The organism is Burkholderia sp. SJZ089 (assembly GCF_007828315.1).
Taxonomy (GTDB): domain Bacteria; phylum Pseudomonadota; class Gammaproteobacteria; order Burkholderiales; family Burkholderiaceae; genus Burkholderia; species Burkholderia gladioli.
Genome location: NZ_VIUM01000003.1, coordinates 514,261 through 570,347, shown reverse-complemented (window position 1 = coordinate 570,347; position 56,087 = coordinate 514,261). Strand labels below are relative to the sequence as shown.

Annotated in this window: 50 protein-coding genes and 1 pseudogene (2 of these 51 only partly in view); 19 read left to right on the top strand and 32 right to left on the bottom strand. The window is 70.3% G+C overall.

Going from position 1 to position 56,087, the window contains the following annotated elements; genetic code table 11:
• Nucleotides 1–773, bottom strand: the 5' portion of a protein-coding gene (locus FB600_RS08375) for an MFS transporter (RefSeq protein WP_013689272.1). 517 nt of this gene lie to the left of the window's left edge; the window shows 773 of its 1,290 coding nt (coding positions 1–773); its start codon is at nt 771–773; the stop codon falls past the left edge of the window.
• Between the two features lie 102 nt (nt 774–875).
• On the opposite strand from FB600_RS08375, the gene FB600_RS08370 reads away from it, so the two are divergent.
• Entirely contained in the window at nt 876–1,865 is a 990-nt protein-coding gene (locus FB600_RS08370; protein ID WP_096752456.1) for a LysR family transcriptional regulator, read from the top strand.
• A gap of 283 nt (nt 1,866–2,148) precedes the next feature.
• Entirely contained in the window at nt 2,149–3,819 is a 1,671-nt protein-coding gene (locus FB600_RS08365; RefSeq protein ID WP_098182500.1) for a lectin, read from the top strand.
• A gap of 75 nt (nt 3,820–3,894) precedes the next feature.
• On the opposite strand, the gene FB600_RS08360 is transcribed toward FB600_RS08365, so the two are convergent.
• Together FB600_RS08360 and FB600_RS08355 are read right to left on the bottom strand one after the other, a co-directional pair.
• Entirely contained in the window at nt 3,895–4,656 is a 762-nt protein-coding gene (locus FB600_RS08360; protein WP_145756525.1) for a 3-oxoacyl-ACP reductase, read from the bottom strand.
• A gap of 92 nt (nt 4,657–4,748) precedes the next feature.
• Nucleotides 4,749–5,423: an alpha/beta hydrolase gene (locus tag FB600_RS08355; RefSeq protein ID WP_096752977.1), complete on the bottom strand. Its 675-nt coding sequence runs from the start codon at nt 5,421–5,423 to the stop codon at nt 4,749–4,751.
• A 221-nt stretch (nt 5,424–5,644) separates the two neighbouring features.
• Between FB600_RS08355 and FB600_RS08350 the strand changes: the two genes are divergently transcribed.
• From FB600_RS08350 to FB600_RS08340, 3 genes are all read left to right on the top strand, one after another.
• On the top strand, nt 5,645–6,844 hold the full coding sequence (locus tag FB600_RS08350; RefSeq protein WP_145756524.1) for an AAA family ATPase: 1,200 nt from the start codon (nt 5,645–5,647) through the stop codon (nt 6,842–6,844).
• Nucleotides 6,841–8,652 (top strand): cobaltochelatase CobT-related protein, encoded by a 1,812-nt coding sequence (locus FB600_RS08345; RefSeq protein ID WP_145756523.1) that lies wholly within the window; start codon nt 6,841–6,843, stop codon nt 8,650–8,652. The genes FB600_RS08350 and FB600_RS08345 overlap by 4 nt, the downstream gene beginning before the upstream one ends.
• Nucleotides 8,653–9,059: 407 nt before the next feature.
• The gene (locus FB600_RS08340; protein WP_145756522.1) at nt 9,060–9,344 is read left to right on the top strand and encodes a hypothetical protein; all 285 of its coding nucleotides are present in this window, start codon (nt 9,060–9,062) and stop codon (nt 9,342–9,344) included.
• A gap of 149 nt (nt 9,345–9,493) precedes the next feature.
• Here the strand turns inward: FB600_RS08340 and FB600_RS08335 are convergent, their stop codons facing one another.
• From FB600_RS08335 to FB600_RS08325, 3 genes are all read right to left on the bottom strand, one after another.
• The gene (locus FB600_RS08335) at nt 9,494–10,756 is read right to left on the bottom strand and encodes a Zn-dependent hydrolase (RefSeq protein ID WP_105820629.1); all 1,263 of its coding nucleotides are present in this window, start codon (nt 10,754–10,756) and stop codon (nt 9,494–9,496) included.
• A complete protein-coding gene (locus FB600_RS08330) occupies nt 10,746–11,294 on the bottom strand; it encodes an L-2-amino-thiazoline-4-carboxylic acid hydrolase (protein WP_096752452.1) in 549 nt (182 codons plus the stop codon). Before FB600_RS08330 ends, FB600_RS08335 begins: the two co-directional genes overlap by 11 nt.
• Before the next feature lie 186 nt (nt 11,295–11,480).
• Nucleotides 11,481–12,683, bottom strand: coding sequence for a branched-chain amino acid ABC transporter substrate-binding protein (locus FB600_RS08325; RefSeq protein ID WP_096752451.1), 1,203 nt, complete (start codon nt 12,681–12,683; stop codon nt 11,481–11,483).
• Between the two features lie 180 nt (nt 12,684–12,863).
• On the opposite strand from FB600_RS08325, the gene FB600_RS08320 reads away from it, so the two are divergent.
• Nucleotides 12,864–13,805: a LysR substrate-binding domain-containing protein gene (locus FB600_RS08320; protein ID WP_013689261.1), complete on the top strand. Its 942-nt coding sequence runs from the start codon at nt 12,864–12,866 to the stop codon at nt 13,803–13,805.
• Between the two features lie 174 nt (nt 13,806–13,979).
• On the opposite strand, the gene FB600_RS08315 is transcribed toward FB600_RS08320, so the two are convergent.
• Nucleotides 13,980–14,855, bottom strand: coding sequence for an alpha/beta fold hydrolase (locus FB600_RS08315; protein WP_145756521.1), 876 nt, complete (start codon nt 14,853–14,855; stop codon nt 13,980–13,982).
• Between the two features lie 536 nt (nt 14,856–15,391).
• Between FB600_RS08315 and FB600_RS08310 the strand changes: the two genes are divergently transcribed.
• Nucleotides 15,392–17,200, top strand: a complete 1,809-nt coding sequence (locus FB600_RS08310; RefSeq protein ID WP_145756520.1) for a nitrite/sulfite reductase — start codon at nt 15,392–15,394, stop codon at nt 17,198–17,200.
• Nucleotides 17,197–17,643: a DUF934 domain-containing protein gene (locus FB600_RS08305; RefSeq protein ID WP_047835717.1), complete on the top strand. Its 447-nt coding sequence runs from the start codon at nt 17,197–17,199 to the stop codon at nt 17,641–17,643. Before FB600_RS08310 ends, FB600_RS08305 begins: the two co-directional genes overlap by 4 nt.
• A 34-nt stretch (nt 17,644–17,677) precedes the next feature.
• Here the strand turns inward: FB600_RS08305 and FB600_RS08300 are convergent, their stop codons facing one another.
• The 10 genes from FB600_RS08300 to FB600_RS08255 all read right to left on the bottom strand — a co-directional run bounded on the left by FB600_RS08300 (nt 17,678) and on the right by FB600_RS08255 (nt 26,978).
• Nucleotides 17,678–18,778 carry an alpha/beta hydrolase gene (locus tag FB600_RS08300; protein ID WP_145756519.1) on the bottom strand — a complete coding sequence of 367 codons (1,101 nt, stop codon included), beginning with the start codon at nt 18,776–18,778 and terminating at the stop codon, nt 17,678–17,680.
• A 100-nt stretch (nt 18,779–18,878) separates the two neighbouring features.
• Entirely contained in the window at nt 18,879–19,832 is a 954-nt protein-coding gene (locus FB600_RS08295; protein ID WP_145756518.1) for a cation diffusion facilitator family transporter, read from the bottom strand.
• Nucleotides 19,833–19,960: 128 nt separating this feature from the next.
• Complete coding sequence (locus FB600_RS08290; RefSeq protein ID WP_145756517.1) at nt 19,961–21,280, bottom strand: MSMEG_0569 family flavin-dependent oxidoreductase; 1,320 nt, start codon at nt 21,278–21,280, stop codon at nt 19,961–19,963.
• A gap of 51 nt (nt 21,281–21,331) precedes the next feature.
• Nucleotides 21,332–21,616, bottom strand: a complete 285-nt coding sequence (locus FB600_RS08285) for an MSMEG_0570 family nitrogen starvation response protein (RefSeq protein ID WP_013689255.1) — start codon at nt 21,614–21,616, stop codon at nt 21,332–21,334.
• Nucleotides 21,617–21,618: 2 nt separating this feature from the next.
• Complete coding sequence (locus FB600_RS08280; protein ID WP_145756516.1) at nt 21,619–22,857, bottom strand: MSMEG_0565 family glycosyltransferase; 1,239 nt, start codon at nt 22,855–22,857, stop codon at nt 21,619–21,621.
• The gene (locus tag FB600_RS08275) at nt 22,854–23,840 is read right to left on the bottom strand and encodes a sll0787 family AIR synthase-like protein (protein WP_145756515.1); all 987 of its coding nucleotides are present in this window, start codon (nt 23,838–23,840) and stop codon (nt 22,854–22,856) included. Before FB600_RS08275 ends, FB600_RS08280 begins: the two co-directional genes overlap by 4 nt.
• Complete coding sequence (locus tag FB600_RS08270) at nt 23,837–24,397, bottom strand: MSMEG_0567/Sll0786 family nitrogen starvation N-acetyltransferase (protein WP_013689252.1); 561 nt, start codon at nt 24,395–24,397, stop codon at nt 23,837–23,839. The genes FB600_RS08275 and FB600_RS08270 overlap by 4 nt, the downstream gene beginning before the upstream one ends.
• 2 nt (nt 24,398–24,399) lie before the next feature.
• Nucleotides 24,400–25,512 carry an MSMEG_0568 family radical SAM protein gene (locus FB600_RS08265; protein ID WP_186041643.1) on the bottom strand — a complete coding sequence of 371 codons (1,113 nt, stop codon included), beginning with the start codon at nt 25,510–25,512 and terminating at the stop codon, nt 24,400–24,402.
• Complete coding sequence (locus FB600_RS08260; RefSeq protein WP_036033006.1) at nt 25,463–26,476, bottom strand: Nit6803 family nitrilase; 1,014 nt, start codon at nt 26,474–26,476, stop codon at nt 25,463–25,465. The genes FB600_RS08265 and FB600_RS08260 overlap by 50 nt, the downstream gene beginning before the upstream one ends.
• A 19-nt stretch (nt 26,477–26,495) precedes the next feature.
• Entirely contained in the window at nt 26,496–26,978 is a 483-nt protein-coding gene (locus tag FB600_RS08255; protein WP_013689249.1) for an MSMEG_0572/Sll0783 family nitrogen starvation response protein, read from the bottom strand.
• A 380-nt stretch (nt 26,979–27,358) separates the two neighbouring features.
• Here FB600_RS08255 and FB600_RS08250 point away from each other — a divergent pair, with 380 nt between their 5' ends.
• Nucleotides 27,359–28,750: a PLP-dependent aminotransferase family protein gene (locus FB600_RS08250; RefSeq protein WP_013689248.1), complete on the top strand. Its 1,392-nt coding sequence runs from the start codon at nt 27,359–27,361 to the stop codon at nt 28,748–28,750.
• A 78-nt stretch (nt 28,751–28,828) separates the two neighbouring features.
• Here the strand turns inward: FB600_RS08250 and cyoD are convergent, their stop codons facing one another.
• The 4 genes from cyoD to cyoA are packed head-to-tail and all read right to left on the bottom strand — an operon-like array spanning nt 28,829 to nt 32,914.
• On the bottom strand, nt 28,829–29,209 hold the full coding sequence (gene cyoD / locus FB600_RS08245) for a cytochrome o ubiquinol oxidase subunit IV (protein ID WP_145756514.1): 381 nt from the start codon (nt 29,207–29,209) through the stop codon (nt 28,829–28,831).
• Complete coding sequence (cyoC, locus tag FB600_RS08240; protein WP_013689246.1) at nt 29,206–29,811, bottom strand: cytochrome o ubiquinol oxidase subunit III; 606 nt, start codon at nt 29,809–29,811, stop codon at nt 29,206–29,208. Before cyoC ends, cyoD begins: the two co-directional genes overlap by 4 nt.
• Entirely contained in the window at nt 29,808–31,817 is a 2,010-nt protein-coding gene (cyoB, locus tag FB600_RS08235; RefSeq protein WP_145756513.1) for a cytochrome o ubiquinol oxidase subunit I, read from the bottom strand. The genes cyoC and cyoB overlap by 4 nt, the downstream gene beginning before the upstream one ends.
• Nucleotides 31,818–31,822: 5 nt before the next feature.
• On the bottom strand, nt 31,823–32,914 hold the full coding sequence (gene cyoA / locus FB600_RS08230) for a ubiquinol oxidase subunit II (protein ID WP_013689244.1): 1,092 nt from the start codon (nt 32,912–32,914) through the stop codon (nt 31,823–31,825).
• 175 nt (nt 32,915–33,089) lie between these two features.
• On the opposite strand from cyoA, the gene FB600_RS08225 reads away from it, so the two are divergent.
• Nucleotides 33,090–34,481, top strand: a complete 1,392-nt coding sequence (locus tag FB600_RS08225; protein WP_046576304.1) for a PLP-dependent aminotransferase family protein — start codon at nt 33,090–33,092, stop codon at nt 34,479–34,481.
• Between the two features lie 142 nt (nt 34,482–34,623).
• On the opposite strand, the gene FB600_RS08220 is transcribed toward FB600_RS08225, so the two are convergent.
• Entirely contained in the window at nt 34,624–35,166 is a 543-nt protein-coding gene (locus FB600_RS08220; RefSeq protein ID WP_013689242.1) for a hypothetical protein, read from the bottom strand.
• A gap of 292 nt (nt 35,167–35,458) precedes the next feature.
• Here FB600_RS08220 and FB600_RS37670 point away from each other — a divergent pair, with 292 nt between their 5' ends.
• Together FB600_RS37670 and FB600_RS08215 are read left to right on the top strand one after the other, a co-directional pair.
• Nucleotides 35,459–35,824 carry a hypothetical protein gene (locus FB600_RS37670; RefSeq protein ID WP_233635382.1) on the top strand — a complete coding sequence of 122 codons (366 nt, stop codon included), beginning with the start codon at nt 35,459–35,461 and terminating at the stop codon, nt 35,822–35,824.
• A complete protein-coding gene (locus FB600_RS08215; protein WP_261383353.1) occupies nt 35,730–36,662 on the top strand; it encodes a Fic family protein in 933 nt (310 codons plus the stop codon). Before FB600_RS37670 ends, FB600_RS08215 begins: the two co-directional genes overlap by 95 nt.
• On the opposite strand, the gene FB600_RS08210 is transcribed toward FB600_RS08215, so the two are convergent.
• A complete protein-coding gene (locus FB600_RS08210) occupies nt 36,663–37,583 on the bottom strand; it encodes a LysR family transcriptional regulator (RefSeq protein ID WP_096752438.1) in 921 nt (306 codons plus the stop codon).
• Between the two features lie 209 nt (nt 37,584–37,792).
• On the opposite strand from FB600_RS08210, the gene FB600_RS08205 reads away from it, so the two are divergent.
• Nucleotides 37,793–38,734 (top strand): 2-hydroxyacid dehydrogenase, encoded by a 942-nt coding sequence (locus tag FB600_RS08205; protein ID WP_036054638.1) that lies wholly within the window; start codon nt 37,793–37,795, stop codon nt 38,732–38,734.
• Nucleotides 38,735–38,823: 89 nt separating this feature from the next.
• Nucleotides 38,824–40,173 (top strand): MFS transporter, encoded by a 1,350-nt coding sequence (locus FB600_RS08200; RefSeq protein ID WP_098151616.1) that lies wholly within the window; start codon nt 38,824–38,826, stop codon nt 40,171–40,173.
• 56 nt (nt 40,174–40,229) lie between these two features.
• Here the strand turns inward: FB600_RS08200 and FB600_RS08195 are convergent, their stop codons facing one another.
• Nucleotides 40,230–41,126, bottom strand: a complete 897-nt coding sequence (locus tag FB600_RS08195) for a LysR family transcriptional regulator (protein ID WP_047835730.1) — start codon at nt 41,124–41,126, stop codon at nt 40,230–40,232.
• 137 nt (nt 41,127–41,263) lie between these two features.
• Between FB600_RS08195 and FB600_RS08190 the strand changes: the two genes are divergently transcribed.
• The 3 genes from FB600_RS08190 (at nt 41,264) to FB600_RS08180 (ending at nt 45,630) form a co-directional block, all read left to right on the top strand.
• Entirely contained in the window at nt 41,264–42,736 is a 1,473-nt protein-coding gene (locus FB600_RS08190) for a M20 family metallopeptidase (RefSeq protein WP_096752436.1), read from the top strand.
• A 97-nt stretch (nt 42,737–42,833) separates the two neighbouring features.
• Nucleotides 42,834–44,135, top strand: a complete 1,302-nt coding sequence (locus tag FB600_RS08185) for an MFS transporter (protein WP_096752435.1) — start codon at nt 42,834–42,836, stop codon at nt 44,133–44,135.
• 385 nt (nt 44,136–44,520) lie between these two features.
• On the top strand, nt 44,521–45,630 hold the full coding sequence (locus FB600_RS08180; protein ID WP_145756512.1) for an aromatic ring-hydroxylating oxygenase subunit alpha: 1,110 nt from the start codon (nt 44,521–44,523) through the stop codon (nt 45,628–45,630).
• A 60-nt stretch (nt 45,631–45,690) separates the two neighbouring features.
• Here FB600_RS08180 and FB600_RS08175 read toward each other — a convergent pair whose 3' ends face one another.
• The 5 genes and pseudogenes from FB600_RS08175 to FB600_RS08155 form a co-directional block, all read right to left on the bottom strand.
• Nucleotides 45,691–46,704, bottom strand: a complete 1,014-nt coding sequence (locus FB600_RS08175) for a homoserine dehydrogenase (protein WP_145756511.1) — start codon at nt 46,702–46,704, stop codon at nt 45,691–45,693.
• 47 nt (nt 46,705–46,751) lie between these two features.
• Nucleotides 46,752–47,186 (bottom strand): VOC family protein, encoded by a 435-nt coding sequence (locus FB600_RS08170; protein WP_098151612.1) that lies wholly within the window; start codon nt 47,184–47,186, stop codon nt 46,752–46,754.
• A 142-nt stretch (nt 47,187–47,328) separates the two neighbouring features.
• Nucleotides 47,329–48,840: an aspartate/glutamate racemase family protein gene (locus tag FB600_RS08165; protein WP_145756510.1), complete on the bottom strand. Its 1,512-nt coding sequence runs from the start codon at nt 48,838–48,840 to the stop codon at nt 47,329–47,331.
• On the bottom strand, nt 48,837–50,150 hold the full coding sequence (locus FB600_RS08160; RefSeq protein WP_145756509.1) for a dicarboxylate/amino acid:cation symporter: 1,314 nt from the start codon (nt 50,148–50,150) through the stop codon (nt 48,837–48,839). The genes FB600_RS08165 and FB600_RS08160 overlap by 4 nt, the downstream gene beginning before the upstream one ends.
• Before the next feature lie 226 nt (nt 50,151–50,376).
• Nucleotides 50,377–51,284: pseudogene (locus tag FB600_RS08155) on the bottom strand (LysR substrate-binding domain-containing protein).
• Between the two features lie 192 nt (nt 51,285–51,476).
• Here FB600_RS08155 and FB600_RS08150 point away from each other — a divergent pair.
• Nucleotides 51,477–52,064, top strand: a complete 588-nt coding sequence (locus FB600_RS08150; protein WP_145756508.1) for a TonB C-terminal domain-containing protein — start codon at nt 51,477–51,479, stop codon at nt 52,062–52,064.
• Between the two features lie 355 nt (nt 52,065–52,419).
• On the top strand, nt 52,420–53,412 hold the full coding sequence (locus FB600_RS08145) for an alpha/beta fold hydrolase (RefSeq protein WP_145756507.1): 993 nt from the start codon (nt 52,420–52,422) through the stop codon (nt 53,410–53,412).
• 113 nt (nt 53,413–53,525) lie between these two features.
• Here FB600_RS08145 and FB600_RS08140 read toward each other — a convergent pair whose 3' ends face one another.
• The 3 genes from FB600_RS08140 to FB600_RS08130 form a co-directional block, all read right to left on the bottom strand.
• The gene (locus FB600_RS08140) at nt 53,526–54,905 is read right to left on the bottom strand and encodes a tripartite tricarboxylate transporter permease (RefSeq protein ID WP_046576261.1); all 1,380 of its coding nucleotides are present in this window, start codon (nt 54,903–54,905) and stop codon (nt 53,526–53,528) included.
• Nucleotides 54,902–55,459 (bottom strand): hypothetical protein, encoded by a 558-nt coding sequence (locus FB600_RS08135; protein ID WP_233630248.1) that lies wholly within the window; start codon nt 55,457–55,459, stop codon nt 54,902–54,904. The genes FB600_RS08140 and FB600_RS08135 overlap by 4 nt, the downstream gene beginning before the upstream one ends.
• Nucleotides 55,460–55,556: 97 nt before the next feature.
• Nucleotides 55,557–56,087, bottom strand: partial view of a hydroxymethylglutaryl-CoA reductase, degradative gene (locus FB600_RS08130; RefSeq protein WP_013689226.1) — the 3' end only. 753 nt of this gene lie beyond the right edge of the window; 531 of the gene's 1,284 nt are visible here — the last part of the coding sequence; the start codon falls outside the window, past its right edge; the stop codon is at nt 55,557–55,559.

Below are 56,087 nucleotides of genomic sequence, written 5' to 3'. Positions count from 1 at the left end.
ATGCCCTGGGCGAAGGCCGCCCGGCGCAGCGCCGGGTGCCGGCGCCACAGGCCGCCGAGCGAGGCGATCAGCTCGCGATACGGCATCCGCGTGGTGGGCCGGAAGCTCGGCAGCCCGCGCGCGGCAGCCAGGCCGATGGCGGCCACGCTCGCGGCCGCGATCACGAAGGTGGCGCGCCAGCCGAGGCTGCCGGCCACCACGCCGGCCACCACCCGCGACAACAGGATCCCCAGCAGCAGGCCCGTCATCACGGTGCCGACCACCTTGCCGCGATGCGCGTCGGGCGCGAGCGTGGCCGCCGCCGGCACCACGTCCTGGGCGAGCGTGGCCGCCAGCCCGACCGCGAAGCTCGCTGCCAGCAGGAAGCCGATCGACGGCGAGATCGCGGCCAGCAGCAGCGCGGCCACCAGCACGCCGGCCTTCACCAGGATCACGCGGCGCCGGTCGAAGCGGTCGCCGAGCGGCGCCAGCAGCAGGATGCCGATCGCATAACCGAGCTGGGTGAGCGTCGGCACCAGGCCGACCATGCGGGCCGAGGCGCCGATGTCCGGCCCCAGCACGCCGAGCATCGGCTGGCTGTAATAGAGCGGCGCCACGCCGAGCCCGGCGGCGGCCGCCAGCAGCAGCACCAGGCGCGGCGTCAGCAGGGCATGCAGCGCCTGCGCCCCGGCGGGCGCAGCCGAAGCCGCGCCCGGCCGGGATCCATGGAGCGGCGCCGGGTCGGCCAGCACGGCCTCGCGCGCGGCATTGTCGAAGTCAGGGGTCGAACTCATCTTGCGGTGTCCATCGGTATCGAATCAGCAAGCCGCGAGTGTGAAGGCAGCGGCGCGAGCCTGGTAGTGGCACCGTCCGCACATTTGTTATACGCTCGGCGCATGAGCGCCAAACTGCCCACCACGCCTGCCTCTGGCGGAAATCGCCGTCTTCCGGAAGTGTCTCCCGGTGATGCCGGCTATCGTTTCCAGCTTATGGAGACCTTCGTGCGTATAGTCGAATCGGGCAGCCTGTCCGCCGCGGCGGCCCTGCTCCGGACCACCCAGCCCACCGTCAGCCGTCGCCTGCAGGCCCTCGAGCGCTCGCTCGGCGTGCGCCTGCTGCAGCGCTCGACCCACTCGATGCGCCTGACCGTCGACGGCGAACGCGCCTTCAAGCGCGCCAAGGAGCTGCTGGCGAGCTGGGCCTCGTTCGAGGCCGACCTGCGCGGCGCGCAGCAGGAGCCGGAAGGCCATCTGCGCGTGACGGTGCCGCACGCCTTCGGCCAGCAGATCTTCGTCGGGCCGCTGATCGGCTTCCTGCGCGAGCACCCGCGCGTGAGCGTCGAATGGCTGCTGCAGGACGAGGTGCACGACTTCATCGGCACCGGCATCGACTGCGCGATCCAGATCGGCGAGGTGACCGATCCATCGGTGGTGGCGATCCGGATCGCCGACGTGGCGCGCTTCGTGGTCGCCGCGCCCTCGATGTTCGAGGACGGCAGGATCCCCGCCACGCCCGAGGAACTCGCCGCGCTCGACTGGCTCTCGCTGCGCACCTACTACCGCAACGAGGTGGTGCTCCGGCACCGGCGCAGCGGCGAGACGCAGCGCTTCACGATCCAGCCGCGCATGAGCACCGACAACCTGTTCGCGCTGCGCTCGGCGGCGCTGCATGGCATGGGCGTGGGCATCGGCTCGTCCTGGCTGCTCGCCGAGGAACTCGAGGCCGGCCGCCTGGTGCGCGTCGCACCCGACTGGGAGGCCGCGCCGCTGCCGGTATTCCTGGTCTATCCGCACGCGCAGTTCTACCCGTCCAGGCTGCTGCGCTTCGTGGCGACCATGCGCGAGGCGGTGCCGAAACTGGTCGGCGATCCGCTGCGATTCGGCTAGGCCGGCCCGCGCCGGCCCGCCTCGCGAGGCACGCATTCCCGCCTGCCCCGCATACCGACCAGTCCACCTCCAGGCCGCACCTCACCGCCAATCCGCAACGATTCCTCCGATTGCTGCACGCGCCGCCGGGCACGTATCGCGGCGCTTCGGATTCCCTGCCCGGGATTCGGCAGTCCGGCAGACCGATCGCCCCTCGCGATGATGCAATCCCCGCCACCGGTTGCGCATGCAAGCATGCCGGCCGGGCCCCGCCAGCCACACCCCCTACTTCTCGAGGAATCTCATGGGCATCACACGTCGTTCGATTCTCAAAACCGGCGTTGCGGCAGCGGCCGTCGGCGCGCTCGATGCGCGCGGCCTGACGCGCGCGCTGGCCGCCACGCAGCGCGCGGCCGTCAGCGGCGCCGGCGACGTGGTCGGCAAGGTGACGGTCGGCTACCAGGGCTGGTTCGCGGCGATCGGCGACGGCGCGCCGATCAACGGCTGGTGGCACTGGGCCGGCAACTGGTCGCAAGCGCCCTCGCCGAGCAACAACGCGATCAAGGCCTGGCCCGACATGCGCGGCTACGCGCACGGCTACCAGAGCGCCTTCAGCCCGCTCAACAGCGGCGCGCCGGCCACGCTGTTCTCGCAATACGACCTCGACACGGTGAACCGGCAGTTCAGCTGGATGCAGGCCAACGAGATCGACACGGTCGCGCTGCAACGCTTCAATCCGTTCTCGGGCGAGGGCGCCACGCGCGACGTGGCGGCCGCGCATGTGCGGCAGGCCGCCGAAACCTACGGCCGCAAGTTCTACATCATGTACGACGTGTCCGGCTGGACCGCCATGCAGACCCAGATCAAGCAGGACTGGACCTCGAAGATGTCGCAGTACATCGCCTCGCCGGCCTATGCGCGCCAGAACGGCAAGCCGGTGGTCTGCATCTGGGGCTTCGGCTTCGACGACGTGAACCACCCGTTCGACGCCGCCGCCTGCGCCGACGTGATCCAGTGGTTCAAGGCCCAGGGCTGCTACGTGATCGGCGGCGTGCCGACCCGCTGGCGTACCGGCGATTCGGTGCGGCCGAACTTCCTTGACGTGTTCCACCAGTTCGACATGATCTCGCCATGGATGATCGGCGCGATCGGTTCGATCGCAGACGCCAATGCCTTCGCGGTGGAAGTGGCGGCCGCCGACAAGGCCGACTGCGACGCGCACGGCATCGACTACCAGCCCTGCGTGATGCCGGGCGACCTGTCGGTCCGCCAGCGCGCACACGGCAATTACATGTGGCGGCAGTTCTACAACCTGGTGAACCTCGGCGTGTCGGGCCTCTACATTTCGATGTTCGACGAGTACAACGAGGGCAACCAGATCCTCAACACGGCCGCCACCCAGCAGGACGTGCCCGCCGGCTCGGGCTTCCTGAGCCTGGACGAGGACGGCACGCCCTGCTCGTCCGACTACTACATGCGCCTGACGCGCGACGGCGGCCTCATGCTGAAAGGCTCGCTCGGCCTGACCCAGGTGCGCCCGACCGCGCCGGTGTTGAACAGCACGGTCGGTCTCGCGACGGTGGTCAGCCTGCGCTCGCGCACCAACAACCTGTACGTGACGGCCGAGAATGCCGGCGCACAGGCGCTGATCGCGAATCGCACGGCGATCGGCCCATGGGAGCAGTTCGATCTGGTGAATGCCGGCAACGGCGCGGTGGCGCTGCGCTCGCATGCCAACGGCCTGTACGTGACGGCCGACAATGCCGGCGCCGCGCCGCTGATCGCCAACCGCAGCGCGGTCGGCCCCTGGGAAACCTTCGATCTGATCGTGCAGCCCTTCACAGGCGCGGCGGTGGCCTTGCGCGCGCATGCCAACGGCAACTACGTGAGCGCCACCAACTCGGGCCAGGGCCAGTTGATCGCCACCGCCACCCAGGTCGGCGGCTGGGAGCAGTTCGACCTGCTGGTGTCCTGATCGCGCGCTCGGCCCGACCAGGCCGAGCCGCCCGCGTATGCGCCGCCGACCCGGCGCGTACGCGGCAGGCGGGCCTCAGCCCTTCACCAGCCCGCCGTCGACGATCAGGTTCTGCCCCGTCACGGCACGCGCCCAGGGCGAGAGGAAGAACAGCACCGCGTCGGCGAATTCCTCGGGCGTGGTCACGCGGCGCAGCGGCGTGAAGCCGGCGATCATGTCGAACACCGTCTCGGGCGTGGCGCGGCTCGCGTCCGTGGTGCGCAACAGGCCGCCCGACACCATGTTGACGGTGATGCCGTGCGGGCCCAGGTCGTTGGATGCCGTGCGCGTCAGCGACAGCAGCGCGGCCTTCGAGGCCGTGTAATCGTGATAGGGCACCACCGGGTTCTGGAACAGGTTGGTGCCGACATTGACGATGCGGCCGAAGCCTCGCTCGCGCATGCCGGGCACGGCGGCCTGCATGGTGTTCAGCGCGCCCTTGACCGCGCTCTCCAGTTGCTGCTGCATGCGCTGCCAGGAAAGCTGCTCGAGCGTCGGCCGCGCATCGCCGTCGAAGCGGAAGCTGGCCAGCGCGTTGTTGATCACCGACGCCACCGGCTGGCCGGTGCGCGCCCGGGCCGCCTCGAACATCCGGCCCACCTCGCCCGCATCGGTGACGTCGGCGCGCAGCGCGATCGCTTGCGGGCCGAGCTCGGCCGCCAGCGCATTCGCGGCCGATTCGCTATGCAGGTAATTGACGATCACCGACGCGCCCTCGCGCGCCAGCGCCCGGGAGATCGAGGCGCCGAGCCCGCGCGCGCCACCGGTGACGAGCACCCATTGTTCGGACAGTTTCATTCGCGACGTCTCCGCACCGGAAAAGCGCGATTATGGCGCGCCGCCGCGAACGGCGACGTCTCGTTCCCGCCCGGGACGATCGGCGGCGGCGCTCAGGCCGCCGCGCCGCGCTGCGCCACCCAGGCCGCGAAATCGTCGACGATCGCCTCGCTGAGCTGATGGCCGACCGGGTAGCGATGCACGCGATGCGGCACGCCCAGCTCGTCGAGCATCGCATCGGCGCGCTCCGCCCACGATATCGGCAGCTTGTCGTCGTATTCGCCGTGGGCGATGAAGGCGTCGAGCCCCGCCAGCGCCTCGCGCGGCGCCAGGTGCTCGGCGATCTCCGGCAGGATCCGTCCGCTCAGGATCGCGAAGCCGCGCACCGCCTCCGGCGCGCTCAGGCCGACGCTCGCGCTCATGATGCCGCCCTGGCTGAAGCCGCCGATCAGCGTCGGCAACGGCGCCGCGCCGTCGGCCTGGCGCAGCGCGCGAACCAGGCCGATCAGCTGCTGCCGGCTCGCCTCGGCCTGGGCCGCGTCGATCGACGGGCCGTTCGGCCCGAAGCGCACGTGGAACCACGCGTATTGATCCGGGCCCAGCGTCAGCGGCCCGCGCACGAAGGCGATCTCGAGACGCGGATCGAGCGCCTCGGCCACCGCCAGCAGATTGGTTTCGTTGCCGCCCACGCCATGCAGCAGCAACAGCCGCGCCAGCGGCACGCCGGCGGCCGGGCGCGGTCGGAAGACGAGCGGCGAGCCCGGCACCTGGGTCAGGGATGAGGTCATCGGGTATGGCTCCATGGCGCGAGCGGCTCGCGCGTCGAGAAAAAGCCTCAGTCTGAATCAATCGGATCGAGCAACAAACCACTCACGGGAAATGCATTCCATCACGAATGGAATCAATCGCCGCCTTGCCCCGTTTTTGCACGGCCGGGCGACGACGGCGCACAATGAGGCTCCCGACCGGCCCCGCCGTCCCTCCCGCCCCTGCCCACCCCTGCCCGCCGATGAGCACCCAGCCCGCCCCGCTTCCCTCCGAACCGTCGCCCGTCGGCGTCTACGCGCGCGACGACGACGCCTGGCTGGTCAGCCATTCCGAGCGGCCGCACATGTACCGGATCCAGCACCGCCGCGCCGACGGCTCGACCGACATCGACACCGTGATCGACCTGGACAACCTCGACGCGAAGCTGCGCAAGTGGCAGCGCGAGGGTTACGCGCGCCGCGACGAGGCCGGCGAGGGCGTGCCGCCGCCGCATCGCGCGCGCTTCCTGGCCGAGCTGCGCGCGGCGATGCACGACGCGGCGCAGCCGGGGCAGGCCGATGCAGAACCCGCCGTCACGCTGGCCGGCGCGCGCCTGCCGCTCGGCGCCGGCGGCCCGCTGGTACCAGAGCGCAACCCCGCCTACCTGTTCGCCGAGCGCTCGGCCAATATCGTGCGCGACATCGCCGAGAACCGCCGGATCCTGCTGATCGGCCATACCGGCGCCGGCAAGACCAGCCTGATCGAGCAGGCCGCGGCCCATTCGGCGCACGGCGTGCTGCGCGCGAACATGAACGGCCAGACCACGGTGGGCGACTTCGTCGGCTTCTGGACCGTCAAGGGCGGCGAGACCCTGTGGGTCGACGGCGTGCTGCCGACCGCGATGCGCGCCGGGCTCTGGCTGATCGTCGACGAGATCGACTTCGCCGAACCGGCGATCCTCGCCGTGCTGACCGCCGTGCTCGAGCCCGGCGGCCGCCTGCTGCTCAAGGAGCGCGGCGACGAGATCGTGGCGCCCCATGCCGGCTTCCGCCTGTTCGCGACCGCCAACGCGGCCGGCGCGATGAGCCGCTTCCGCCACCTGTACCAGGGCGCCAACCTGATGAACGACGCCTTCCTGGACCGCTGGCGCGTCTACCAGATCGACTACCTGTCGCCGGCCGAGGAGGCCGAGGTGCTGCGCCGGACCTTCGGCGCGCGTGTCAGCCCGGCGATGGCCGAGACGCTGGCGGCGATCGCCGCGGCCTGCCGGCGCGCCTTCGAGCGCGACGACCTGGCCAGCGCCTTCTCGACGCGCCGCCTGATCGACTGGACCGCGCTGATGCTGCGCGCCGGCGATCCCGAGATCGCCGCCGGGCCGACCATCTACGCCAAGGTGAGCGACGAGGACGCCGCGCTGATCCGCGACATCGTCCGCCACTACATCGACCTCGACGCATCGTGAGCCAGCCGAACCCGCGCCCGGGCACCGCGCCGCCGAGCGCCGGGGACGATCCCGGTGAGCGGCTCGGCAAGCTGGCGCGCGTGCTGACGGACCAGCCGTCGCTGCAGGTGAGGATCGCGCGCGACGGGCCGCGCATCGAATGGGTCGAACGCGACGGCAGCGCCGTGCCCGACGTGCTGGTACTGCCGGCCACGGCCGGCGAGCAAGCCTTGTCGGACGACGAACTGGCCGGCTGGGTCGACCTGCTGGCCGCTCGCCTGCGCTTGGGCGAGCCCGCGCAACATGCGCGCCTCGCCTCGGACGCCACCCGCGCGCTGGCCGAAACCATCGACGACCACCGCGCGAGCCTCGCGCTGGCCGCGCGGTTGCCCGGCGCCGCGACGCTGCTGGCGCGCCAGCGCGAGGCGGCCGCGCGCGAGATCGCCCGGCGCTGGCCGAAGCTGAACTGGCGCGAACGCTTCGTCTGGCGCGTCGGGCGCGCGCTGCGCGGCGAGGCGGTGCCGCTCACCGAACGCGTCGACTCGATCGAGGCCACGCTCGGCGCCAGCACCGAGCTGATCGCGGCCGCGCGGGCCTCGCGCTCGACGGCCGAGAGCATCGCCGCGGCCGGCCGCATCGTCGAGCGCGTGCGCCAGCTCGCGCGCGGCGAGGCCAACAACATGATGATCACGGTCGATCGCGAGACCTCGCTGGACGCGCCCGCCACGCCCACCGAGATCGATCCCGACCGGGACTTCGACGCGGCCGGCCCGCCCGATGCGCGCAGCAGCAGCACCGAGCCTTCCGGCGCGGCGACGCTGGCCGATTCGGCCTCCTCGGCCTCCTCGGCCGATAACCAGGCCGCCGGCGACAGCGCCGCGCCGCCGCCCCGGCCGCGCGCCGAGCTCGCGCCCGGCCGCTCGATCCCGATCACCACCGCCTTCGATACCGTCACCGACCTCACCGGCGCTGGCGACGCCACCGCCTGGCGCAAGCTGCGCGGCGCGGCACGCGCGCAGACCACGCGCCTCAAGGCGCAGCTCGAACGCGCGCTGGCGGCCGACGAGCACCTGCACTGGCGCGCCGAGCAGGAGCGCGGCGAACTCGAGCGGCGCGCGCTGGCGCGGCTGGCCACCTCGCCGGGCTATCGCACGCCGTTCCGCACGCGGCGCGTGATGTCGGGGCGCGACACGGCGGTCACCCTGCTGATCGATCGCAGCGGCTCGATGGCGGGCCGCAAGATCGAGCTGGCGCGACTCTGCGCGGCGGCGCTGTGCGATGCGCTGATGCAGCTCGGCTTCGCCTGCGAGGCGCTGGGCTACAGCTCGGTCGACGATCCCGCGATGCGCGCCTGGCGCGACCGCTGGCTGGCGCAGGGCCACTCGCCGCGCGGCTACAACCGTTTCGTCGAGCGGCTCGACCTGGAGATCTACAAGCGCTTCGATTCGGACAATCCCAGCGGCCTTGCCCGCATCGACTGCGGCCACGAGAATCCCGACGGCGAGGCGCTCGGCTGGGCCGCCGAGCGCCTGCTCGGCCGCCGCGCCCGGCGGCGCATCCTGATGGTGTTGTCCGACGGCTACCCGGCCACCGGCGACGGCGACCCCGCCCTGCTGCGCGCCGACCTGCGCGCGCGCATCGCCGATCTCGGCGCGCGCGGCGTCGAATTGATCGGCGTCGGCATCCTCGACGACGCGGTCGAGACCTTCTACCCGACCAGCACCGTGGTCGAACGGCTGCCCGACCTGCCGGCGGTCGCTTTCGAGACGCTGGGGCGGGCACTGCTCGGCGAACGCGGACGCGCCGCCTGGTCGGCCGGCTTCGCCTGAGCGAACTTCGGTGCCGAGGCGACTGCACGACATGGCGCGACGAAGCCCCGTCGCCGCGCCCAGGGCCGGCATGGCGGCACGCGCCGCTCATGGCCATGTCGCGGCACGCCGCCTCGACATGGCGCCGATCCGGTGCCCGACCCTCGAACACGCCCCGCTCGATCGCGTCACGCTCGTTGACAAGCCCGCTCGCCCGAAACCCGCACGGAACCCCGGCCAGCCAAGCTGGCCGGACCTGTCGCGGGCTTCACCGTCCATCCCGATCGCCCGGCTTCGTCGCCCATTGTTCACACAACGGAAACGAACTGTTCGGCAAGCCGGCGATGATCGGATCGACGAATTCGCGGATACTTCCGCCATTCCCCGTGCAGCGCCCCGCGCTGCCGCTACCCAGCAAAGAACCTGCCATGTCTGCCAGAACCCCGTTCGTCGTCATGATCGCGGCCTGCCTGACGCTATGGCTCGGCGCATGCTCGAGCGTGTCCGAAGTCAGCGCGACCGACAAGCCGCACGTCTATATCGTCAACACCAGCGCCCACGGCGCGGTGCTGTCCTGGGCCGCCGCCCACCGCAAGGCGATCAGCACCGCCGACGCCTATTGCGCGCAGCAAGGCATGCGCGCCAGCCCCGGCTTCGAGCACGTCTCCGAGCGCGAGGCCAAGCTCACCTTCGAGTGCCATCCGACGCTATAAACGATGAAGGGCCGGCTGCTCGCGCGTGCCGGCCCCTCGTTTCAAGCTCGCTGTCTTGGCCGCGGGTCCCGCCCGGGCAAGGTTTCCCGCTCGATGCCCGGATCGCGGCAATCCACGAGGCATCGACCGGCTCGCCCGAGCCGGCGGCTTCACACCCCGTCCGTCACCGGCTCCATCGCGCTGGCCAGCACCGCGTGCAGCAGCACGTTCGCGCCGGCTTCGGCCCAGGCGGGCGTGATCGCCTCGGCCTCGTTGTGGCTGAGCCCGTCGATGCAGGGCACGAAGATCATGCCGGTCGGCGCCACCCGCGCGAGGTAACAGGCATCGTGCCCCGCGCCGGAGACGATGTCCTGGTGCGACAGGCCGAGCCCCGCCGCCGCCTCGCGAACCGCCTCGATGCAGCGCGGCGCGAACGGCACCGGCGCGTAGTCGAAGATCTGCTCGACGCGCGCGCCCAGCCCGCTCTCGCTGGCGATACGCGCCACTTCCGCGCGCAGCTCGGCATCCATTTCGGCCAGCACCACCGCGTCGGGATGGCGGAATTCCACCGTGAAGAAGCACTCGCCCGGCACCGTGTTGCGCGAGTTCGGCCGCGCCTCGATCATGCCGACCGTGGCGCGCGCGTCGGGCGCGCGGCGCCGGCCCAGCGCGTCGACGAAGCCGATCACGCGTGCCGCGCCGACCAGCGCATCGCGGCGCGCGTCCATCGGCGTGGTGCCCGCATGCGCGTCGACGCCGCTGAAGCTCAGCTCGTACCAGCGCTGCCCCTGCCCCGCCGTGACCACGCCGATGGTGGTGCCGGCGCGTTCCAGGATCGGCCCCTGCTCGATATGCAGTTCATAGGCGGCATGCACGGCATGGCCGCCGACGGGCGCCTCGCCCGCGTAGCCGATCGCGGCCAGCGCCTCGCCGAGGGTGGTGCCCTGCCGGTCCGCGCGCGACAGCCCGTAGTCGAGCGTGAACACGCCGGCGAACACCCCCGAGGCGACCATCGCCGGCGCGAAGCGCGAACCTTCCTCGTTGGTCCAGAGCACCACCTCGACGGGCCGCTCGGTCTCGATGCCGGCGTCGTTCAGCGCGCGCACCACCTCCAGCCCGCCGAGCACGCCGTAGATGCCGTCGTAGCGGCCGCCGGTCGGCTGCGTATCCGCGTGCGAGCCCGTCATCACCGGCGCCGCGTCGGCCACGCGCCCGGCGCGGCGCGCGAACACGTTGCCCATCCGGTCGACGCGGATCGTGCAGCCCGCCTCGCGCGCCCAGGCCACGAACAGGTCGCGCGATTCGCGATCGAGCTCGCTCAGCGCGAGCCGGCAGACGCCGCCCTTGGGCGTCGCGCCGATCTCGGCCATCCGGTCGAGCGAAGCCCACAGACGCGCGCCGTCGACGCGCAGGCTCCCGACATCATTCGTCATGCTTGCGCTCCTGGTCGACGGCCGCCGGGTTCCCGTCGCGCATTCGATAGCGGAAATCGCAGCGCTTGCCGCCCTGCATGATGGTGCTGGTGCGCGTCAGCGCCACGCGCGGATCGTAGCCGCGGATGAAGTATTCGTCGCGCGCGCAGCTGAGCAGGTGGCCGATCTCGCCGAGCCCCATCGCGTGATACATCTCCGCGTAGGCGCAGCGATGCACGTCGTAGTCGTAATGCCCGGCATCCTCGCGCCGCACCTCGACGTCCAGCGCGTCGTCCTTCTCCCACAGCACCTGCAGGGCGACGAAGGAAGCGATGCTGGTGCCGCCGGGCTCCTGCGCGGCGAAGGACTGGCCGGCATCGACGGCCGCGCCGCGGATCGCCTCGGCGATCACGGCCTGCGCGCGCTCGATGCCGAACTCGCGCTTCATGATCTCGTAGATCGGCTTGATGATTTCCGCCTCGATCCTGCGTCGCGCGAGGATGCCCAGGCGATGGTCGGCCGCGTCGCTCGGCGCGGCCGATGGGTTCGGCTCGGTCATGGGGACTCCTGACTGGGGTGATGCGTTATTCGTGTTTGATTCGGATATCGCGGGTGCCGCCTGCGCGCCGCCGGGAACACGGCGCGCCCGAATCCGCTGCGACCCGGCTCGGCAAACGCGAACGGGCAGCCGCCGATCCTCGATCGGCCGCCGCCCGCTCGCCTTCATGCCACCTTCATGCCATGCTCAGTGCGCGGCTTGCGTGCCGGCGCCGGAACCGCCGCCGAGCACGTCCACCACGTTCCACTTGCCACCCTGCACGCGATAGATCGTGTAGGCCGGATCCTTCAGGTTGCCCTGCTCGTCGAAGGCGATGCGCCCCGTCACGCCCTGGCGGTCGACCTTGTGCAGCGCCGCCACCAGCTTGGCCGGATCGGTCGACTTGCTCTGCTCGGCCACGGCGATCAGGGTCGCGGCGGCGTCGTAGGCGAACGGCGCGTGCAGCTCGATCGGCGCGTGGTAGCGCGCGCGGTACTGCGCGTCGAAGGCCGGGCCGCCCGGCATCTTCGCCAGCGGCCGGCCCGGTTCGAGCGCGGTCACGCCCTCGCCGTCCTTGCCAGCCAGCGACAGGAAGGTCTGGCTGACGAAGCCGCCCGCGCCGAGCAGGGTCGCGTCGATGCCGAGCTGGTGCATGCGGCGCGCGATCGGCGCGGCCTGCGCGTCGAGCCCACCGAAGAACACCAGGTCCGGGCGCTTGCTCTTGATGGCGGTCAGCACGCCGCTGAAATCGGTGGTCTTGTCGGTGACGTACTGGCGATCGACGATCGTGCCGCCGTTCGCCTCGACACCCTTCACGAACTGGTCGGCCAGCCCCGAGCCGAACGAGGTGCGATCGTCGAGCACGGCGATGCGCCGGGCGTGCAGCGTCTTCACCGCATAGGCGCCCGTATAGGCGCCGCCCGTGTCGTCGTGGCCCATGATGCGGAAGGCGGTGGCGTAACCCTGCTGCGTGTACTGGTGGCCCGTCGAGGCCGGCGCGATCTCGGGGATGCCGGCGTCGCGATAGACGCGCGCGGCCGGCACGCTGCAGCCGGTGTTCCAGTGGCCCACCACGCCGATCACATGCTGCTCGACCAGGTCCTGCGCGACCGTCACGGCCGTGCGCGGATCCGATTGATCGTCGACGGCCACCAGCTTGTAGACCACCGGCTTGCCGTCGATGGTGGGATGGCGGCGGTTCGCATCGTCGAGCGCGAGCTGCGCGCCGTTCTGCAGATCCTTGCCGATCCGCGCCGAGGGGCCGGTCAACGGCGCGGCCAGGCCGATCAGCACGGTTTGCGGCGCATCGGCGGCCTGAGCGGCACGGGCGGCCGGCGCGGAGAACGACAGCGCGAGCGCCGCGGCGGAAACGGCGAACGCTGCGCCGGCGAGGGGAACGATTTTCTTCATGGGAAAGGTAGCGTGTGGCGGACGATTAAAACATGAAAAATACTAAATAGTCACACCCTCACCGGCAAATATCCTTTGATTGAATACTTATGCGAACCAGGCCATATCGCGCAAAATGCTTTAATCACAAGGGATTCGGGCATTTTGCCGGTTCCGGAATTATTCGATAGAATTCAAAACATGAAAAATATCGAACAATTGCCGAACGACCCGCCGCTGCGCGCGGTACGCGCCTTCGAGGCCTTCGCGCGGCTGGGCTCGGTCACGGCGGCGGCGGCCGAGCTCGACATCACGCCCTCGGCGGTCAGCCACCAGTTGCAACTGCTGGACGCCTTCATCCTCACGCCGCTCACGGTGCGCGAGGGCCGCACGCTGGCGCTGACCGACGAGGGCCGCGACTACTACCGCTCGATCAGCGCGGCGTTCTCGGTGCTGCGCAGCGCGACCGGCTTCGTACGCGATCGCTCCTCGCTGCGGCAGATCACCATCAGCCTGATCCCACTGTTCGGCATCGGCTGGTTCGTGCCGCGCCTGCATCGCTTCCTCGACCAGAACACCGATGTCGACGTCAACGTGCTTTACGCGAACCATCGCAACTATCGCAGCGACGCCTCGGATCTATCCATCCGCTTCGGCGCCGGCGCCGCCGACTGGCCCGGCTACCGCTGCGAGAAGCTGCTGCCCGGCGCGATGGTGCCGGTCTGCCACCCGGCGTTCCGGCGCCGCTTCGGGCCTTTGCGCAAGCCGGCCGACCTGGCGACGGTGCCGCTGGTGCACGACGAGGACCGCAGCACCTGGGTCAACTGGCTGCGCAATGCCGGCGTGCGCAACGTGCCGCCGGTGGTGGGGCCGATGTTCGAGGACGGGCAGTTGACGCTGAGCGCGATCCGCGCCGGGCTCGGCGCGGGGCTGATGCGCGCGCCGCTGATCGAGGCCGAGCTGGCCGGCGGCGAGCTGGTGCAGTTGTTCGATACCGCGCTCGACGACGGCCGCGACTACTACCTCTGCACGCGCGACGACCTGGACCTGCCCGACGGCGCGCGGCGGCTGGCGCAATGGCTGCGGGTGACGGCGGCCGAATCGATGCGCCGGCTGGCGGCGGCAGCGGCCACGCAACGCTGAGCGGCGAAGGCAGGCAGGAAGGGGGAAAGGAAAACGGCGGTGAGCTGGACGCTCGCCGCCGTCGTGCGCGTCGTGCATTAGGCCGGTCAGGCCCGGCGATCAATCGCGCCGGCCAGGATCGATGGCCGATCCGAAGCCCGGGCCGGCCATCGAGCGCACCGGCCCGCGACCGGCTCAGCGATCGCCGAGGAAATGCTCGACCGCGAAGTTGAAGGCCTCGGGATCCTGCAGCATCGCGAAGTGGCTGGTGTTCGGCAGGATCTGCAGGCCCGCGCCGGGAATCGTCGCGGCGATGTACTCGGTGTGCTCGCGCTTGATCGCCTCGTCGTGGTCGCCGTCCATCACCAGCACCGGCGTCCTGATCGACTTCAGCTGCTCGTCGCTCCAGTTCGGCTGCGAGGCCCACATGTGGCTGATCTGGTCGACGAAGGCATCGTATTGCTTCGGCGTGGGCGACAGGCGGCGATATTCGTCGCCGCCGCGCTTGATGAAGGCGGCGAAGGTCGGGTTCTTCTCGACATCGGGCATCACGCCGTCGGTCTTGGTGTTCGCCGCGAAGGCCACCACCTTGCCGACCCGGTCGGGATGGCGGATCGCCATGTCGATGCCGATGATGGCGCCGTCGCTCCAGCCCACGATATCGGCGCGCTGCAGCTTCAGCTTGTCCATCAGCGCGACCACGTCGTCCGTCATCAGGTCGTAGCCGAAGGGCTGCTCGTTGCGCGAGCTGCGGCCGTGGCCGCGGCTGTCGAGCACGATCACCTTGTGGTGCTTCATCAGCGACTTGACCTGGTAGCCGAAATAATCGGAATTCGACAGGCCGCCATGCACCAGGATCACCGGCGAACCATGGCCGATGGTGGCGTAGTAGAGACGGATGCCGTTGACCTCGGCGATGCCGTGCTGCTCGCCCGCCACCGGCGCCGGGGTGGGCGGCAGCGTCTGCCAGCGCGGCTCGGCCGCCTGCGCGTGGGCGAGGGTGAAGGCCGCGACGGCGCCGAGGACGAATCGTTGCAGATGCAGCCAGCTGAGGTTCTGGAAGAGGGACATGGCGGAAGGCTTCGCGCTCGAAATGGGAAAACCATTATAGGAGCGGATGAGCCGGCATCTCTCACGAAATATCAGCAGACAGACATGTTCGTCGCGCCATCGCATCCCCGAGGCTGCTCAGGAATGCGATGCAATGCGTCGGCGTCACGAGCGGCGCGATGTGTCCATCGTCCGCGGCAATGAGGGCTCCGGCACCCGGGTGTCGGAGCGGTTGCCTGCCGCGCCACAGGCATGCGGCCGCAAGCTCTGCGGGTTTAGGGGTGATGACCCGGGCACTCGCGCAGTAATCCCGGCACGGCACCGGACGAAGGGGCGACACGGTGCCGTGCTCTGGAACGGATCATCGCGTGCCCCGCGACTCGCGTACAGCAGCAGCCGGAACGAAAACGAGCGCAGCAGTTCGGGAGCGCTCCCACTCGCCGCGGACCATCGCAACTGCTGCGCCGTTTCGCGCGCGATCTGCTGCTTGTCCCGGCGCGGCGTGCCACGTAAGGTCGGCGCTTCAGGGCGCGCCAGCCCGCTCTCCCCCACTCATCATGTATCGATACACCGAATTCGACCGCGCCTTCGTGCGCAGCCGCGCCGCGCAATTCCGCGACCAGCTCGAACGCTGGCAGGACGGCCGGCTCGACGAGGAAGCGTTCCGCCCGCTGCGCCTGCAGAACGGCTGGTACGTGCAGCGCCACGCGCCGATGCTGCGCGTGGCCGTGCCCTATGGCGAGCTGTCGAGCGCCCAGCTGCGCGTGCTGGCCCGCATCGCGCGCGACTACGACGTGCCCGAGCCCGAGGTCTACCGGCGAGCGCGCGACGCGCAGCGCGCGCTCGGCACCACGCGCCTGCCGACGCGCCATGCGCACTTCACCACGCGCACCAACGTGCAGTTCAACTGGATTCCGCTCGAGCGCGCCGCCGACGTGATGGACCTGCTCGCCACGGTCGACATGCACGGCATCCAGACCAGCGGCAACTGCATCCGCAACATCTCCTGCGACGAGCGGGCCGGCGTCGCGCCCGACGAGATCGCCGATCCGCGCCCGTTCGCCGAGATCATGCGGCAGTGGACCACCCTGCATCCCGAGTTCGCCTTCCTGCCGCGCAAGTTCAAGATCGCCATCACGGGCGCGGCCGAGGATCGCGCCGCCACCGCCTGGCACGACGTCGGGCTACGGCTGGTGCACGACGCGCGCGGCGAGCTGGGCTTTCGCGTCACGGCCGGCGGCGGCATGGGCCGCACGCCGCTGATCGGCACGCTGATGCGCGAGTTCCTGCCCTGGCGGCAGATCATGAACTACATCGAGGCGATCGTGCGCGTGTACAACCAGTACGGCCGTCGCGACAACAAGTACAAGGCGCGCATCAAGATCCTGGTGAAGGCCGAGGGCCAGCGCTTCATCGACGAGGTGGAAGCCGAGTTCCGGCAGATCGTCGAGCACGACGGCGGCCCGCACACGATTCCCGAGGCCGAGCTGGCGCGCGTGCAGGCATCGTTCGTCACGCCCGCCTCGCTGGCGCGGCGCGCCGCCGATCCGGGCGCGGCCGAGCGGCTGGCCGAGGCGGCCGCGCGCACGCCGGCGCTGGCCGGCTGGCTGGCGCGCAACGTCGCCGCGCATCGCGATCCGGCGCTGCGCATCGTCACGCTGTCCTTCAAGCGCCCCCTGCAGGCGCCCGGCGACGCCTCGGCCGACCAGCTCGAACGCGTCGCCGGCCTGGTCGACCGCTTCTCCGCCGGCGAGGCGCGCGTGACGCACGCGCAGAACGTGGTGCTGCCCTGGGTGCACGCCGACGACCTGCTGGCGCTGTGGGAAGCGGCGCGCGCCGAGGGCCTGGCCAGCGCCAACGTGCACCTGCTGACCGACATGATCGCCTGCCCCGGCGGCGATTTCTGCGCGCTGGCCAATGCGCGCTCGCTGCCGATCGCCGACGCGATCGCCGAGCGCTACCAGGATCTCGACGAGCTGGAGGATCTCGGCGAGATCGACCTGCATATCAGCGGCTGCATCAACTCCTGCGGCCATCATCACAGCGGCCATATCGGCATCCTCGGCGTCGACAAGGACGGCCGCGAGTGGTACCAGCTCACGCTGGGCGGCGCCGATGGCTCGGCGCGCGGCGGCCAGGCACGCGCCGGCAAGGTGATCGGCCCGTCGTTCTCGGCGCGCGAGGTGCCGGACGTGATCGACGCGGTGCTGTCGGCCTATGTCCGGCTGCGCCTGCCAGGCGCGGCGGACACCGGCAATGAAGGCCGCCGCGAAACCTTCGTCGAGACCGTCGCCCGCGTCGGCCTCGAACCGTTCAAGGCGGCGGCCGAGGCCGCGCGCATCGTCGAGGAGGCGCCTGCCGCATGAACGCACCCGAACCATTCTTGCTGCTGACGGCAGCGGAACACGCGGCCCAGGGCGGCGACGCGAACGGCGAGGTGCTGGCGCTGGCCAACGATGCCGACGTGATCGAGCAGGCCACGGCGATCGCCAAGGCGAGCCGCGTGGAGCTGCACTTCCCCAGCTTCACCGATGGCCGCGCCTACAGCCAGGCCTATCTGCTGCGGCGCCGGCTCGGCTTTCGCGGCGACCTGCGCGCCACCGGCGAGGTGCTGGCCGACCAGTTGATGCTGATGCAGCGCACCGGTTTTTCCAGCGCGGTGCTGGCCGAGGGCGTCGCACCCGAGGACGCGCGGCGCCAGTTGGCGCGCTTCCCGGCCTTCTACCAGGGCGATGCCAGGCAGGACGCGCCCTATCGGCGCGAGGGGGAAGACGGCGCGGCGGCGGACGCGACGGCGCCATCCGCCTGACGAAAGCCGGGAGGACCGTCCCGGCAATCGCGCTTCAACCCTGCCCGCCCATCGCCGGGCAGGAAGCGGGAATCGGCTGCCCCAGCAGGACCGCCGTGCCGCATTCGGAGGTGAACATGCGCAGGTTGTCGTGGCCGACGCCGGGCACCTCCACCAGCGTCTGCGCGAAGTCGGAAGGATGGCGCGCGCGCAGGTAGTCGAAATAAGCCAGCCCGCGCGCGAACCGGTTCGGCCCCTGGGCCATCGCCGCGCAGGAGCGATCGATGAAGTGCGTGGCGGGATCCGTGTCGGCCGTGCCGAGCAGGTAAACCACGTCGCGCGCCACGTAGCGGCGCTCGAAATCGGCCTTGCCTTGCGCCGTCACATAGGGCGGCGCGCCGTCGAAGCCGTATTTCCAGCGGTTCACGCCTTCGCAATCCGCCGGCGGCGCCGACGCGGCAGCCGGCCGCCGATCGTCGAAATAGAGGTAGCTGGACGGATTCGCCACCACGTAGCGAACCGCCACGTCCAGTCTGGCGAGCGCCTCGTCGCCATGGCCGACCACCGCGTAGCGCTGCAGCAGTTGCGCGCCGGCCGAATGCCCCGCCACCACCACGCTGCCCAGCGCCGGATAGCGCCGACGATCGGCGAAGCGCGCCAACAACGCGTCGAGCACCGCCATCGAACCGAGCGGCGCCGGCTGGCGCGCCGCCTCGCCGGCCTTCCAGCTGCGCTGGGACCAGGCCAGCGTCCGCGGCGGCAAGTCGAAGGCCCGCGCATCCGCGCGTGTCAGGAACTGCGGCGCGACCACCAGCACGTGCTGGCCGGCCTCTCCCGCCTGCGCGATCACCTGCTGCCCCGTGGCTTCATAGACGTCGGCATTCCTGAGCGTGCCGTGCAGCACGATCAGCACGCGCGTGACGTCGGGCGCGGGCGCCTCGAGATCGCGGTTCGCATAAACGGGCAGCTCGCCGCTGCCCTGGGCCGTGTCGATATGCAGCCGCTGCGGCGCGACGGCCTTGACCGGCGCATCGAGCCGGGTGGCCTGCCGGCGCGCGAATGCGTCTCCGGGCGGCTGCGCCAGCGCGGCGAGCGTGGCCGAAACGAAAGCGACGACGAGACCGGCACGAAGACGATACGGGGAGGTTCGAAGCATCGGTGGTGGCCCTGGGAGCGCGATTGGAGGATTGAACGCCGGATCGGGATCCTACCCGTCACCGAAAAATATTACCTCTCGTTACAGCGCGGGCCGCCGCTCATTCGGCCCATTCGAGATCGCCGGTGAACACCACCGTGAGCCAGCGATCCGGGCCCTCGCCGCCGATCAGCTCGCCGATCTCGTCGCGCAGCCGGTCCCAGCCGGCGATATCGCGCGCGGGCAGGGTCGCCGGCACGATGAAATACAGTTCGATCTCGCGCGAGCGGCCGGTCTTCGCGACATAGGCACGATAGGACTGCAGACCGTGTTTCTCGACGAAAGCCTGGGCGATTTCCTCGACGTGCCGCCTCAGGTCCGGCGGCGTGATCAGGAAGATTTCCCCCAGCGCCTGGCGGATCACCGACATCGGCAAGGGAATGATGACCAGGCAGACCGCCGCCAGCACGGCCGGATCGATGTAGGGCGAGATCCAGGCCCACTTCGTGCCCTGCACCGCGAGGCCGACGCAGAAGGCGATCAGCAGCGCGCCGGTGATGCTGGCCGCCATGATCCAGCCCTTCACGTCCATCCGCACGAAATCGGAGCCGATCCGGCGATTGGCGCGCGCCTCCACCAGCGCGATCGCGCTGCAGGCGCAGACCGTCAGGAATGCATACAGCACGGCCCAGTTGAACTCCAGCTCGCGCCCGCCGCGCAGCAGGCTGGCCACGGCGTTGATCAGCGCGTAGATGGCCACCCCGCTCAGCAGGATGCCGTTGAGGGCCAGCACCATCGGCTCGAGATGCCAGAAGCCCATGCCGAAGCGCTCGCGCAGCTTGCGCGGCAAATCGCGTGAACTCGCGTGGGAGGTGATCAACTGGACCACCAGCAGCGACAGCGCGCTCATGCTGGCGTCGACCAGCGAATACACGCCGTCGAAGATGATCGAGAACGAGCCCGAGAACAGGCCGAACACGATGCCGATGCTGGCGATGAAGAGGGTGACGACGATCGATACGCGCAGGACGCCGCGTTCGTCGTCGAGGTCGAAGAACAGCCGGATACGGCTCATCACGGATTCTCACGGGAGCAAGGACCCCGCCATCCTACCCGAGCCGCCCTTGCCGGCCCACGCCCGCCCTTGCCTGCCGGATCGGCCGGGCGGCGCCTTCCGGCACCGCCGAATCCAGCGCGCCGCGTTCAGGCCAGGGCGCCTTCCGCGAGCCGCGCGGCACCGGCAGCCGAGCCCGCCGCCGCGCCGATCCGCTCCACCAGGTACTCCGCATCGCGCGCGATGCCCGAGAAGCGTCCCGATCCCCAGGTATGCAGCCAGGGCAGGCCGACGAAGTAGAGCCCCGGCGCCGCGGTCACGCCGCGCCGATGGGCCGGGTAGCCGCGGCCGTTGAACACCGGCACGTCGATCCAGCCGAAGTCGGGCGTGAAGCCGATGCACCAGACGATCGCGGCGATCCCGCTATCGGCCAGGTGCAGCGCCGCGCGCTCGGCGGCCGGGCGCCAGCTCGCTTCGTAGCGCGTCGGCGGCGGCGCCGCGATGCCCTGCTTGGCGATGAAGGCGTCGATGCTGGCGTTGATGCCGTTGTAGGTCTCGTCGGCGCGATCCAGGCACTCGCCCAGGTTGGTGGCGAAACGCAGCGCGCCGTCACGGTAGTCCTCGAGGCGGCCATACAGCTCCATGCCCTCGGCCGCGAAACGGCGCAGGTCGATATCCCGGCCGCCGTCGCGCCCCGTCACGTAGTGATTGGTGTTGTCGCGCACGCCTTCGCGCAGCGGGTGCTTCTCGACCGGCATCTCGTAGTAGTGCATGTCGGCCAGCCAGTCGACCACGTCGCGGCCGCGATAGAAGCGCGCGCAGCGCGGCGCGTCGCCCACCGCGAGCGTGACGCGCCGCCCGGCCAGGTGCAGGTCCTCGGCGATCTGCGCACCCGACTGCCCCGAGCCGACCACCAGCACCCCACCCTCGGGCAGCGCCGCCGCGTTGCGATAGGCCGAGGACTGGACCTGCGCGATCGAGGCCGGCAAGCGCTCGGCCAGGCGCGGCACGATCGGCGTGTGATAGCCGCCCGAGGCCACCACCACCTGGTCGGCCGTGTAGGCGCCGCGCGTGGTGAGCACCCGGTAGCGGCCGTCTTCCTCGCGCGCCACGTGCAGCACGCCGGTGTGCTCCAGCACCGGCGCGTCGACCATCGCGACGAAGCCGTCGAGGTAGTCGATGATCTCGTCGCGGGTCATGAAGCCGTGCGGATCGTCGCCGCGATAGGGATGACCCGGCAGTTGGCACTGCCAGTTCGGCGTGACCAGGCAGAACGCGTCCCAGCGCTGCCGCCGCCAGCCGTGCGTGACGGTTTCCTTCTCGAACACCAGGTGCTCGATGCCGGCCTGCTTCAGGTAGTAGCTGATCGACAAGCCCGCCTGGCCGCCGCCGACGACCAGCACGGGGTAATGCGGAATCGCCTCGGGCCGGGCGGACGAGGCGTTATCGGAAATCGCGGAAATCGACATGTTGGGGCTCCTGGAGATGGGCGGGCAGGGTTCCGGGCACGGGCGGCCGATTCATTCCAGCGCGAGCACGGTCACGCTGGCCTCGGCCTGCTGGCCGAAGCGCTCGGCCAGCGCCTCGATGCGCGCGAGCTCGTCCATCGCGGCCGAGCAGGCGAAGCCGAACTTGGCGCGCACCCGCTCCGAGGCGATCCCGAGCGATTCGCGCGAGCGCGCGACGAAGTCGTCGAGCGGGTACTCGCTGCCGGGCGTGAAGTAGTCGGCGACGACGGTGGACGGCGAATAACAGCGCGTTTCCGTGGCATCGGGCCAGCGGACCCGGAAGTGCATGACGGGCATGATCAGGTTTCCTGTGGTGCGGTGATGGGGAGAGGATCGGCGAGTTCACCGGCCGGCCCGCGCGCGCTCGCGCGCAGCCAGTCCCGGTAGATCGCCAGATGGGCGGCCGCGCTGGCGGCCCAGCCGAAGCGCGCCAGCAGCGCCGGCACGGCCTCGCGGAAATCGGGCAACCGCCGGCCGTCGAGCGCGTCGCGCAACGCGGCGGCGATCGAGGCCGGCTCGCCAGGATCGGCCCACACGGCGGTGCGCACGTCGAGATGCTCGGTGAAGGGCGCGATGCGCGACACCACCACCGGCCGCCCCGCCGCCAGCGCCTCGAGCACCACCAGCCCGAAGCCCTCGCGCAGCGAAACCATCGACACCACGTCGGCCGCATGCAGCAGCGCGACGATCTGCGTGTCGTCGAGCGTGCCCGTCGCCACCACCGCCTCGCCGGCGCCGATCTTCAAACCCAGCTCGGCGGCGCGCGCGACGAAGCCGCGCGTATAGGCATCGTGGTCGAGCAGGCTCGCGCCGCCGGCGATCACCAGTTGCATGCCCGGTTGCGCGCGCCGCAGCAGCGCGAAGGCTTCGAGCAGCGCGCGCGTGTTCTTGCGCGCCTCGATGCCGCCGATCGCCAGCACGATCGGCCCCGCCTCGTGCAGGCCGAAGCGCCGGCGTATCGCATCGATATCGGCCGCGCGGGCGCTGACGAAGCGCTCGACATCGACGCCATTGGCCACCTGCAAGGCCGCCACACCGTGTTCGTCGCGCATCCGCGCGGTCCATGCCGCGCTCACGCACAGCACGCGATCGGCATCGCGCCAGGCGCGCCGCTGCCAGGCGGCCAGGCGCGGATCGGCGAAGGTATCGAGATGATGGACGGTGCGCAGGAAACCCGGGATCGCGCCTTCGGCCTTCCATTCGGCCAGCGCGTTGCCGCTGATGCTGTCCTGCGCGTGCAGCACGTCGAAGCGGGCCAGCTCGCGACGATCGAAGGCGGCACGGATCGCGGCGATCCGCGTGGCCACCATCGACACCGTATCGGCAGCCTTCGCCCGCGTGTGCGCCAGCACCACGCGATAGGCCTCGCCTTCGCCATCGCGGCGGAACATCCGCTCGCCCGGCCCGGCCGGCGCCACCACGCTGACCTCGTGCCCGGCCGCGCCGAGCGCGCGCGCCAGTTCCAGCGTATGGACCACGCCGCCGCGCGGATTCACCGAATGCGTGAACAGCCCGATCCGCAGGCGCGCCGCACTCATCGCGCCACTCCCGGCGCGGCGCCGATGAAGGGCGTCTCGCGCAGGTCCCACAGGCGCCCGGTTTCGCCGCCTTCGGCAAGCACCAGCTCGCGCGATGCGTCGACCACGCCGATCGGCGCGCAGGCCAGGCCGCGCGCGACGAAGCGCTCGACCACCTGCGCCACCCGCGCCTCGCGCACCGACAGCAGGAAGCCGTAGCTGGGAAAGGCGCCGAGCCAGCGATCGAAATCGACGCCCTCGGGACGCGGCACCGCGTCCAGATCGATACGCGCGCCGACCTGCGAGGCCTCCAGCAGCATCAGCGCGGTGCCCAGCAGGCCCGCCATGCTGATGTCCTTGGCGGCCTCGCACAGGCCGTCCTCGGCCAGCGCCGGCAGCAGTTCCAGATCGCCGCGCAGCCGCGCGCCCGGCGCGCCCACCGAGGCGTTCCAGAACGGATAGGGATCCTCGAAGCGCCCGCGCAGGTCGACGGCCATCAACAGCCTGTCGCCGGGGCGCGCCGCGAAGCTCGACAACAGCCGGCGCGCGCGGCCGAGCACCGCCACCGCGAGCTGCGCGCTGCCGGCGCGCGCGTTGCTGTGGCCGCCGACGATCGGCACGCCGTAGGCGGTCGAGGCGGCGGCCATGCCGTCGAGCATGGCGCGCGCGGCGTCGAGCCCCTCGCTCCAGAGCGCGTCCACCACCGCGATCGGCCGGCCACCCATCGCATAAATATCGCTGAGGTTGACCATCACGCCGCTGTAGCCGGCGAACCACGGCATGGCCTCGACGAAGTCGGCCACCAGCCCCTCGATCGCGAACAGCAGGTAGCCGTCGCCGTCGGCGATCGCGGCGCAGTCGTCGCCCACCGCGACCGCCTGCGCGAGATCGGCCGCGCCGTTCGGCAAGGCCCGCGTCAGCGCGCCGACCACGCCCGCGATATCGGTCTTGTGCGCGAAACCGCGGCTGGCGCGCAGCCCGGCGATCCGTTCGGCGAGGCTCATCGCGCGCCTCCCGCCGGCATCACGAAACCCGCGTACGGCGTGGCGCAGGGCGGGTAGTGAGCAAGATCGGCCAGCATGCGGTGATGCAGGCGCCCGTGCAGCATCTCCTCGCCGAGCGAGCGCCAGTGCAGGCGCTCGAACAGCGGCACGTTCTGCACCTGCACGTGCGCGTGGAATTCGCGACAGCCCAGCGCGTGCGCGCTGCTCACCGCGAGCCCGATCAGGGTGGTGCCGATGCGGCCGTGATTGCGGAACGCGGCATGCACCGCCAGCCGCGAGCCGAGCCAGACGCCCGGCGCCGTTTCGTGGATGCGCACCGTGCCCACCACCTGGTCGGGCAGGCCGGCGCAGCCACTCACGGCCACCAGCAACTGCGCCGTGTCGTCGGCCTCGTCGCGATCGTCGCCGACGAACACGCCCTGCTCGACGCAGAACACCGCGCGGCGCAGCCGATAGGCCTCCCCGATCTCCCAGGGCAGCGCCGCCCACTTGATCCGGTATTCGGCGGGCCGGTAGGCCAGCGCCGCGCCGCTCTCCCACATCGCGTCGCAATCCATGCTCAGGCCTCGTAGGTCGACAGCGACGAGCAGGCGCCGCATTTCCCGCAGCCGGCCTTGATGTCGGCCGAGCGCAGCCCCGCCGCGCCCAGCATCGCGCCGAGCGGCGCCAGCACCTCGCGCATGAAGGCCGGCGACGGCGCGGGATGGCTCTCCAGCGGCGTGCCGCTGATCGGCACGAAGGGCACCACGAAGGGATAGACGCCGCGCGCGATCAGGTCCTCGGACATCGCCAGGATCGCCTCGGGCGTGTCGCCGAGGCCGGCCAGGATGTAGGTGCTGACCTGCCCGCGCCCGAACACCGCCACCGCCGCGTCGAAGGCGTCGAGGTAGCGCGACAGCGGCACGCTGGCCTTGCCCGGCATGATCCGCTCGCGCACCGCCGGCGTGACGGCCTCCAGGTGCATGCCGAGCGTGTCGATGCCGCTGGCCTTCATGCGCGTGAACCAGGCATCGTCGTCGGGCGGCTCGCACTGGCCCTGGATCGGCAGGTCGACGGCGGCGCGGATCGCGAAGGCGCTGTCGCACAGGATGCTGGCGCCGCGATCGCTCGCGGCCGGCGTGCCGGTGGTCAGCACCATGTGCTTCACGCCGTCGAGCAGCACCGCCGCGCGCGCCACTTCCGCCAGTTGCTCGGGCGTCTTGCGCGCGATGGTGCGGCCCGCCGCCAGCGACTGCCCGATCGAGCAGAACTGGCACATCTTGCGGCGGCTCTCGTAGCGGATGCAGGTCTGCAGCACCGTGGTGGCGAGCACGTCGGCGCCGTGCAGCGTGGCGATCTGCGAATAGGGCACGCCGTCGAGCGTCTGCAGCGCGTAGAAGCGCGGCTGCGCCGGAAAGCGGATCTCGGCGATCGGGATGCTGCCGCGCGTGAGCGTGCTGGCGCCGAGCGCGTCGGGCGCGCCCGCCACGTAGGGCGAATCCCAGGCGGTGCTGGTATGCACCGGCACCATCACGGTCACGCCGTCGACCGTCACGGCCTTGTGGTCCGAGGGCCCGGCGCCGCCGCGGCGGCTCGCGACGCCGGCCTTCGGGTCGACCAGGCGCAGCCCGACCGATTGCAGCTCAGTGATCAGTTGCCGGCTCTGCACCGACGGTTTCGCGATGGCGTTCATCGACAGCTCCTGCGGGGAAGGGATAAGCCGGCGCCATGGCCGTGACGGGCATGGCGGGCCGGTCGTTGATGGCGAGACTGAGCAGCTCGGGCCGCGCGTAATGGCCGACCGAATCCATCATCCGCTTGCGCTTGGTGATCAGCGACAGGTCGAGGTCGGCGATCACCAGGCCCTCGCCCTCGCGCAACGGCTCGGCCAGGTGCTGGCCCTCGGGCGAGACGATGGCGCTGTGGCAGCCGCCGCGCAGCGCCTTCTGCAGGCCCGGGTCGGGCGTGATCGACTCGATCTGCGCGTCGCTGAGCCAGCCGGTGGCATTGACCACGAAGCAGCCCGATTCGAGCGCGTGATGGCGGATCGTCACGTCGATCTGCTCGGCGAAGATCGGCCCGACCAGCGAGCCCGGGAACTGCGCGCAGTGGATCTGCTCGTGCTGCGCCATCAGCGCGTAGCGCGCCAGCGGGTTGTAGTGCTCCCAGCAGGCCAGCGCGCCGACGCGGCCGACCGCCGTGTCGACCACCCTGAGGCCGGCCGCGTCGCCCTGTCCCCAGATCATCCGCTCGTGGAAGGTGGGCGTGAGCTTGCGGCGCTTGAGCAGCAGGCTGCCGTCGGCGTCGAACACCAGCTGGGTGTTGTAGAGGCTGCCGTGGTCGCGCTCGTTGACGCCGAGCACCACCACCATGCCGTGCCGCCGCGCGCGCTCGGCCACCGCCTCGGTGACCGGCCCCGGCACCACCACCGCCTCCTCGTAGAGCCGCATGTGCTCGGCGCCGGAAGCCACCGGCGGGCGCACGAAGGAGAAATACGGGTAATACGGCACGAAGGTTTCCGGGAACACGATCAGCTGCACGCCCTTGGCGGCGGCCTCGTCGATCGCCGCGCAGACCTTGTCGAGCGTCGCGGCGGCGCGCGCCAGATCGGGAGCGATCTGGGCGGCGGCCGCGCGAATCACGGATTTGTCGCTCATGCTGGCTCCCGCGCGTGGCTCAGACGGTCCAGGTGTGGATGATCAGCGCGTCTTCCTTGCGGTGGAGCAGTTGCAGGTCGAGCACGTCGAGCGGGTTGATCGGGCGGATGCCCTCGATCAGCGAGGCCTCGCCGTGGCCATAGAGGGCCTGCAGCGCGAAGCGGCACGCATAGACCTTGCCGCCTTCCTCCATGAACTTCAGCAACTGCTTGTTGAAGTTCAGGTGGCCGGGGAAGGCCTCGTCGCCGAGCGTGGGGAAGCCGCGCTGCAGGCCCAGCGTCACGCCGGGGCCGTACAGCAGCACCGAGGTCTCGAAACCCTTGCGCTGCAGGCGCGTGGCCTGCAGCAGGTTGACGAAGCCGATCGAGCCTTCGAAGGCGACCGTGTGGAAGGTCACCAGCGCCTTCTCGCCCGGCTCCGCCTTCACGTCCTCGAATACCTTCTCTTCGTAATCGACCAGCACATCGCCTTTCTGGTGTTGCGGGTGGTTGACGGCGGGCATCGCGTTCTCCATGTGTCGGTGAGGGTGTCGGGTGCTCGGGCGGCTGCCGCCCGCACGCCATTGCTCACGCAACCGCCATGCCGCCGCGCCGCGCCGCGATGCGATCACCATCCGATCATCGAGAAGGCGGGGCCGCGAAACGCGTGATCGTCCCCCGTGCCGGGTGCGCCGGCGCGGTGCCCGGCCCCGCGCCGCGCCGCCGGCGCGCACCGCGCTGGCGCAGCGCGATGCGCCTCGTGCGTGCATGCCTGCATCAAAAACGATCTGTCACCCGATCAATGCGATCGGTTTCGATTCGGCATCCGATCGATTTTTTTTCGCGAGGATTCGCGTGTTAACGTCGGGCGCATCGAGGTCAACCGCCTGCAGGGACGCCCGCCATGGATCACTCGCTCGCCCATTGGTCGAAACGGCTGGCCGAAAGCCGCCAGCCCGCCTATCTGCTGATTCCGGAACTGATCGAGGAGGACGTGGCGGTGGGCCGGCTCAAGCCGCGCGACCGCATGCCGGGCCTGCGCGAACTGGCCGACGTGCTGCGCCTGAACTACACCACGGTGGCACGCGCCTACGCCGAGGCGCGCAAGCGCGGCCTGCTCGACAGCCGCGCCGGCAGCGGCACCTTCGTGCGCGGCCCGACCCAGACCTTGCCGCTGTCGGGCGGCGGCAGCGTCGAGATGTCGATGAACATGCCGCCCGAGCCGCCGGCGATGGCCGCGCGCCTGGCCGAATCGGCCGCCGCGCTGCATGCGCGCGCCGATCCCTACCAGTTGCTGCGCTACCAGGATTTCGGCGGCGCGCCCGCCGATCGCGCCGCCGGCCGCGCCTGGCTGGGCCGCCGGCTGCCGGGCTGCAACGGCGACGCGGTGCTGGTCTGCCCCGGCATCCACAGCGCGCTGGTGGCCCTGGTCTCGCTGCTGGCGCGCCCCGGCGACACGCTCGCGCTCGACGCGCTGGCCTATCCCGGCATCAAGGCGATCGCCTCGCAGCTCGGCGTGCGCCTGCAGGCGCTGCCGCGCGACGAGGACGGCCCGCTGCCGCATGCCTTCGAGTCGCTCTGCAAGAGCCACAAGCCGGCCGCGTTCTACTGCAATCCCACCCTGCAGAACCCCAGCACGCTGACCCTCCCCTTCCACCGCCGCGAGGCGCTGGCCGACGTGGCGTTGCGCTACAACGTGCCGATCGTCGAGGACGACGCCTACGCGATGCTGCCGCAAGGCGCGCCGCCGCCGCTCGCGCTGCTCGCGCCCGAGCTGACCTACTACGTGACGGGCATGTCGAAGAACTTCGGCGCGGGGCTGCGCATCGCCTACCTGCTCGCGCCCTCGGCGCGGCAGGCGCAGCGCATCGCCGGCGCGCTGCGCGCCACCACGGTGATGCCGAGCCCCTACACGATGCTGCTGGCCACCCAGTGGGTCAACGACGGCACCGCGCTGGCGATGCTGGAGGCGATCCGCGCCGAGGGCAGCGCGCGCATGGCGATCGCCGCCCAGGTGCTGCGCGACTGGCGCTTCGACGCGCATCCGAACGGCTTCCACCTGTGGCTGCCGATCCCCGCCGAGTGCCATCGCTTCGCGCCCGAGCTGGCCCAGCAGTTGCGCAATCGCGGCGTGGCGGCGGTGGCGGGCGCGGCCTTCTCCACCGACGGCGACCCGCCCAATGCGATGCGCCTCTGCCTGGGCGGCCCGCAGACGCCCGAGGACTGCCGCGAGGCGCTGCGCCTGGTGGCCGACGCGCTCGGCGATCCGCATCACCTGGCCACGCCGACCATCTGAGTGGCGCGCGCATGAAAAAAGGCGCAGTGCCCGCGGGCAATGCGCCTTGGCAACGACCGCCGTGTCAGCGGCGAAAACTCAGTCCTTCGCCATCGCGCGCTCGATCGTGATGTGCGTCGGCATCATGTTGACGTTGGCATTGTGGATCACCCACAGCGAGAGCCCGACGATCACGGCGATCAAAAAGCCCGTGCACAGGAAGATGCCCGTGTTGGCACGCTGGCTGCGCGCCGTGCCGATATGCAGGAAGTAGAACAACTGCACGATCAGTTGCGCGACGCAGGCGATCACGATCGCGGCCAGGCCCCAGCCGCGCGGCACGATGTCGGTCATCACCGCGCCGAACGAGACGAAGGTCAGCAGCACCGACAGGATCATGCCGATCACATAACCCCTGAGCGTGCCGTGCGAGGCATCGTGCGCGTGATGCGCGGCGTGCGTGTGGGACGTGGGCTTCATACGAACTCCCGCAGGTAGACGAAGGTAAACACGCAGATCCAGACCAGGTCCAGGAAGTGCCAGAACATGCTGAGGCAGGCCAGGCGACGCTGCACCATGCCGTTCAGGCCGAACTTCCAGACCTGGTGCATCATCACGCCGATCCACAGCAGGCCGCAGGTGACGTGCAGGCCGTGGGTGCCCACCAGCCCGAAGTAGGCCGACAGGAAGGCGCTGGTATGCGGGCCCGCGCCGTCGGCCACCAGCTTGGCGAACTCGTGCACTTCCATGCCGATGAAGCCGGCGCCGAACACGAAGGTGATCGCAAGCCAGGCGATCACCGCGCCGCGCCGGCCGGCGTTCATGGCCAGCATCGCCAGCCCGAAGGTGAAGCTGCTGACCAGCAGCAGCATGGTTTCGCCGAGCACGTAGTCGAGCTCGAACAGGCCCTGCCCGGTGGGGCCGCCGGCCGTGGCGTTGGCGAGCACCCCGAAGGTCGCGAACAGCGTCGCGAAGATCAGGCAGTCGCTCATCAGGTAGATCCAGAATCCGACGGTGGTCTTGCCGCCGTCGTCGTGGTGGCCATCCTCGTGGCCGTGCGCAAGGGTCTGGGCGCTCATCATGCGACCTCGGTTTCGTTGAGCGGCACCACGGGAACGTGACGCCGCAGTTGCGCGAAACGCGCGTTCTCGATCCGCTCGACTTCGGCGGCGGGGACGTAGTAGTCGGTGTCGGTGTCGTAGCTGCGCGCGATGAAGGTGCCCACCATGCCGAGCAGGCCCAGCACCACGAACGGCCACATGTGCCAGACGAAGGCGAAGCCGAACACGGCGCTGAACGCGGCGATGATCACACCCGCGCCGGTATTGCGCGGCATGTGGATGTCCTCGTACTGCGTCGGCTGGCGATAGGCGCGGCCGCTGTCCTTGTCGTCCCAGTGCTGCTCGACCGAGGTGATGGTCGGCACGATCGCGAAGTTGTAGAACGGCGCGGGCGAGGAGGTCGACCATTCGAGGCTGCGGCCGTTCCAGGGATCGCCCGTCTCGTCGCGCAGTTCGTGGCGGCGGCGCACGCTCACGGTGATCTGCACCAGCATCGCCAGGATGCCCATGCCGACGAACACCGCGCCGACCAGCGCGACCACCAGCCAAGGGTGCCATTCCGGCACCGAGTAGTGGTTCATGCGGCGCGTCATGCCCTCGAAGCCGAGCACGTAGAGCGGCGTGAAGGCCAGCCAGTAGCCGATCAGCCAGCACCAGAACGAGACCTTGCCCCAGAACTCGTCGAGCGTGAAGCCGAACACCTTGGGGAACCAGAAGCTGATGCCGGCCAGGCAGCCGAACACCACGCCGCCGATGATCACGTTATGGAAGTGCGCCACCAGGAACAGGCTGTTGTGCAGCACGAAGTCGGCGCCCGGCACGGCCAGCAGCACGCCGGTCATGCCGCCCACCGCGAAGGTGATCATGAAGCCGATGGTCCACAGGGTCGAGCTGTGATAGCGGATCCGGCCGCGGTACATGGTGAACAGCCAGTTGAACAGCTTCACGCCGGTCGGGATCGAGATGATGGTGGTCATGATCCCGAAGAAGGCGTTGACGTTCGCGCCCGAGCCCATCGTGAAGAAGTGGTGCAGCCAGACGAAGAAGGACAGCACGCCGATCGAGGCGGTGGCATAGACCATCGACTTGTAGCCGAACAGCGGCTTGCCCGAGAAGGTCGCGATGATCTCCGAGAAGGCGCCGAAGGCCGGCAGGATCAGGATGTACACCTCGGGATGGCCCCAGACCCAGATCAGGTTGATGTACATCATCGCGTTGCCGCCGAGCTCGTTCGTGAAGAAGTGCATGCCCAGGTAGCGGTCGGCGGTGAGCAGCGCGAGCGTACCGGTCAGCACCGGGAACACGGCGACGATCAGGATGTTGGTGATCAGCGCGGTCCAGACGAACACCGGCATCTGCATCAGCTTCTGGGTCGGCGCGCGCATGCGCAGGATCGTGACGATGAAGTTGATGCCGGTCAGCGTGGTGCCGAGCCCCGATATCTGCAGGGACCAGATGTAGTAGTCCACCCCCACCGTCGGGCTGTAGCCGAGCTCCGAGAGCGGCGGGTAGGCCACCCAGCCGGTGGCCGCGAAATCGCCGACGAACATCGAGACCATCACCAGCCCCGCGCCCACCACCGCGAACCAGAAGCTCAGCGAGTTCAGGAACGGATAGGCCACGTCGCGCGCGCCGATCTGCAGCGGCACCACCACGTTCATCAGGCCGATGATCAGCGGCGTCGCCACGAAGAAGATCATGATCACGCCGTGCGCGGTGAAGATCTGGTCGTAGTGATGCGGCGGCAGGTAGCCGGCCGCGTCGTTGTTGGCGATCGCCTGCTGCGCGCGCATCATGATCGCGTCCGCGAAGCCGCGCAGCAGCATCACGATTGCCATCACGATGTACATCACGCCGATCTTCTTGTGGTCGACCGAGGTGAACCATTCGCGCCACAGGTAGGTCCATTTGCCCGCGTAGGTGATCGCGCCGAGCAGGGCCGCGCCGAGCACGAGCACCACGGCCAGGGTGCCCATGATGATGGGTTCGTGCCAGGGAACGGCATCGAGTGTGAGCTTTCCAAACATGATGTTTACCGGGTAGCCAGGATCGGCGCCTTGGCGGCGCCGGGGGAAAGGGAGATCGCGCCGGCGCCGGCCGACTGGATGGTGGCCGGGATCACGCCCGGCGAGGCCGCCGTGCAGCTCGGGTTGGCCGAGCCGGCGCGCATCGCGGTGGCGACGATGTTGTCGAACAGGTCCGGCACCACGCTCGCGTAGAGCGTCGGCGCGTTCTTCTCGCTGGGCTGCGCGAGCCGCGCGTAGGCCGCCGCGTCGAGCGACACGCTCGCGGCCCTGGCGCGCGCGATCCAGGCATCGAATTCGCCGCGGCTGGTGGCGTAGGTCTTGAAGTGCATGTCCGAGAAGCCGGGGCCGCTGAAGGCCGCCGACTGGCCCAGGTAGGTGCCGGCTTCGTCGGCGATCAGGTGCAGGCGCGTCTGCATGCTCGGCATCGCGTAGACCTGGGTGCCGAGCTGCGGGATGAAGAAGGAGTTCATCAGCGATTCGGCGGTCAGGCGGAAATCGACCGGCGTGCCGACCGGCACCGCCAGCTCGTTGACCGAGGCGACGCCGTAGTCGGGATAGATGAACAGCCACTTCCAGTTCAGCGCGACCACCTCGACGCGCACCGGCTTCTCGGCCGACTCGATCGGCTTGTAGGGATCGAGGCTCAGCGTGGTGCGCCAGATCAGCCCCGCGAGGATCACCACGATCACGCAGGGGATCGACCACACCACCACCTCGATCGCGGTCGAATGCGACCAGCGCGGCGCGTAGGTGGCGCTGCGGTTCGAGGCGCGATAGCGCCAGGCGAACCACAGCGTCAGCGCGATCACCGGAATCACGACCAGCAGCATCAGGCCCAGCGCGATCAGGATCAGCTGCTTTTCCTGCACGCCGATGTCGCCCTTCGGGTTCATCAGCACGCTGCTGCAGCCGCCGAGCAGCAGCAGGCCCGCTGCCGGCGCGAGGCGCGCCAGCGGCGCCAGCGCCTTCAGCGCGCCGCGACCGCGACCGGCAGCGGCACGCGAGGGCGGGGCGAGCGAATCATGGCAAGGGGACGAGGGGGACAGCGGTGGTCCCGATTCGACATCGGGCCGGGTTCTGGAGGATGGAGTGCGCATGGAATGTCCGTGTTGGCCGTGCACGCAAATCCGTCCATCCGCATCGCTGCCCGTCGCTGCCGGCCCCCGGAACGCGCGGCCGGCAAGGCGTGCATACAAGTCGCATCATGTATGGATTTACGCGCTTCGATGTCGGATGGTAGAGTAAGACATCACGCATACAAGCCGCGACAGAATGACGCAAAAACACGCGAATCCGATCGATGTATGGAACTCGGGGCTGGTGGCCGGACAAGGGCCGCGCTACCTGCAGATCGCCAACTTCATCGAGCACGCGATCGCCGACGGGCGCCTGCAGCCCGGCGATCGCGTGCCGCCGCAACGGCAGGTGGCCGCCCGGCTCGGCGTCGACCTGACCACCGTGACACGCGCCTTCAACGAGGCGCGCCAGCGGCACCTGCTGGAGGCGCGCGGGCCGCTCGGCACCTTCGTGGCGGTGCCCAAGGCCGAGCTGGCGCAGCGCGTCGACCTCAGCATGAACATCCCGCCGCCGCCGGCCGGCGTCGACCTCGAGATGCTGCTGCGGCGTGGCATGTCGCAGGTGCTGCTGCGCAGCGACATCGATCTCCTGATGACCTACCACGTCGGCGGCGGCAGCGAGGCCGATCGCGAAACCGCCGTCGGCTGGCTGCGGCCGATGCTGGGCGAACCGGCGCGCGCGCGCGTGGTGGTCGCCCCCGGCGCGCAGGCCACGCTGGCCGCGCTGATCATCGCCATGACGGCCGCCGGCGACACCATCGCCTGCGAGCCGGACATCTACCCGGGGCTGCCGCAGGCGGCCTCGCAACTGGGGCGCGTGGCCAGGCCGATCGCGGTGGACGCGCAGGGCATGCGGCCCGATGCGCTCGAGGCGGCCTGTCGCGAGCCCGGCGGGGTGCGGCTGATCTACCTGAATCCGACGCTGCAGAATCCGACCGGCACCACCATGCCGGCGCCGCGTCGCCAGGAACTGCTGAAGGTGGCGCTGCGGCACGGCGTGCTGATCGTCGAGGACGATCCCTACTGGCTGTTCGCGCCCGACGCGCCGCCGCCGCTGGCGAGGATCGCGCCGGCCCAGGTGGTGTATGTGTCGACGCTGTCGAAATGCCTGTCGCCGGGGCTGCGCACCGCCTTCGTGGCGCTGCCCGACGAGAGCCTGCGCGACGCCTTCCTGAGCGCGCTGCGCTCGTTCTCGCTGATGGCGCCGCCGCTCACCAACGCGCTGGTCACGCAGTGGATCAACGACGGCTCGGCCGCGCAGGTGCTGGGCGGCGTGCTCGGCGAGGCGCGCGAGCGGCAGCGCGCTGCCGCCCAGGTGCTCGGCGCGAGCCATGGCGACGGCGCCGGCATCCATCTCTGGTATCCGCTGCCGAGCTACTGGGCGCCCGGCGAGCTGGCCGCGGCGGCCAGCGCCGAGGGGCTGGCGGTGGCGCCATCCACCGCCTTCCATCTCGGCGGCCAGGCGCCCAACGCGATCCGCGTCTCGCTGGGGGCCACGCCCGATCGCACCCAGCTGCACGCGGCGCTGCGCCGGCTGTCGGTGCTGCTGGCCAGCGACATCTCGAGCGGGCGAGGCCTGATCGTCTGAGCCAGGCGGCCGCCGCCGGCCGCGAAGGCGAGCAAGGTCACGAAAACGAAACAGCCCGGTCGAGGCAGGATCGCTTCGACCGGGCTGTTTGCTTGGTGCCGCGCGCGGATCAGGCGGCGGCGGGCTTCGATACGCCGATAAGTCAGACTTCGAGGCCGGGCTTGCGCGTGGCCGGCGCCGGCGCGGCGGGCATCGGCGCCGGCGTGCGGGCCGGGGCCACCGTCCTCGCGGGCGGCGCCACCGGCACCAGGTACAGCACCGGCTGCGGCATCTGCATCAGGACCACGGGCGGCCCGGCGAACATCGCGTCGAGCGGTGCGCCGGCAGCAAACGCCGGCATCCCGCCCAATGCTGCCTGCTGCAGCGCCTGCATCTGCGCCTGCATGCGGGCCTGCATCGCCGCCATCTGGACCATCTGCATTTGCATCCGCGCCTGCATGCGGCGCAGATCCGCGGGCGGCATGCCGCCCGTGCTCGACTGCATCACGAAGCTGGCCTCGCCGTTCGGGCTGTGCCAGCTCCAGGTCTTCACGTGCGCCGGGCCGTCGGCCGTCTGCACGATCCGGGATGTTTCCTGGGCGGCCACGGTCCTGCCGTCGACCTGCACGAACACGGGCTGCGCCGCGAACGCCAACACCGGGGCCAGCACCAGCGCGCCGGCCATGATCGCTGAATGAAGTCGCATCGGTTTTCCTCCTGTCGTTATCGCTCGTCGGGACGGGCGGCGAAAATCTCGCGCGGAAATCTTGTTGGAGGAGGCTTAAACGGGGCTTAAGAAACGCGGCCACTTCAAGGGTTCAACAGGGACGGACAAAAACCACCCAAATGCGGTGGCGGGCGCCTCGTCAAGCCTTCAACGAACCCTACATTCAACCACCCAGAAAAAAATAAAAACTCATATAAAACCGAAAGTTACGATACAATTTCGCCGACAAGGAACCCTACATTCATCCCCTCGGGTTCAACCAGGATCGACCATGACCAGCGTCGCAACATTCCAACCCCTGTTTCCGGAAGATCGCGTCCTGGATGGCTCGATCGAGCGAGCGGCAACCCTGATCGACAAGGCCAGGCGCCTCCTGAAAGCTGACGACACGCCCTTGGCCGCTGCGCTGGTTCCTCAACTGCGCAGCATGAATTCGTATTACACAAACAAGATCGAGGGTCAGCACACCACACCTGGCAAGATCGAGGCCGCGCTTCGACGCGACTACTCCCCCGATGCCGACGAGTATCGCAAGCAACGGCATGGCGATCGCCCATATCGCCGCGGAGTCCGAACTGGAAAGCGAATGGCGCGAGGTCTCGGTACAAGCTCTCTTCGATCCCGGCAGGGTCCGTGATATTCACGCCCGATTTTTCTCGGCCATGCCGCTCGAGCTGCTGGTCACACCGGATGGGGACCCGATCATCCCCGGCGCGCTTCGGGATCAGGACGTGACGGTTGGGCGGCACGAGGCGCCCGAAGTCGCCATGATCGAGCCGCTGATGGCCGAATGGGGCGCACGCTATCGCCTCATTCGACCGCGCGAGTTCCAGTTGATCGCCATCGCCTGCTCCCATCATCGGCTGGCGTGGATCCATCCATTCATCGACGGCAATGGACACGTCTGTCGGCTTCATTCCCACCTCGCACTCCATGCCGCCGGATTGACGCAAGGTCTCTGGTCTCCGCTGCGAGGCTTCGCCCGAAGCCACGAAACCTATTGTTCGCGTCTTGCCGAAGCGGATATGACCCGGCGCAACGACCTCGATGGCCGTGGCAACCTTTCGCAGGAAGCGCTGATTCGATTCGTCGATTACTTCCTCGATTGCTGCCTGGATCAAGTCGACTTCATGTTGAAGATGGTCGATTTCGACGGAGTCTCGATGCGCTTGAAAGATCTGCTGTTGTATCTGGAGGCGCATCCGTGGCAGATCGGTTCCGAGAAGTCGATCATCAAACCGGAAAAAACGGCGACGCTGCTTGAATTCATTGCACTGCGCCGAGCGTTGCCCCGCGCGGATTTCGTGCGCATGCTGGGAGAAAGCGAAAATACCGGGCGCCGCATCATACGCAGCCTGCTCGATTTCGGCATTCTCAAATCGGCTACACATCGCGATGACCTCGCTTTCGCTCTTCCGCTGAAAAGCCTGCGTTTCGTCTTCCCCAGGCTTTGGCCGGAAGTCGATATCGAATAGTCATTGGTCTGTCGTCGTGCGCACGCCCCCCAGCCCCGCGAAATACCCCAGCGCGAACGCCCGGAACCGCTCCACCGCCGGGCTGTCGCGCTCCACGCGCCAACCCAGGTCGAGATCGGCGGTGGCCTCCTGCGTCCACAACGGCCGGAACACCACGTCGCGCATGCCAAGCTCGCGCGCCGAGGCCGGCACGATCGACACGCCGATTCCGGCGCGCACCAGGGTCAGCACCGTGTGCGTCTGGTCGAGCTGCTGGGCCACGTCCACATGCACGCCGGCCGCCGTCAGCAGCGCGACGACACGGTCGTGGAAATAGCGGCCGCCGTCGGCCGAATACATCACGAAGGGCTCGCCCGCCAGGTCTGCGGCCGCGATCGTGTCGCGCGCCACCAGCCGATGCGCGGCCGGCAGCACCGCCAGCAGCGGCTCGCGTGCCAGCAGCTCGATGCCGATCTGCGGGTCGGGCGACTGCGCGCGCAGGATACCGAGATCGATCGCGCGCGTCTTGAGCGCCTCGAGCTGCGCCACCGACACCATCTCCTTGAGCACCAGCCGGATTCCCGGCAACTGCTCGCGCGCCGCCGCCAGCAGGTCCGGCACCAGCCGGTAGCCGGCCACCGCGGTGAAACCGATCGCGACCTGCCCCGCATCGCCGCGCGCCACGCGCCGCGCCGCATCGGCGGCCTGCTCGGTCAGCCTCAGGATGCGCAGCGCGTCCTGGTAATAAGCCCGCCCCGCGTCGGTCAGCTTCACGCTGCGGCTGTTGCGCTCGAACAGTTGCAGCCCGAGCGATTCCTCCAGCAACTGGATCTGCCGGCTCAGCGGCGGCTGCGTCATGAACAGGCGCGCGGCGGCCCGCCCGAAGTGCAGTTCCTCGGCCACGGCGATGAAACAACGCAGATGATTGAGTTCGACGTTCATTCCAATTCTTGAATTGATCGATGCGAAACATAGCTTAGACCTCGATCGATCGCCTGCCTATACTCGTTCGCACCCGGCCGCCGAGCAGGGCGCGCCGGCCCCGCCGCACCGCGTCACGGCGGCCTTCGCGGCAGCGCGCGAGGCCTCGCGGCCCGCGCGCCCGGCGCGCCTGCCAGGCGCCGCCGCTTCATCGTTCGAGGCTCCCCCGCATGTCGTTTGAAATCCTGCTGATCAATCCCGTCCTGCCCTCGCTCGAGCGCCAGCTCGCCGAGCGCTACACCCTGCACCGCTACTACGAGCACGCCGACAAGGCCGGCTACCTGCGCGAGATCGGCGCGCGCATCGACGGCGTCGTCACCGGCGGCGCCTCGGGCATCGCCCGCGAGGTGATGGCGCGCCTGCCGAAACTGCGCATCGTGGCGGTCAACGGCATCGGCACCGACGCGGTCGATCTCGACCACGCCCGCGAGCGCGGCCTGCATGTCTCGACCACGCCCGGCGTGCTCACCGACGACGTCGCCGACCTCGCGCTGGGCCTGCTGCTGGCGACCTGCCGCGGTATCTGCAACGGCGACCGCCAGGTGCGCGAGGGCGGCTGGGGCAAGGCGCCGGCCCTGCCGCTGGCGCGCAAGTTCAGCGGCATGCGGGTGGGCATCGTCGGGCTGGGCCGGGTGGGCCGCGCGATCGCCACGCGCGCCGCCGCCTTCGGCTGCCCGATCGCCTACACGGACCTGCGCGCGATCGACGGCGTGCCCTATCGCTTCGTCGACGATCTCGCCGCGCTCGCGCGCGACAGCGACGCGCTGGTGCTGGCGGCCTCGGCCGACCGGGCCGAGGGCATCGTCGACGCGCGCGTGCTCGACGCGCTGGGCCCCGATGGCTACCTGATCAATGTCGCGCGCGGCCGGCTGGTGGACGAGCCGGCGCTGGTGCGCGCGCTGGCCGAAGGCCGGATCGCGGGCGCCGGGCTCGACGTGTTCGTCGACGAGCCGAACGTGCCCGCCGAGCTGTATTCGATGCCCAACGTGGTACTGCAACCGCATCGCGCCAGCGCCACCGTGCAGACGCGCGAGGCGATGGGCGCGATCGTGCTCGACAGTCTCGCGGCCAGCTTCGCGGGCCGCCGGCCGGCCACCAGCGTCACGCCCTGAACGCTGGCGGGCCCCGGGCGCCCGATGAAGCCCCGCCCGGCAGGCAGCACCCACCAGAACCATCCCGCCAGAACAGGGAGGAGACAGAGATGAAAAGCATCGACCTCGCGACGCCGAAGGCGGCCGTCGCCGCCGGCCGCGTCGGCCATTTCCGCTACTGGATACTCGCGCTGATCTTCACGGTCACCGTGCTCAACTATGCCGACCGCGCCACGCTCTCGATCGCCGGCACCTTCGTCGCCAAGGACCTGGGCCTCACGCCGGCCTCGCTCGGCATCGTGTTCTCGGCCTTCGGCTGGGCCTACGCGATCGGCCAGGTCCCGGGCGGCTGGCTGCTGGACCGCTTCGGCGCGCGGCGCGTCTACGGCGCGAGCATCGTGCTGTGGTCGCTGTTCACGATCGCGCAGGGCAGCGTGTCCTGGTTCGGCGGCGCGGCCAGCGCCACCGCCGCGCTGTTCGTGATGCGCTTCATGCTCGGCCTGGTGGAGTCGCCCGCCTTTCCCGGCAACGCGCGGATCGTCGCCACCTGGTTCCCGACCAACGAACGCGGCACCGCCAGCGCGCTGTTCAATTCCGCGCAATACCTGGCGGTGGTGATCTTCACGCCGCTGATGGCCTGGCTCACCCACGCGCTGGGCTGGCACCAGGTGTTCTTCTTCATGGGCGCGCTCGGGCTGGCAATGGCGGCGGTCTGGTTCGCGACGCTGCGCGAGCCGGGCTCGCATCCGCGCATGAGCCGCGCCGAGTTCGAGCACATCGCCGCCAACGGCGCCCTGGTCGGCCTCGACAGCAGCCGCGGCGGCACCCGTCGCCGCTTCAGCGCGCAACAGATCGGCGCGCTGTTCACCAGCCGCACGCTGTGGGCCGTCTACATCGGCCAGTACTGCATCACCGCGCTCACCTACTTCTTCATCACCTGGTTCCCGATCTACCTGGTCAAGGCGCGCGGCATGAACATCATGACGGTGGGCCTGGTGGCCGCGCTGCCGGCCATCTGCGGCTTCAGCGGCGGGGTGCTGGGCGGGCTGCTGTCGGACTTCCTGATCCGCCGCGGCTGCTCCACCTCGGTGGCGCGCAAGACGCCCTTCCTGCTCGGCATGACGCTGGCCACCTCGCTGATGCTGGCGCCCTGGGCGCGATCCGACTCGCTGGTGGTGGTGCTGGTGTCGCTGGCCTTCTTCGGCAAGGGGCTCGGCGCGATCGGCTGGGCCGTGCTGGCCGATGTCGCGCCGCGCGACATGACCGGCCTGAGCGGCGGCATCTTCAACGGCATCGGCAACACGGCCGGGATCGTCACGCCGCTGGTGATCGGCTTCGTGGTGGCCGCCACCGGCTCCTTCGACATCGCGCTGTGGTTCGTCGGCGCGCACGGGATCGTCGCGATCCTCGCCTACGGGCTACTGGCCGGCAAGTTCGAGCGCGTCCGGTTGCCGGGCTGAACGCGCCCCGGGACGGGGCTCGATGCGGGCCGTGCCACGCGGCCCGCCCCCCCGGCTCACGCCTGCCCGAGCTGCGCGATCAACTCGGCCAGCAGGCTCCTGGCCACCGCCGGCAGGCGACGCTCGCGCATGCTCATCACGCGCAGCCGGCGCTCGCTGAGCAAGGGCTCGTCGATCGCGCGCGCCAGCAGCGTGCTGCCCTGCGCGAGCCCCTTGAGCGCCACCGCGCTGCCGAGCGTGACGGCGCCGGTACGCGCCGCGAAGGCATGCAGCACGGCCGAGTTGTTGCTCGACAGCAGCGGCTCGATGCGCACGCCGCGCGCCGCGCAGCACAGGTCGAACAACTGCCGCACCGTGTTGCCGCGTTCGAGCAGCGCCAGCGGCCAGGCGCGCAGGTCCTCGAGCGTCAGCGCCTGGTTCGCGGCCAGCGGATGCGTCGGCGCGAGCAGCGCGCGCACCGGCATGCCGATCTCGTATTCGATGCTGACCGCGGGCGTGCCGCCACCCGAGAAGGCGATGCCCAGATCCACCTCGCCGATCGTCACCCAGTGCTCGACCTGGGCCGGCGTGCCCGAGCGCAACTGGTAGCGCGCCAGCGGCACGCGCTCGTGATGGCGCGCCAGCACCTCGGGCAGGAACGAACGCGTGAAACCCTCGGTGCAGCCCAGCCGCACCAGCCCGCCCGCCTGCTCGCGCCCCGCCGAGATCTCGCCGATCACCGCCTCGGCCTCCAGCAGCGCGCGCCGCGCATGCGCGGCCAGCAGCTCGCCTGCCTCGGTCAGCACCATGCCGCGCGGCATGCGCTCGAACAGCGGTGCGCCGACATCCTGCTCGAGCTTGCTGATCTGTCGGCTGATGGCGGAGACGGCCACGTGCAGCGTATCCGAGGCCCCCGCCAGCGAACCGGTGCGCGCCACCTCGACGAAATACCGCAATGCGATGCCGTGCAGCATGCCCCGTTCTCCCCGGCGCGAGCGCGCCCTGCCTTGCCATTTCGGCAAGTCTATTCGACATCTTTGTAATTGTTGCGAATTTTTGGCGTTCCTAGAGTGGGGCATTCCAGCCTTCCGCCTTGCCAGGAGCGACCCCGATGTCCACCACCCAATCCGCCCGCAACCCGCGCCAGCAGGCGCTCGACCTCGCCGTGCGCGCCCACGACGGCGGCGCGCTGCTGGCCGATCTCGCGCGCCGCGTGGCCTTTCGCACCGAAAGCCAGGAGCCCGCGCGGGCCGAGGCGCTGCATGCCTACCTGAGCGACGAGATCGCCCCGGCGCTGGCCGCGCTCGGCTTCCGCTCGCGGCTGGCCGACAACCCCGCCGGCGCGCGCGCGCCGTTCCTGATCGCCGAGCGAATCGAGGATCCCGCCCTGCCCACCGTGCTCAGCTACGGCCACGGCGACGTGGTGCGCGGCTACGACGCGCAATGGCGCGCCGGCCTCGCGCCCTGGCGCGTGACGGTCGAGGGCGATCGCTGGTACGGACGCGGCACGGCCGACAACAAGGGCCAGCACTCGATCAACCTGGCCGCGCTGGCGGCCGTGATCGAGGCGCGCGGCGGCCGGCTCGGCTACAACCTCAAGCTGATCTTCGAGACCGGCGAGGAAATCAGCTCGCCCGGACTCGACGCGATCTGCGCGCGGGAGCGCGAGGCGCTGGCCGCCGACCTGTTCCTCGCCTCCGACGGCCCGCGCGTGAGCGCCGAGCGCCCGACCCTCTTCCTCGGCTCGCGCGGCGGCCTGAACATCGAGCTGAGCGTGGCGCTGCGCGAGGGCGGCCATCACTCGGGCAACTGGGGCGGCGTGCTGCGCAATCCCGGAACGGTGCTCGCGCATGCGATCGCGAGCCTGATCGACCGGCGCGGCGCGATCGCGGTGGAGGGCCTGCGCCCGCCGCCGATCCCCGACGCGGTGCGCCGCGCGCTGGCCGACATCGAGCTGGGCGGCGACGAGAACGCGCCCGCCATCGATCCCGACTGGGGCGAGCCGGGCCTCACGCCGAGCGAGCGCGTGATCGCCTGGAACACGCTGGAGGTGCTGGCCTTTCGCACCGGCAACCCCGAGGCGCCGGTCAACGCGATCCCGCCCGACGCGAAGGCGATCTGCCAGTTGCGCTACGTGGTCGGCACCGACACCGCGAACGCGCTCGCGCATCTCGAGGCCCACTTCGCCCGGCACGGCTTCGACGAGGTGCAGGTGACGGTCTCGCAGCGCTCGCCCGCCACCCGGCTTGACCCCGACGATCCCTGGGTCGAGTGGGCGCTGGGCTCGCTGCGCGCCTCCACCGGCAAGCCGCCGGCGCTGCTGCCCAATCTCGGCGGCACGGTGCCCAATCACGTGTTCGCCGACACGCTCGGGCTGCCGACGCTGTGGGTGCCGCATTCCTACCCGGCCTGCGCGCAGCATGCGCCGAACGAGCACCTGCTGGGCTCGGTGGCGCGCGAGGCGCTGGCCGTGATGGCCGGGCTCTGGTGGGACCTCGGCGAGGACGCGGCGCGCATCGTCGCCGAACGTCGCGCGCGCGACGCCCGGCGCACCAGCGCCGCGCCAACCGCCGTCTGCGCGTAAGGACCGGCGCGCCTCGCGCCACATCTGCCCGGCATCGTCGCCCTCCCGCGCGGCGACGCCGGCCTCCGCCGTCGTACCCGAACCGATCGAGCGTCCCATGAACCGTCCCGTCCCCTCCCCCGCCCCCGCGCGCAAGCCGCCCAGCCTGGTGCAGATCGTCGTCGCGACCTCCGCCGGCAATGCGCTCGAGTGGTTCGACATCGCCGTCTACGCCTTCTTCGCGGTCTATATCGGCCAGCACTTCTTCCCGGCCCGCAACGAAACGGCCTCGATGCTGCTGACCTTCGGCTCGTTCGGTGCCTCCTACCTGGTGCGCCCGCTCGGCGGCCTGGTACTGGGCGCCTATGCCGACCGGCGCGGCCGGCGTGCCGCGCTGATGCTGACGGTCACCCTGATGATGATCGGCACCGGCCTGATCGCGGTGATGCCGGGTTACGAGAGCATCGGCATCGCCGCGCCGCTCGGCGTGTTCGCCGCGCGCCTGATCCAGGGCTTCTCGGCCGGCGGCGAATTCGGCGCCTCCACGGCGATGCTGATCGAGCACGCGCCGCATCGGCGCGGTTTCCTGGCGAGCTGGCAGTTCGCCACCCAGGGCCTGGCGCTGCTGCTGGCCGCCTCGTTCGGCTACGGCCTGGCGCGCATGCTGTCGCCGGCCGAGCTGGCCGCCTGGGGCTGGCGCCTGCCGTTCTTCTTCGGCGTCCTGATCGGCCCGCTCGGGCTCTACCTGCGCCGCTTCCTGGAGGATGCGCCGGCCTTCCTCGAGGGCGAGCGCTCCGAGTCGCCCGCGCGCGACCTGCTCGCCACCCACAAGCGCGCGGTGCTGGTCGCGATCGGCGCGCTCAGCGTGTCGACCGCCGTCAACTACCTGCTGCAATACCTGCCGACCTTCGCGATCCGCCAACTGCACCTGCCCACCGCCACCGGCTTCGCGGCCACCATGGCCGGCGGCGCGATCCTGACCCTCGTCACGCCGCTGGCCGGCCATCTGTCGGACCGCATCGGCCGGCGCCGGCAGATGGCGGTGGTCGGCATCCTGTTCGCCGTCACCGCCTGGCCGGCCTTCTCGTACACGGTCACGCACGTCTCGGTGCCGACCCTGTTCGCGCTGGTCTGCTGGCTGGCCCTGCTCAAGTCGATCTACTTCGGCGCGCTGCCGGCGCTGATGTCGGAGCTGTTCCCGGCCGCCACGCGCTCGACCGGCATGTCGGTGTCCTACAACATCGGCGTGACCGTGTTCGGCGGCTTCACGCCCGCGATCGTCACCTGGCTCACCAGCGCCACGGGCGATCGCAGCGCGCCCAGCTTCTACCTGATCCTCACCGCGATGATCAGCCTGGCCGCGCTCGCCTCGGCCGGCCGCAAGACAACGCCGCTGGGCCGGCGGCCCGCCGCGGCCTGAAACCGGCGCACGTCCGAGCAGGAGCCCGAGCAGGAGCAGGAGCAGGAGCAGGCACCGACATCCGCGCCGGGCACCGGCTCCGAACACCCGCATCGGGGCCGGCGCCGAACACGGGGATCGCTTCCATGCCCTTCCCGTCCCTGCCTCGCCTCGATCGATGTGCATGCATCGAACCACCCGGCAAGCTTGCCGCCGGCCGCCCGGCGCCGGCATTCCATAAGCAGCGATCCATCCCCGACCCGGCACCGATTTCCCCCTTGGGGTTTGTCACCATCCCTTCACACGGCGCCCGCATCCCGGCCGGTTTCGCGTAAACTGCGCCGGATAACTCCCTCGCGTCCCCACGCGATGGTCGAAGCATCCGGAATGCAAGGAGATGTCACGCATGCACGCAGTGCCTTTACCGACCCAGAACGTGATCGACTCGACCGCCACGCAGCCCGTGCGCGATCTGCGCCGCGTGCCGATCCATCCCGATTTCTGGTATCCCCTGGCCTGGTCGCGCGAACTGAAGCGCGGCAAGACCCTCGGCGTGCAATTCGCGGGCGACCCGATCGTGTTGTTTCGCGGCGAGTCGGGAACGGTTTTTGCGCTGGAAGACCGTTGCGCGCACCGCCAGGTGCCACTGCACGCCGGCGTGGTCGACGGCGACGCGCTGCGTTGCGGCTATCACGGCTGGACCTACGATTGCAGCGGCAAATGCGTGGACGTGCCCTACCTGGGCAAGGAGCGCCTGCCCAACGGCGTGCGCGCCTACCCGTGCCGCGAGGTGCGCGGGCTGATCTTCGTGTTCACGGGCGATCCCGCCCTGGCCGACGAGAAGCCGGTGCCCGAGCTGTCCACGGTGGCCGACCCGAAGTACAAGACGCGCCGCTTCGGCCGCGCGGTCAAGTGCCATTACTCGTTCATGCACGAGAACCTGATGGACATGAACCATCAGTTCCTGCATCGCCGCGAGATGGGCCAGATGAAGGCGCGCTCGCTGGGACGCCGCCGCGGCGAGGGCTGGGTCGAGGTCGACTACACCTTCTCGCGCGCCGAGGGCAAGCAGCCGATCGGCGAGGCGCTGGTGTTCGGCGCCAGCAAGAAGCCGCAGGACCAGAGCGACAAGAGCGTGATGACGATCCGCACCGAGTACCCGTACCAGACGCTCAAGATCCTCTCGAGCGAGGGCACCCTGGTGATGGACCTGTGGATCGTCTACGTGCCGCTCGACAAGCAGCAGCGCACCAACCGCACCTTCGGGCTGCTGTCGATCCGCAAGCCCTCGGTGCCCTTCGCGCTGGACCTGGCCTGGCCGCTGCTGGTGTGGTTCACCGAGCGGATCTTCAAGGAGGATCGCTGGATCGTCGAGCGCGAGCAGGAAGCGCACGACATGCAGGGCGCCGACTGGAACCACGAGGTGTTCCCGGTCATCAACGACCTGCGCGACGTGCTGCGCAACAACGGCGGGCGCACCGTGATCCCGATCCGCGAGCTGGGGCCGGCGGCCTGACGGACACGCGGCAACGGAGCGAAGGCAGGCGAAACGCCTGCCTTTTTTATTGCGCGCGGCTCAGCGCCCGACCACGCCCCGCATCAGCAGGTGCTCGAAGTCCTTCAGCGCGGCGGCGGCCGTGGCCAGCGGGCTGGTGCGGCCGATCGCGATCAGCTCGCCCATCGCGTCGGTCTCGATGCGCACCGCCTTCATGCCGGCGCCGATCCCCGCGAAGGGATGCGCCGCCTCGTAGGCGGCCAGGCGCACCGAAGCCTCCACCCGCCCCGCGCCTCCCGCGCGCCGCTCGATGCGGCCGACCAGCTTCGGCACCAGCCCATCCGCGCGCCAGCGCGCCAGTTGCCCGGCCTCGATCGGCGCGATGCCCTCGCGCGCGATCTCATCGAGCGTCAGCCGCGCGCCGAAACCCGCGTTGGCCAGGATGCAGACCTTGCAGGCCGTGTCCCAGCCCTCGATGTCGAAGCGCGGATCGGGCTCGGCCATGCCGGCGCGCTGCGCCTCGGCCAGCGCATCGGCGAAGGCGATGCCGGCCATCATCCGGTCCAGCACGTAGTTGGTGGTGGCCGTGAAGATGCCTTCCATCACGCGCACCTCGCAGCCGGCCGCGTTGTAGTCGAGCAGGTCGATGGTCGGCAGCGCGGCCGAGGTCGCGCCGCTGATCTTCAGCTCCACGCCGTTCGCATCGGCCAGCGCGCGCAGGCCCGGGTAGTCGAGCACCAGCGCGCCCTTCGAGATCGCGATGCCGTGCGCGCCGGCCGCGAGCGCCGCGCGCAGGTAGCCGAGCGCGGCGCCGCCGCTCAGGTAGTCGGTCGGGCCGGCCTCGATCAGCACGTCGGGCCGCGCGGCGGCCACGAAGGCCTCGCCCGTCAGCGACGCGTCGAGCGGCGCATCGGCCGCGAGCGGATCGCGCAGGCCCTCGCGATCGACGCGAGCGCCGCGCGAGCGGCCGATGCCGACCAGCCGCACCTCCACCCCGTAGCGCTCGCGATAACGCGCGCGGCGCGCCGCCAGCAGTTCGGCGACGGCCCGGCCGATCTGGCCGAAGCCCGAGATCGCGACATGGCAGCGTGACATCGGCGCTCCAGGACGATGAGGAGGAACGGGGCGAGGACTGGGCGGCCTTACTTCGCGAACAGCTTGCCGAGATCGGCGAAGGCCTTGAATTCGAGCGCGTTGCCCGACGGATCGAGGAAGAACATGGTGGCCTGCTCGCCGGGCTCGCCCTTGAAGCGGACATACGGCTCGATCACGAACTTCGTGCCGGCCGCGCGCAGCTTGTCGGCCAGCAGGTGCCATTGCTCCAGCGTCAGCAGCGCGCCGAAATGGCGGACCGGCACGCCGTGGCCGTCGACGGCATTGGTGCGCGCCACGCCCGTTTCGTCCGGCGCGAGATGCGCGACGATCTGGTGCCCATAGAGGTTGAAGTCGACCCATTCGGCCGAGCTGCGGCCTTCGGGGCAGCCGAGCAGCTCGCCGTAGAATTCGCGCGCGGCCTCGAGGCTGTGGACCGGGAAGGCGATATGGAAAGGCAGCAGCGGGGCGGCGCAAGTGCTCATCGATCGAAACTCCGTAACGAGGTATCAAGGGGACATCGGCCCGCCGCGCGCGTCGGCGCGGCAGATCAGTGACACCGATGTTACCGATTACAATCTTCGATGAAAAACGATATTTTTCCGATCTGAGTATCGATTTATTCGATCAAAAGGAACGCCGCGGTTCCGCCTCGTTCGCCGCCTCGTTCGCCGCCTCATTTGCCGCGCTGGTCGCCGCCGCGACGCAGGCCCTGGCCAGCACCTCGGTCGGGTCGACCAGGCTCACGCGCGCGCCGCCCGGGCCGGCGATCTCGCCTGCCGGCAGCAGCAGCGGCAGCTCGGTGCAGCCGAGCAGCACCACGCGAGCGCCGGCCGCAACCAGCGCATCGAGCGCGGCCTCGATGTCCTCGCGGCAGCGACCCTGCACGAACCCGGCCTTGACGCCCGCCTCGCCGTAGATCGCCGCCATCACGCGCGCCTGCAAGGCTGGCGGCGGCACGCGCTGCGCGAACCCCTCGGCGGCCAGCGCCTCGCGATAGACGCCGCTGGCGAGCGTGCCCGAGGTGGCCAGCACGCCGATCTCGCGCACCTCGGGAAAACGCTCGCGCAGATGGCGCGCCGTCACCGTCAGCATGTTGACGATCGGGATCGACAGGCGCGGCTGGATTCGCTCGACGAAGGCGTGCGCGGTATTGCAGGGGATCGCCACCAGCTTCGCGCCGCCCTGCTCCAGGCGCTTGCAGGCGGCATAGAGCGAGACGGTCGGATCGGGGCCCTCGCCGACCAGGTGCGCGGTGCGATCGGGGATCTGCGGATTCTGCTCGACGATCAGCTTCAGGTGGTCCTGGTCGCGCGCGGCCGGCGTGTGGTGCACCAGCTTGCGCAGGAAGTCGACGGTGGCCGCCGGCCCGACGCCGCCGACCACGCCGATCCGGAACGGCTCGGCCTGGCCGCCATGCGCGCCCTCGTGGTCGGCGGCGAGCACGCGCCGCGCATAGACCTGGTTCGGGTCGACCAGCGGCACCGGCAGCGTCCCGAGCGCGTCCAGCACCAGGGCGATCTCGGTCAGGCCCGGCACGATCACCTCCGCGCCCTGCTCGATCAGCGAGGCGCAGGCACGCCGCAGCAGCTCGACCGGGCGCCCGTCGAGCGCGCCCTCGCGAATGCCGTCCACGCCATAGACCGCCTCCGTCACCGCATCGATGCCATCGACCTCGCCGGGATGGCAGAGACTGAATTCCGGCGCCGCGAAGTAGCGCTCGAACAGGCGCCGCTCGCGCGTCGCCGCCGAGGCCAGCACGCCGACGCGCCGCGCGAGCGGCCACGCGCGGCGCACGTGCTCGCGCACCGCCTCGACCAGGTCGACGATCGCCAGCGAGGTGTTCGCGCGCAGCTCGTCGAGGAAGGTGTGGCTGAGGAAGCAGGGCAGCACCACGGTGGTCACGCCGCGCTGCTCGAACTCGCGGATCAGGTCGAACACATGGAGCTTGCGCTCGGCGCTCGCCTCGCGATCCGGGCCGCCGCGCAGCGGATGCTGGGCCAGGATCGCGTCGATCGGCGTGGTGCCGGCCGCGCGCATCAGCTTGGCGTACAGGTCGGCGCCGGCCAGCGGGCCGAGCCCGCCGACGATGCCGAGGCGCCGTGCCGGCGCGCCGGCCGGAAGGCTCGCGCCGCTCATCGTGCGTCGCCCGCCAGCGGCTCGAGACGCGGCAGCTCGCTCGACACCGGCCCCGGCTCCCTCGCTTCGGCCGCCTCGCCCGCCGCGCGCCGCGCTTCCCACTTCGCGATCACGGCGCTGGCCACGCTGTTGCCGATCACGTTGGTCATGGTGCGTCCCATGTCGAGGATCTGGTCGATCGCCAGCACCAGCGCCACGCCCGCGGCGGGCAGATGGAACAGCGGCGCGACCGCGGCGACCACCACCACCGAGCCGCGCGGCACGCTGGCCATGCCCTTGCTGCTCAGCATCAGGACCAGCAGCATCAACACTTGCTGCGAGACCGGCATGTCGATGCCGAAAGCCTGGGCGATGAAGATCGCGGCGAAGGACTGGTACATCATCGAGCCGTCGAGGTTGAAGGCGTAGCCGAGCGGCAGCGTGAAGCCCACCACCTTCTTCGGCACGCCGAAACGTTCGAGCTGCTCGGTCAGGCGCGGATAGGCAGCCTCGCTGCTGGCCGTCGAGAAGGCCAGCATGGCCGGCTCGCGCACCGCCTTCAGCAGGCGGCCGACGTCGCGCCCCAGGAACAGCCAGCCGACGCCCACCAGCAGCAGCCACAACACCACCAGCGCCGCATAGAACGCGCCGATCAGCCGGCCATAGGTGAGCACCACGTCGAGCCCGCGCAGCGTGACGGCCGAGGCGATCGCGCCGAACACGCCGAACGGCGCGGCGCGCATCACGTAGCCGGTCAGCCGCAGCATCACCGGCACCAGGCCGTCGATCGCGCCGACCAGCAGGGCCACGCGCGGGTCCTGCCTGAGCGCGCCGAGCCCGAGCCCGAAGAACAGCGAGAACACCAGGATCTGCAGGATGTCGTTGCGCGCCATCGCATCAAGCAGGCTGGTGGGGAAGGCGTGCGTGAGCACGTCCTTCAGGTTCAGCCCCGCCGTGTCGAGCCCGGCGACGCGTTCCCCGGCCCCCGCCGCCAAATGCAGGCCGGCGCCCGGCTGCAGCGCGTTGGCGAAGGCCAGCCCGATCAGCAGCGACACGAAGGAGGCACACAGGAACCACAGCACGGTGCGCAGGCCGATGCGGCCCACGTCGCGGCCGCCATCCATGCCGGCGAGCCCCGACACCAGGGTGGCGAACACCAGCGGCGCGATGATCATCTTGATCAGCCGCAGGAAGATGTCGGTGAGGATCGAGAAGTAGCCGGCGATATCCCGGGCTTGCGCGGCATCGGCCGCCGTCGCGTGGCAGTAGCCGCCGGCCGCGATGCCGAGCAGCATGCCGGCCGCGATCCATGGAGTGAGGCGTGATTTCATGTCCGTCCCTGGAGGCGCCGGGCGAACCTGGAGGGTCCTGCGGCGCGTGTCGATGAGGAAACGTCGGGGTTCGACGCGGGCGACGGACGAAAGCGGAAAGCGGCTTGCCTCGACCGTCAGGACGAATGGTAGGGACGGTCAAAAAACCCGCGATGCGGGTCCGGCATGCGCGTATGCGTGATTCGCATAGGCAGGGAAATCCCGGGGGCGGCCACGGCAGGGAGCCTCAGATCGAGGCGCGCAGGTGCTGCCAGAGCGTATCGACGAAGGCGCCGCGATTGCTGGTATCGCGATAGACACGCAGCTCCACCTCGAGCTGCCAGGCGGCCGGCCCCGCCGGCACCAGCTCGCCGGCCGCGAGCTCGCGCGCGATCGCGCTGCGCGGCAGCCAGGCCAGGCCAGGCCCTCGCCCTCGACCACCAGCTTCTTGAGCACCTCGGCCATGTCCGACTCGAAGTGCAGCCGCAGCATCGGCGTGGCCGGCGCGCGCGACAGCAGCAGCGCCTGGCAGCGCCCGAAATAGCTGGTTTCCGTGTACGAGATCAGCGGCAGCGCGGCCTTGCTGGTGCCCGGCAGGCGAAAGCGCGGCGCCGCGCGCGGCGTGGGCTGGCTGACCGGCAGCAGCGTATCGAGGCCGACCGTGAGGTGCTCGTAGCGCGCGGGATCGAGATGCAGCGGCAGCTCGGGATGGTGGTAGGCGAACATCAGCTCGCAGTTGCCGTTCACCAGCGAGAGGATCGAATCATGGACATTGGCCGGCACCACCCGCGCGCGCACCTCGCCGAAATGGCCCGACAAGGCCTTCAGCCAGCCCGGCAGGAAGTTCAGCGCGATGGTGTGGCCGGCCGCGATCTGCAGCCCGCGCCCGGCGATGCGCTGCTCGTTGCGGATGATGGCGCGCGTGTCGTGCAGCTTGTGCAGGATGTCGTCGGCGGCCTCGCGGAACAGGCGCCCGGCCGGCGTCAGCACCGGCGGGAAGCTGCTGCGGTCGATCAGCTCCGCGCCGACCCACTGCTCCAGCGACTGGATGCGGCGGCTGAAGCCCGATTGCGTGACGTTGCGGAACTCGGCCGCGCGCGAGAAGCTCTGGTATTGCGCGAGGGCGATGAAGTCCTCGATCCATTTGATTTCCATGCGCGTCGCCGATGGCTTGGGGATGATGGGAAGTCGGTCGAGCGCATTCTACGACGCGGCGGCGCCGCTGCCCGCCAGGTAAGCCGAATCGCAGACTGTCACCGCCTGCGCGGCCGGCGCTTGCCCCGGCATCGAGATGGTGCTGGAATAGCGCTCATTCCTACGACAACGCACAACGAATCGAGAGAGACCATGACCATCGGATCGCCGCGCCGGAACCGTGCAGCCCGGGACGCCCTCACCTCGCTCATCCCGCTCGCGCTCATCGCCTCGCTGGCGCTGGCCGGCTGCGCCGCCAACGACCCGCCGATGCCCTCCCCCGACCAGATCGCCTCGATCTGCCTGAAGCAGGCCGCGAAGGGCGGCGATCCTGTCTCGCTGGCGCACCTGAGCGCGCTGCAATGGCAGCGTTACGTGGGTTGCCGGATCGGCGGCAGCCTGTATGCGGCGCGTCCCGCCGTCGACGGTTATCCCGAGGCGGTGCTGTCGACGCATTTTTCCCGCAGCGGCGCGGTCGAATCGTCCGAGCTGCAGCCCGCCAACGGCGACGGCGACCCGGCCTGGAACGCCGCGGTCACGCAGGCGCTGGCGAGCGCCTCGCCGCTGCCCGCGCTGGGCACGCCCAACCAGACCGAGCGCATCGACCTGCATTTCAGCCCGCGCTGGAAGCTGGCGGGCCTGACCGGCGGCGCCGGCCTGTCGAGCAGCAGCCACTGGAGTGTGGAGCATTGCACTGTCATGGCCGCCGGCGCGAAAAGCTGCACCGGCCCCACCGACTGAGTAGCGGCCCCGCGCGGGGTGATCGGCACCCCGCCGCCATTCTTCGCGTTTCGCGAACGATCCATTCGCTCCCCGGCGTATTCCTGCAAGCCCTTCGCGCCCCTAGACTTCCTCTCCATGCGATCCGATCCCTGGATCGCGCGGTCCTGAGGAAATCATGGCGCTTCAGCCTCGTTCGTTGTCCCCGCATCCATTTCTCGTGACGACCTCATGGCAGGCACGACGTCGGGCACACGATCGACGCTGATACGGACCACCTTCGTCGGCCGGCATGACGAATCAATAGTTCGTCATGCAAATCAAGCTCGACACGATTTTTTTTCCTTTCCATCACATCGCCCCTGGAGCCTTCACGATGAAATTCCCGACCCTCGCCGGCCTGGCCGCCGCTTGCGCCCTCACGTTCGCCACGCTCTCGCCCGCCGCGCAGGCCGCCGGCACCGTCGCGTCGACCGGCGCCCCCGCGGCAAGCGCCGATGCCGTCAGCTATCACACCGTCGATGTGAACGGCGTGAAGATCTTCTATCGCGAGGCCGGCCCGAAGAACGCCCCCACCGTGCTGCTGCTCCACGGCTTCCCGACCTCGTCGCAGATGTTCCGCAACCTGATGCCGCAGTTGGCCGACCGCTACCACGTGATCGCGCCGGACTACCCCGGTTTCGGCCAGAGCGACATGCCGCCGCCGGATCGCTTCAGCTATACCTTCGACAATCTCGCCAAGGTGATCGACGGGTTCACCGAAACCCTCGGCCTGACGCGCTACGCGCTGTACGTGCAGGATTACGGCGCGCCGGTCGGCTATCGGATCGCCGCGGCGCATCCCAAGCGCATCACCGCGATCGTCGTGCAGAACGGCAACGCCTACGAGGAGGGCATCGCCGGCGATTTCTGGAAGCCGCTGAAGGCCTACTGGGCCGATCGTTCGGCGGCCAATGCCGAGCGCCTGCGCCAACTGCTGCAGTTGAAGGTGACGCGCTGGCACTACGTGGACGGGACGCGCGATCTCGGCCACCTGGACCCCGGCACCTGGACGCTCGACCAGGCCTATCTCGATCGCCCCGGCAACCAGGAGATCCAGCTGGACCTGTTCTACAGCTACGGCAGCAACGTGGCGCAATACGCGCAATGGCAAGCCTATTTCCGCGAGTACCAGCCGCCGATGCTGATCGTCTGGGGCAAGAACGACAAGGCCTTCCCGCCGGTCGGCGCGCGCGCCTATCTGCGCGACCTGCCCAAGGCGGAGCTGCACCTGTTCGATACCGGCCATTTCGCGCTGGAGGAGGATGGCGCCGAGATCGGCCGGCTGATGCGCGCGTTCCTCAAACGCAACGTGCCCGCCACGCGCTGAGCGGCTCGCCGCCGGCAAAACCGGGCCGCGACGGCATGTTCCGGGCGACGGTGCCGCCGCAAATCCCGCGCGCGCGGCACCACCGCCCAGCGCCGTGCACGCGACACGGCGCCCTACACCAGCTTCATCAAGGCCGGCACGCCGAGCACGGCCGCGTAGTAGCCCATGAACTGCACGCCGGTATTGAAGCCGAACAGCCTCGACAGCACGCCGCCCACCAGCCCCACCGTGAGGATCACGGCCAGCCCCGCCAGGCCGCCCTCCCACACGCCGATCACCACGATCAGCCCCGAGAAGGTGGCGATGATGGCCTCGTGCGAGAGCTTGCGCGCCACGAACGACGCCGCGCGATGCGCGTAGTTCATCGCCAGCGGATAGGCGATCAGCGCGGCCAGCAGCACCGCGAGCAGCCCGTAGCCGAGGAAGGCCCAGGCCGACATCAGCGTGTGCAGGTTGTGGACCTGCCCGCCGGCCGCGTCGACGAAGAAGCGCGGCGGCGCATTGAACAGCGGCGCGGCCGGTCCCGCCGCCACCGGGCTCAGCGGCAGCCCGAAGGCGATCAGCGGGATCAGCGCCTCGGCGATATAGGTGGCCTCGGTCACGCCGTTGCGCGCGGCGATCACCGTGGTCAGGCGCGGATAGGCATGCTTGACGCGCGCGCCGACGATCTCGCCTGCCACCACCGTCATCGCCACCGGGCTGAACACGAAGGTCGCGCTCGACAGCGCGGCGGTGCCCAGCGTCCAGCCGGCCTGGCTGCGATCGAGGATGCGCAGCGGGTTCGGGAACCAGCCGCGCCAGCCCTTCAGGTCCGGCGCCAGCGAGAAGGTGGCCAGCCCCTCGCGCCGCATCGCGCGGCGCGCCGGCGGCGAGAGGATCGCGAACAGGTCGGCGATCAGCGGGCCGATCGCGATGCCGAGGAAGTAGCTGACCGAGAGCTTCACGCCGTACTTGCCGGTCAGCGTCTGCAGCGCCACGATCAGCAGCACGAAGGGCACCAGCAGCAGCACGCAGGCCCAGCGCCCGGCCGAGGCGTAGGCGATTACGCAGGCGGCGGCCAGGAACACCCAGGGCGCGGCCTTCGCGATCGCGCCGCCGAACGGCGCCAGCAGCACCGCGAACAGCACCGCCAGCGGTACCGCCACGCAGGCCGCCACGATCGCGCCCGAAATCATCTTGCGCAGCGCGATATGCGGCACGCCGAGCGCGCGCAAGGCAGTGGCCTGCTGCAGCAGCGGCGCGGCCATGGTGTCGCCGGGAATGCCGAGCAGCGCGGTGGGAATCGCGTGCGTCATGTGCTTGGCCACCGCGCCGGCCAAGAAGAAGGTGAACACGCCTGCCGGCGGCACGCCGAGCAGGGCCACCAGCAGGGTCAGCGGCGCGATGGTGGTGGTCTCGTCGGTGCCGGAAACCAGGCCGATCGCGGCAAAGGCGATCGCGCCGAGCAGGCCCATCGCCAGCGCCACGGAGAAGTCGGACAGCAGCGGGGTCATGAGCGGGCTCCCGGCTTGGCGGCGGCAGCGGCAGCGGCAACGCCGGCGGCGGCGGCGCCCGCCTCGGCGGCGACGCGGCCCGCGCCGCGCTCGTAGGCGGCGAACACGGCGGTCAGGCCCAGCTCGTCCATCTCGGCGCGCGCGGCCGGGCTCAGGTCCTCGAGCGAGCCGAGGCCGCCCGATTCGGCATCGAGCTGGGCCAGCACGCGCAGGCGCGCGGCCTCGTCCACCACCTGCTCGACCACCACGCGCTTGGGCGCGAACAGCTTCGCGCAGATCACGCCGGCGGCCAGGCAGCCGCCCAGGCCGACCAGCATCGCGTAGGCGCGCGCGATCTGCGGATCGGCGACCAGCGGCGCCAGCAGCGCGCGTCCCGCGAGGAAGGCGCCCAGCGCCACGCCCACGCCGATCGCCACCGACCAGCCCAGATGGCGCAGGTCGACCGTGTCGCCCCACACCTCGGCCAGCGGCGCCGCGGCCGCCGTCTTGGCCGCCGCCTCGTGTCGCGCGGGCCCGGCCGCCAGCGCGGCGGAATTGCCACCCATCTCGTTCATGCGTCTCCTCCTTCGGCAGGCAAGCTGCCGTCGCGGCCGGGGTGGATCCCCGGTCCGCCTGGTTATGGGCCCGCGCCTTCCGACGACGAGCCGCCGCTCAGTCGCGCGGGCCGGCCAGCAGTTCCAGCGCGCGATCGGTGCGCACGTCCCTGGCGGCCGCCATCTTGCGCGCGACCCAGTCGATGTCGGCGCCGCTCGCGCCGGCCGCGATCGCGATATTGCGCGCGTGCAGCGCCATGTGGCCGCGCTGGATGCCTTCGGTGGCGAGCGCGCGCAGCGCGCCCATGTTCTGCGCCAGGCCGACCGCCGCGGCGATCTCGCCGAGCCGCTGCGCGCTCTGCACGCCGAGGATCCGCAGCGCCGCGCGCGCCAGCGGATGGGTGCGCGTGGCGCCGCCCACCAGCCCGACCGGCATCGGCAGCTCGATGGTGCCGACCAGGTCGCCGTTGGCCGCCTTCTCCCAGGTGGTCAGCGAGGTGTAGCGTCCGCCGCGGCTGGCATAGGCATGCGCGCCCGCCTCCACCGCGCGCCAGTCGTTGCCGGTGGCGACGATCACCGGATCGATGCCGTTCATGATGCCCTTGTTGTGGGTGGCCGCACGATAGGGATCGACGGCGGCCAGCAGGTA

Excerpts from the sequence above, each read along its gene's own strand:
- cyoB (WP_145756513.1), bottom strand. The coding sequence starts at position 31,817 with ATGTTTGGAAAGCTCACACTCGATGCCGTTCCCTGGCACGAACCCATC.
- FB600_RS08135 (WP_233630248.1), bottom strand. The coding sequence starts at position 55,459 with ATGAACGAGATGGGTGGCAATTCCGCCGCGCTGGCGGCCGGGCCCGCG.
- FB600_RS37670 (WP_233635382.1), top strand. The coding sequence starts at position 35,459 with ATGACCAGCGTCGCAACATTCCAACCCCTGTTTCCGGAAGATCGCGTC.
- FB600_RS08295 (WP_145756518.1), bottom strand. The coding sequence starts at position 19,832 with ATGAGCCGTATCCGGCTGTTCTTCGACCTCGACGACGAACGCGGCGTC.
- FB600_RS08355 (WP_096752977.1), bottom strand. The coding sequence starts at position 5,423 with ATGACCTCATCCCTGACCCAGGTGCCGGGCTCGCCGCTCGTCTTCCGA.
- FB600_RS08180 (WP_145756512.1), top strand. The coding sequence starts at position 44,521 with ATGCACGCAGTGCCTTTACCGACCCAGAACGTGATCGACTCGACCGCC.
- FB600_RS08360 (WP_145756525.1), bottom strand. The coding sequence starts at position 4,656 with ATGAAACTGTCCGAACAATGGGTGCTCGTCACCGGTGGCGCGCGCGGG.
- FB600_RS08220 (WP_013689242.1), bottom strand. The coding sequence starts at position 35,166 with ATGCGACTTCATTCAGCGATCATGGCCGGCGCGCTGGTGCTGGCCCCG.
- FB600_RS08150 (WP_145756508.1), top strand. The coding sequence starts at position 51,477 with ATGACCATCGGATCGCCGCGCCGGAACCGTGCAGCCCGGGACGCCCTC.
- FB600_RS08285 (WP_013689255.1), bottom strand. The coding sequence starts at position 21,616 with ATGCCCGTCATGCACTTCCGGGTCCGCTGGCCCGATGCCACGGAAACG.
- FB600_RS08290 (WP_145756517.1), bottom strand. The coding sequence starts at position 21,280 with ATGTCGATTTCCGCGATTTCCGATAACGCCTCGTCCGCCCGGCCCGAG.
- cyoC (WP_013689246.1), bottom strand. The coding sequence starts at position 29,811 with ATGATGAGCGCCCAGACCCTTGCGCACGGCCACGAGGATGGCCACCAC.
- FB600_RS08365 (WP_098182500.1), top strand. The coding sequence starts at position 2,149 with ATGGGCATCACACGTCGTTCGATTCTCAAAACCGGCGTTGCGGCAGCG.
- FB600_RS08310 (WP_145756520.1), top strand. The coding sequence starts at position 15,392 with ATGTATCGATACACCGAATTCGACCGCGCCTTCGTGCGCAGCCGCGCC.
- FB600_RS08170 (WP_098151612.1), bottom strand. The coding sequence starts at position 47,186 with ATGAGCACTTGCGCCGCCCCGCTGCTGCCTTTCCATATCGCCTTCCCG.
- FB600_RS08175 (WP_145756511.1), bottom strand. The coding sequence starts at position 46,704 with ATGTCACGCTGCCATGTCGCGATCTCGGGCTTCGGCCAGATCGGCCGG.
- FB600_RS08340 (WP_145756522.1), top strand. The coding sequence starts at position 9,060 with ATGTCTGCCAGAACCCCGTTCGTCGTCATGATCGCGGCCTGCCTGACG.
- FB600_RS08200 (WP_098151616.1), top strand. The coding sequence starts at position 38,824 with ATGAAAAGCATCGACCTCGCGACGCCGAAGGCGGCCGTCGCCGCCGGC.
- FB600_RS08280 (WP_145756516.1), bottom strand. The coding sequence starts at position 22,857 with ATGAGTGCGGCGCGCCTGCGGATCGGGCTGTTCACGCATTCGGTGAAT.
- FB600_RS08320 (WP_013689261.1), top strand. The coding sequence starts at position 12,864 with ATGAAAAATATCGAACAATTGCCGAACGACCCGCCGCTGCGCGCGGTA.
- FB600_RS08215 (WP_261383353.1), top strand. The coding sequence starts at position 35,730 with ATGGCGATCGCCCATATCGCCGCGGAGTCCGAACTGGAAAGCGAATGG.
- FB600_RS08305 (WP_047835717.1), top strand. The coding sequence starts at position 17,197 with ATGAACGCACCCGAACCATTCTTGCTGCTGACGGCAGCGGAACACGCG.
- FB600_RS08335 (WP_105820629.1), bottom strand. The coding sequence starts at position 10,756 with ATGACGAATGATGTCGGGAGCCTGCGCGTCGACGGCGCGCGTCTGTGG.
- FB600_RS08140 (WP_046576261.1), bottom strand. The coding sequence starts at position 54,905 with ATGACCCCGCTGCTGTCCGACTTCTCCGTGGCGCTGGCGATGGGCCTG.
- FB600_RS08205 (WP_036054638.1), top strand. The coding sequence starts at position 37,793 with ATGTCGTTTGAAATCCTGCTGATCAATCCCGTCCTGCCCTCGCTCGAG.
- FB600_RS08255 (WP_013689249.1), bottom strand. The coding sequence starts at position 26,978 with ATGCCCGCCGTCAACCACCCGCAACACCAGAAAGGCGATGTGCTGGTC.
- FB600_RS08260 (WP_036033006.1), bottom strand. The coding sequence starts at position 26,476 with ATGAGCGACAAATCCGTGATTCGCGCGGCCGCCGCCCAGATCGCTCCC.
- FB600_RS08370 (WP_096752456.1), top strand. The coding sequence starts at position 876 with ATGAGCGCCAAACTGCCCACCACGCCTGCCTCTGGCGGAAATCGCCGT.
- FB600_RS08330 (WP_096752452.1), bottom strand. The coding sequence starts at position 11,294 with ATGACCGAGCCGAACCCATCGGCCGCGCCGAGCGACGCGGCCGACCAT.
- FB600_RS08195 (WP_047835730.1), bottom strand. The coding sequence starts at position 41,126 with ATGCTGCACGGCATCGCATTGCGGTATTTCGTCGAGGTGGCGCGCACC.
- cyoA (WP_013689244.1), bottom strand. The coding sequence starts at position 32,914 with ATGCGCACTCCATCCTCCAGAACCCGGCCCGATGTCGAATCGGGACCA.
- FB600_RS08185 (WP_096752435.1), top strand. The coding sequence starts at position 42,834 with ATGAACCGTCCCGTCCCCTCCCCCGCCCCCGCGCGCAAGCCGCCCAGC.
- FB600_RS08270 (WP_013689252.1), bottom strand. The coding sequence starts at position 24,397 with ATGGATTGCGACGCGATGTGGGAGAGCGGCGCGGCGCTGGCCTACCGG.
- FB600_RS08210 (WP_096752438.1), bottom strand. The coding sequence starts at position 37,583 with ATGAACGTCGAACTCAATCATCTGCGTTGTTTCATCGCCGTGGCCGAG.
- cyoD (WP_145756514.1), bottom strand. The coding sequence starts at position 29,209 with ATGAAGCCCACGTCCCACACGCACGCCGCGCATCACGCGCACGATGCC.
- FB600_RS08160 (WP_145756509.1), bottom strand. The coding sequence starts at position 50,150 with ATGAAATCACGCCTCACTCCATGGATCGCGGCCGGCATGCTGCTCGGC.
- FB600_RS08300 (WP_145756519.1), bottom strand. The coding sequence starts at position 18,778 with ATGCTTCGAACCTCCCCGTATCGTCTTCGTGCCGGTCTCGTCGTCGCT.
- FB600_RS08250 (WP_013689248.1), top strand. The coding sequence starts at position 27,359 with ATGGATCACTCGCTCGCCCATTGGTCGAAACGGCTGGCCGAAAGCCGC.
- FB600_RS08325 (WP_096752451.1), bottom strand. The coding sequence starts at position 12,683 with ATGAAGAAAATCGTTCCCCTCGCCGGCGCAGCGTTCGCCGTTTCCGCC.
- FB600_RS08190 (WP_096752436.1), top strand. The coding sequence starts at position 41,264 with ATGTCCACCACCCAATCCGCCCGCAACCCGCGCCAGCAGGCGCTCGAC.
- FB600_RS08315 (WP_145756521.1), bottom strand. The coding sequence starts at position 14,855 with ATGTCCCTCTTCCAGAACCTCAGCTGGCTGCATCTGCAACGATTCGTC.
- FB600_RS08225 (WP_046576304.1), top strand. The coding sequence starts at position 33,090 with ATGACGCAAAAACACGCGAATCCGATCGATGTATGGAACTCGGGGCTG.
- FB600_RS08350 (WP_145756524.1), top strand. The coding sequence starts at position 5,645 with ATGAGCACCCAGCCCGCCCCGCTTCCCTCCGAACCGTCGCCCGTCGGC.
- FB600_RS08275 (WP_145756515.1), bottom strand. The coding sequence starts at position 23,840 with ATGAGCCTCGCCGAACGGATCGCCGGGCTGCGCGCCAGCCGCGGTTTC.
- FB600_RS08165 (WP_145756510.1), bottom strand. The coding sequence starts at position 48,840 with ATGAGCGGCGCGAGCCTTCCGGCCGGCGCGCCGGCACGGCGCCTCGGC.
- FB600_RS08265 (WP_186041643.1), bottom strand. The coding sequence starts at position 25,512 with ATGAACGCCATCGCGAAACCGTCGGTGCAGAGCCGGCAACTGATCACT.
- FB600_RS08145 (WP_145756507.1), top strand. The coding sequence starts at position 52,420 with ATGAAATTCCCGACCCTCGCCGGCCTGGCCGCCGCTTGCGCCCTCACG.